This is a genomic window from Ruegeria sp. CDSA241 (genome assembly GCF_059611265.1).
Map to the genome: position 1 here is coordinate 112372 of NZ_JBXWPF010000010.1, position 55193 is coordinate 167564.

The 55193-nt window shown below is 56.3% G+C and carries 62 protein-coding genes (1 of these 62 running past the window's edge); 39 read left to right on the forward strand and 23 right to left on the reverse strand.

Features of this window, described 5'->3' with window-relative positions; translation table 11 throughout:
* Together serS and AC2FJV_RS11140 are read right to left on the reverse strand one after the other, a co-directional pair.
* Positions 1-870: the 5' portion of a serine--tRNA ligase gene (gene serS / locus AC2FJV_RS11135; RefSeq protein WP_496713743.1), read on the reverse strand. Its footprint begins 423 nt before the window's first position; the window shows 870 of its 1293 coding nt (coding positions 1-870); its start codon is at positions 868-870; its stop codon lies beyond the left edge, outside the window.
* Between the two features lie 72 nt (positions 871-942).
* Complete coding sequence (locus AC2FJV_RS11140; RefSeq protein WP_496713745.1) at positions 943-2601, reverse strand: mechanosensitive ion channel family protein; 1659 nt, start codon at positions 2599-2601, stop codon at positions 943-945.
* A gap of 226 nt (positions 2602-2827) precedes the next feature.
* On the opposite strand from AC2FJV_RS11140, the gene yajC reads away from it, so the two are divergent.
* The 11 genes from yajC to AC2FJV_RS11195 all read left to right on the forward strand — a co-directional run bounded on the left by yajC (position 2828) and on the right by AC2FJV_RS11195 (position 10460).
* The gene (gene yajC, locus AC2FJV_RS11145; RefSeq protein ID WP_142633080.1) at positions 2828-3115 is read left to right on the forward strand and encodes a preprotein translocase subunit YajC; all 288 of its coding nucleotides are present in this window, start codon (positions 2828-2830) and stop codon (positions 3113-3115) included.
* Positions 3116-3148: 33 nt separating this feature from the next.
* Positions 3149-4810, forward strand: a complete 1662-nt coding sequence (secD, locus tag AC2FJV_RS11150; protein WP_282027340.1) for a protein translocase subunit SecD — start codon at positions 3149-3151, stop codon at positions 4808-4810.
* A gap of 1 nt (position 4811) precedes the next feature.
* Positions 4812-5786: a protein translocase subunit SecF gene (gene secF / locus AC2FJV_RS11155; protein ID WP_142633084.1), complete on the forward strand. Its 975-nt coding sequence runs from the start codon at positions 4812-4814 to the stop codon at positions 5784-5786.
* Positions 5779-6525, forward strand: coding sequence for a TSUP family transporter (locus AC2FJV_RS11160; protein WP_496713747.1), 747 nt, complete (start codon positions 5779-5781; stop codon positions 6523-6525). The genes secF and AC2FJV_RS11160 overlap by 8 nt, the downstream gene beginning before the upstream one ends.
* 9 nt (positions 6526-6534) lie before the next feature.
* Positions 6535-6888 (forward strand): Mth938-like domain-containing protein, encoded by a 354-nt coding sequence (locus tag AC2FJV_RS11165; protein ID WP_496713749.1) that lies wholly within the window; start codon positions 6535-6537, stop codon positions 6886-6888.
* A gap of 113 nt (positions 6889-7001) precedes the next feature.
* Complete coding sequence (gene ccmA / locus AC2FJV_RS11170; RefSeq protein ID WP_142633088.1) at positions 7002-7616, forward strand: heme ABC exporter ATP-binding protein CcmA; 615 nt, start codon at positions 7002-7004, stop codon at positions 7614-7616.
* Positions 7613-8269: a heme exporter protein CcmB gene (gene ccmB, locus AC2FJV_RS11175; RefSeq protein ID WP_282021834.1), complete on the forward strand. Its 657-nt coding sequence runs from the start codon at positions 7613-7615 to the stop codon at positions 8267-8269. Before ccmA ends, ccmB begins: the two co-directional genes overlap by 4 nt.
* A 61-nt stretch (positions 8270-8330) precedes the next feature.
* On the forward strand, positions 8331-9104 hold the full coding sequence (locus AC2FJV_RS11180) for a heme ABC transporter permease (protein ID WP_142633092.1): 774 nt from the start codon (positions 8331-8333) through the stop codon (positions 9102-9104).
* Positions 9101-9259, forward strand: coding sequence for a heme exporter protein CcmD (ccmD, locus tag AC2FJV_RS11185; protein ID WP_281971899.1), 159 nt, complete (start codon positions 9101-9103; stop codon positions 9257-9259). Before AC2FJV_RS11180 ends, ccmD begins: the two co-directional genes overlap by 4 nt.
* A complete protein-coding gene (locus tag AC2FJV_RS11190; RefSeq protein ID WP_496688484.1) occupies positions 9252-9791 on the forward strand; it encodes a DsbE family thiol:disulfide interchange protein in 540 nt (179 codons plus the stop codon). The genes ccmD and AC2FJV_RS11190 overlap by 8 nt, the downstream gene beginning before the upstream one ends.
* 15 nt (positions 9792-9806) lie before the next feature.
* Positions 9807-10460 (forward strand): hypothetical protein, encoded by a 654-nt coding sequence (locus AC2FJV_RS11195; RefSeq protein WP_496688482.1) that lies wholly within the window; start codon positions 9807-9809, stop codon positions 10458-10460.
* A 172-nt stretch (positions 10461-10632) separates the two neighbouring features.
* Here the strand turns inward: AC2FJV_RS11195 and acnA are convergent, their stop codons facing one another.
* Positions 10633-13323, reverse strand: a complete 2691-nt coding sequence (gene acnA / locus AC2FJV_RS11200; protein WP_496713751.1) for an aconitate hydratase AcnA — start codon at positions 13321-13323, stop codon at positions 10633-10635.
* 227 nt (positions 13324-13550) lie between these two features.
* Here acnA and AC2FJV_RS11205 point away from each other — a divergent pair, with 227 nt between their 5' ends.
* Positions 13551-14252, forward strand: coding sequence for a DUF1223 domain-containing protein (locus AC2FJV_RS11205; RefSeq protein WP_281994442.1), 702 nt, complete (start codon positions 13551-13553; stop codon positions 14250-14252).
* Here the strand turns inward: AC2FJV_RS11205 and AC2FJV_RS11210 are convergent, their stop codons facing one another.
* The 4 genes from AC2FJV_RS11210 to purB form a co-directional block, all read right to left on the reverse strand.
* Positions 14253-15176, reverse strand: coding sequence for a lysophospholipid acyltransferase family protein (locus tag AC2FJV_RS11210; RefSeq protein ID WP_142633100.1), 924 nt, complete (start codon positions 15174-15176; stop codon positions 14253-14255).
* 106 nt (positions 15177-15282) lie between these two features.
* The gene (locus AC2FJV_RS11215; protein WP_281994443.1) at positions 15283-16374 is read right to left on the reverse strand and encodes a flagellar motor switch protein FliG; all 1092 of its coding nucleotides are present in this window, start codon (positions 16372-16374) and stop codon (positions 15283-15285) included.
* A gap of 69 nt (positions 16375-16443) precedes the next feature.
* Entirely contained in the window at positions 16444-16989 is a 546-nt protein-coding gene (locus AC2FJV_RS11220; protein ID WP_496713753.1) for a tetratricopeptide repeat protein, read from the reverse strand.
* Between the two features lie 182 nt (positions 16990-17171).
* A complete protein-coding gene (purB, locus tag AC2FJV_RS11225; protein ID WP_496693385.1) occupies positions 17172-18476 on the reverse strand; it encodes an adenylosuccinate lyase in 1305 nt (434 codons plus the stop codon).
* An 89-nt stretch (positions 18477-18565) separates the two neighbouring features.
* On the opposite strand from purB, the gene AC2FJV_RS11230 reads away from it, so the two are divergent.
* The 5 genes from AC2FJV_RS11230 (at position 18566) to AC2FJV_RS11250 (ending at position 21023) form a co-directional block, all read left to right on the forward strand.
* On the forward strand, positions 18566-18898 hold the full coding sequence (locus AC2FJV_RS11230; RefSeq protein WP_496713755.1) for a hypothetical protein: 333 nt from the start codon (positions 18566-18568) through the stop codon (positions 18896-18898).
* The gene (locus AC2FJV_RS11235) at positions 18895-19317 is read left to right on the forward strand and encodes a DUF6314 family protein (RefSeq protein WP_496713757.1); all 423 of its coding nucleotides are present in this window, start codon (positions 18895-18897) and stop codon (positions 19315-19317) included. Before AC2FJV_RS11230 ends, AC2FJV_RS11235 begins: the two co-directional genes overlap by 4 nt.
* Before the next feature lie 75 nt (positions 19318-19392).
* On the forward strand, positions 19393-19980 hold the full coding sequence (locus AC2FJV_RS11240) for a biotin transporter BioY (protein ID WP_142633110.1): 588 nt from the start codon (positions 19393-19395) through the stop codon (positions 19978-19980).
* A gap of 136 nt (positions 19981-20116) precedes the next feature.
* On the forward strand, positions 20117-20674 hold the full coding sequence (locus tag AC2FJV_RS11245) for a hypothetical protein (protein ID WP_496713759.1): 558 nt from the start codon (positions 20117-20119) through the stop codon (positions 20672-20674).
* A 10-nt stretch (positions 20675-20684) separates the two neighbouring features.
* The gene (locus AC2FJV_RS11250; protein ID WP_271947672.1) at positions 20685-21023 is read left to right on the forward strand and encodes a hypothetical protein; all 339 of its coding nucleotides are present in this window, start codon (positions 20685-20687) and stop codon (positions 21021-21023) included.
* Positions 21024-21029: 6 nt separating this feature from the next.
* Here the strand turns inward: AC2FJV_RS11250 and AC2FJV_RS11255 are convergent, their stop codons facing one another.
* Entirely contained in the window at positions 21030-22244 is a 1215-nt protein-coding gene (locus AC2FJV_RS11255) for a bifunctional alpha/beta hydrolase/OsmC family protein (protein ID WP_142633114.1), read from the reverse strand.
* Positions 22245-22476: 232 nt separating this feature from the next.
* Between AC2FJV_RS11255 and AC2FJV_RS11260 the strand changes: the two genes are divergently transcribed.
* On the forward strand, positions 22477-22659 hold the full coding sequence (locus AC2FJV_RS11260; protein WP_271947667.1) for a hypothetical protein: 183 nt from the start codon (positions 22477-22479) through the stop codon (positions 22657-22659).
* 4 nt (positions 22660-22663) lie between these two features.
* Here AC2FJV_RS11260 and dddP read toward each other — a convergent pair whose 3' ends face one another.
* Entirely contained in the window at positions 22664-24007 is a 1344-nt protein-coding gene (gene dddP / locus AC2FJV_RS11265) for a dimethylsulfonioproprionate lyase DddP (RefSeq protein ID WP_496713761.1), read from the reverse strand.
* A gap of 122 nt (positions 24008-24129) precedes the next feature.
* Here dddP and AC2FJV_RS11270 point away from each other — a divergent pair, with 122 nt between their 5' ends.
* Positions 24130-24873 carry a heme-dependent oxidative N-demethylase family protein gene (locus AC2FJV_RS11270; protein WP_496693392.1) on the forward strand — a complete coding sequence of 248 codons (744 nt, stop codon included), beginning with the start codon at positions 24130-24132 and terminating at the stop codon, positions 24871-24873.
* 37 nt (positions 24874-24910) lie between these two features.
* On the opposite strand, the gene AC2FJV_RS11275 is transcribed toward AC2FJV_RS11270, so the two are convergent.
* The 5 genes from AC2FJV_RS11275 to AC2FJV_RS11295 form a co-directional block, all read right to left on the reverse strand.
* On the reverse strand, positions 24911-25825 hold the full coding sequence (locus AC2FJV_RS11275) for a hypothetical protein (RefSeq protein WP_281994450.1): 915 nt from the start codon (positions 25823-25825) through the stop codon (positions 24911-24913).
* Positions 25826-26022: 197 nt separating this feature from the next.
* Positions 26023-26811, reverse strand: a complete 789-nt coding sequence (locus AC2FJV_RS11280; protein ID WP_281994451.1) for a lytic murein transglycosylase — start codon at positions 26809-26811, stop codon at positions 26023-26025.
* 65 nt (positions 26812-26876) lie between these two features.
* Positions 26877-27521, reverse strand: coding sequence for an MSMEG_1061 family FMN-dependent PPOX-type flavoprotein (locus tag AC2FJV_RS11285; protein WP_281994452.1), 645 nt, complete (start codon positions 27519-27521; stop codon positions 26877-26879).
* Between the two features lie 105 nt (positions 27522-27626).
* Positions 27627-29033, reverse strand: a complete 1407-nt coding sequence (gene glnA, locus AC2FJV_RS11290) for a type I glutamate--ammonia ligase (RefSeq protein WP_142633127.1) — start codon at positions 29031-29033, stop codon at positions 27627-27629.
* Positions 29034-29068: 35 nt separating this feature from the next.
* The gene (locus AC2FJV_RS11295) at positions 29069-29407 is read right to left on the reverse strand and encodes a P-II family nitrogen regulator (protein WP_142633129.1); all 339 of its coding nucleotides are present in this window, start codon (positions 29405-29407) and stop codon (positions 29069-29071) included.
* 169 nt (positions 29408-29576) lie between these two features.
* Here AC2FJV_RS11295 and AC2FJV_RS11300 point away from each other — a divergent pair, with 169 nt between their 5' ends.
* The 3 genes from AC2FJV_RS11300 to tig all read left to right on the forward strand — a co-directional run bounded on the left by AC2FJV_RS11300 (position 29577) and on the right by tig (position 34194).
* On the forward strand, positions 29577-31283 hold the full coding sequence (locus tag AC2FJV_RS11300) for an NAD(P)H-hydrate dehydratase (RefSeq protein ID WP_496688451.1): 1707 nt from the start codon (positions 29577-29579) through the stop codon (positions 31281-31283).
* 271 nt (positions 31284-31554) lie between these two features.
* On the forward strand, positions 31555-32679 hold the full coding sequence (locus AC2FJV_RS11305) for a porin (RefSeq protein WP_246097124.1): 1125 nt from the start codon (positions 31555-31557) through the stop codon (positions 32677-32679).
* A 183-nt stretch (positions 32680-32862) separates the two neighbouring features.
* Positions 32863-34194 carry a trigger factor gene (tig, locus tag AC2FJV_RS11310; RefSeq protein WP_496713771.1) on the forward strand — a complete coding sequence of 444 codons (1332 nt, stop codon included), beginning with the start codon at positions 32863-32865 and terminating at the stop codon, positions 34192-34194.
* 97 nt (positions 34195-34291) lie between these two features.
* On the opposite strand, the gene AC2FJV_RS11315 is transcribed toward tig, so the two are convergent.
* From AC2FJV_RS11315 to rpsF, 6 genes are all read right to left on the reverse strand, one after another.
* On the reverse strand, positions 34292-35149 hold the full coding sequence (locus AC2FJV_RS11315) for an acyl-homoserine-lactone synthase (RefSeq protein ID WP_142633135.1): 858 nt from the start codon (positions 35147-35149) through the stop codon (positions 34292-34294).
* A 96-nt stretch (positions 35150-35245) separates the two neighbouring features.
* Positions 35246-35947: a helix-turn-helix transcriptional regulator gene (locus tag AC2FJV_RS11320; RefSeq protein ID WP_185956601.1), complete on the reverse strand. Its 702-nt coding sequence runs from the start codon at positions 35945-35947 to the stop codon at positions 35246-35248.
* A 191-nt stretch (positions 35948-36138) separates the two neighbouring features.
* A complete protein-coding gene (locus AC2FJV_RS11325) occupies positions 36139-36615 on the reverse strand; it encodes a transglycosylase SLT domain-containing protein (RefSeq protein WP_281994455.1) in 477 nt (158 codons plus the stop codon).
* Between the two features lie 153 nt (positions 36616-36768).
* Positions 36769-37389 (reverse strand): 50S ribosomal protein L9, encoded by a 621-nt coding sequence (rplI, locus tag AC2FJV_RS11330; protein ID WP_496713763.1) that lies wholly within the window; start codon positions 37387-37389, stop codon positions 36769-36771.
* Between the two features lie 12 nt (positions 37390-37401).
* Entirely contained in the window at positions 37402-37629 is a 228-nt protein-coding gene (gene rpsR, locus AC2FJV_RS11335) for a 30S ribosomal protein S18 (RefSeq protein WP_005608650.1), read from the reverse strand.
* A 28-nt stretch (positions 37630-37657) separates the two neighbouring features.
* Positions 37658-38011, reverse strand: a complete 354-nt coding sequence (gene rpsF / locus AC2FJV_RS11340) for a 30S ribosomal protein S6 (protein WP_142633142.1) — start codon at positions 38009-38011, stop codon at positions 37658-37660.
* A gap of 285 nt (positions 38012-38296) precedes the next feature.
* On the opposite strand from rpsF, the gene AC2FJV_RS11345 reads away from it, so the two are divergent.
* Entirely contained in the window at positions 38297-38815 is a 519-nt protein-coding gene (locus AC2FJV_RS11345) for a hypothetical protein (RefSeq protein WP_142633144.1), read from the forward strand.
* Between the two features lie 126 nt (positions 38816-38941).
* On the forward strand, positions 38942-39514 hold the full coding sequence (locus tag AC2FJV_RS11350; protein WP_271947636.1) for a YceI family protein: 573 nt from the start codon (positions 38942-38944) through the stop codon (positions 39512-39514).
* Between the two features lie 58 nt (positions 39515-39572).
* On the opposite strand, the gene AC2FJV_RS11355 is transcribed toward AC2FJV_RS11350, so the two are convergent.
* Positions 39573-40799, reverse strand: a complete 1227-nt coding sequence (locus tag AC2FJV_RS11355; RefSeq protein WP_496693394.1) for a cytochrome b/b6 domain-containing protein — start codon at positions 40797-40799, stop codon at positions 39573-39575.
* Between the two features lie 171 nt (positions 40800-40970).
* Between AC2FJV_RS11355 and fabD the strand changes: the two genes are divergently transcribed.
* The 7 genes from fabD to mltG all read left to right on the forward strand — a co-directional run bounded on the left by fabD (position 40971) and on the right by mltG (position 47290).
* Positions 40971-41909, forward strand: coding sequence for an ACP S-malonyltransferase (gene fabD / locus AC2FJV_RS11360; RefSeq protein ID WP_271947631.1), 939 nt, complete (start codon positions 40971-40973; stop codon positions 41907-41909).
* Positions 41910-41936: 27 nt separating this feature from the next.
* Positions 41937-42674, forward strand: coding sequence for a 3-oxoacyl-[acyl-carrier-protein] reductase (gene fabG / locus AC2FJV_RS11365; protein ID WP_142633152.1), 738 nt, complete (start codon positions 41937-41939; stop codon positions 42672-42674).
* Positions 42675-42883: 209 nt separating this feature from the next.
* The gene (locus AC2FJV_RS11370) at positions 42884-43117 is read left to right on the forward strand and encodes an acyl carrier protein (RefSeq protein WP_005982462.1); all 234 of its coding nucleotides are present in this window, start codon (positions 42884-42886) and stop codon (positions 43115-43117) included.
* Positions 43118-43294: 177 nt separating this feature from the next.
* Positions 43295-43795: a GNAT family N-acetyltransferase gene (locus AC2FJV_RS11375; protein ID WP_342781993.1), complete on the forward strand. Its 501-nt coding sequence runs from the start codon at positions 43295-43297 to the stop codon at positions 43793-43795.
* A gap of 120 nt (positions 43796-43915) precedes the next feature.
* Complete coding sequence (locus AC2FJV_RS11380; protein WP_271947626.1) at positions 43916-44659, forward strand: 1-(5-phosphoribosyl)-5-[(5-phosphoribosylamino)methylideneamino]imidazole-4-carboxamide isomerase; 744 nt, start codon at positions 43916-43918, stop codon at positions 44657-44659.
* 204 nt (positions 44660-44863) lie between these two features.
* Positions 44864-46129, forward strand: coding sequence for a beta-ketoacyl-ACP synthase II (gene fabF / locus AC2FJV_RS11385; RefSeq protein ID WP_281994457.1), 1266 nt, complete (start codon positions 44864-44866; stop codon positions 46127-46129).
* Positions 46130-47290, forward strand: a complete 1161-nt coding sequence (gene mltG / locus AC2FJV_RS11390) for an endolytic transglycosylase MltG (protein WP_496713765.1) — start codon at positions 46130-46132, stop codon at positions 47288-47290.
* A 33-nt stretch (positions 47291-47323) separates the two neighbouring features.
* Here the strand turns inward: mltG and AC2FJV_RS11395 are convergent, their stop codons facing one another.
* Positions 47324-48586 (reverse strand): DEAD/DEAH box helicase, encoded by a 1263-nt coding sequence (locus AC2FJV_RS11395; protein WP_142633162.1) that lies wholly within the window; start codon positions 48584-48586, stop codon positions 47324-47326.
* Positions 48587-48903: 317 nt separating this feature from the next.
* Entirely contained in the window at positions 48904-49440 is a 537-nt protein-coding gene (locus AC2FJV_RS11400; RefSeq protein WP_142633164.1) for a winged helix-turn-helix transcriptional regulator, read from the reverse strand.
* Positions 49441-49480: 40 nt separating this feature from the next.
* Here AC2FJV_RS11400 and AC2FJV_RS11405 point away from each other — a divergent pair, with 40 nt between their 5' ends.
* The 8 genes from AC2FJV_RS11405 to AC2FJV_RS11440 form a co-directional block, all read left to right on the forward strand.
* Entirely contained in the window at positions 49481-49858 is a 378-nt protein-coding gene (locus AC2FJV_RS11405; protein ID WP_271947618.1) for a VOC family protein, read from the forward strand.
* A 206-nt stretch (positions 49859-50064) separates the two neighbouring features.
* Entirely contained in the window at positions 50065-50409 is a 345-nt protein-coding gene (locus AC2FJV_RS11410) for a hypothetical protein (RefSeq protein WP_281994458.1), read from the forward strand.
* The gene (locus AC2FJV_RS11415; protein ID WP_496693395.1) at positions 50318-51688 is read left to right on the forward strand and encodes a DNA-packaging protein; all 1371 of its coding nucleotides are present in this window, start codon (positions 50318-50320) and stop codon (positions 51686-51688) included. The genes AC2FJV_RS11410 and AC2FJV_RS11415 overlap by 92 nt, the downstream gene beginning before the upstream one ends.
* A gap of 119 nt (positions 51689-51807) precedes the next feature.
* Positions 51808-52620, forward strand: a complete 813-nt coding sequence (locus tag AC2FJV_RS11420) for a class I SAM-dependent methyltransferase (RefSeq protein WP_496688433.1) — start codon at positions 51808-51810, stop codon at positions 52618-52620.
* 167 nt (positions 52621-52787) lie between these two features.
* Entirely contained in the window at positions 52788-53951 is a 1164-nt protein-coding gene (locus tag AC2FJV_RS11425) for a phage portal protein (protein ID WP_496713766.1), read from the forward strand.
* Positions 53944-54162: a GTA head formation protein, RCAP_rcc01685 family gene (locus AC2FJV_RS11430; protein ID WP_142633175.1), complete on the forward strand. Its 219-nt coding sequence runs from the start codon at positions 53944-53946 to the stop codon at positions 54160-54162. Before AC2FJV_RS11425 ends, AC2FJV_RS11430 begins: the two co-directional genes overlap by 8 nt.
* A 14-nt stretch (positions 54163-54176) precedes the next feature.
* A complete protein-coding gene (locus tag AC2FJV_RS11435) occupies positions 54177-54734 on the forward strand; it encodes an HK97 family phage prohead protease (RefSeq protein ID WP_496713767.1) in 558 nt (185 codons plus the stop codon).
* Positions 54735-54769: 35 nt separating this feature from the next.
* Positions 54770-55193 (forward strand): phage major capsid protein (locus tag AC2FJV_RS11440; RefSeq protein ID WP_496713768.1); only part of this gene is annotated, 424 nt, incomplete at its 3' end.

A 55193-nucleotide genomic window follows, 5' to 3' on the forward strand; every position in this document is an offset into this window, starting at 1 on the left:
GGTGATTGAGACCATCTCGACCTTTTCGAACTGGTGCTGGCGCAGCATCCCACGGGTGTCTCTGCCAGCGCTGCCAGCCTCGGACCGGAAGCACAGGGAATGCGCGGTATAGCGGCGAGGCAAATAGCTTTCTTCGATCAGCGTTTCATTGACGATATTGGTCAGCGACACTTCTGAGGTTGGGATCAGCCACCAGCCTTCACGGGTCTGATAGCTGTCCTCGCCAAACTTCGGCAGTTGCCCGGTGCCCTGCATCATTTCGGACAGAACCAGAACCGGGCCGTTGACCTCGGTTAGTTCGTTTTCGTTGATATGTGTGTCCAGCATGAACTGCGCCAATGCGCGGTGAATGCGGGCTACGCCACCGGACAGCAGCACAAAACGCGAGCCGGACAGTTTCGCGGCGGTCTCAAAATCCATACCGGTCTGGACGGCTTCGATCTCAAAATGCTCTTTGGGCGCAAAATCCAGTGTGGGCGGAGTGCCCCAGCGGATGACTTCGACATTGTCGTTTTCATCCACGCCTTCGGGCACATCTTCGGCGGGCAGGTTGGCGATGCGGATCAGTTGATCGGTCAGAAGGGCGTCCAGATCCTTGGCCTCGGTCTGCATCTGGGCGATCTCGGCCTTTTTCTCGGCGACCAGCGCGCGCAGGCGCTCGAACTCGACCTCATCGCCACGACCCTTGGCCGCACCAACCTCTTTGGACGCCTTGTTTTGCTCCGCCTGAGCGGTTTCTGCGGCCAATATCTTGGCGCGGCGGCTTTCGTCCAGGCGCAACAGGTCCGACGACACCGGCGCGTCCCCACGGCGCGCAAGGGCGGCGTCGAAGGCGGCTGGGTTTTCGCGTATGGCGCGGATGTCGTGCATGGTTCAGGTCCTTAAATGCGTGAATCACTGCAGCCGCTTATGCACCATCTGAAAGGCGGGGTGTAGCACCGGTTACGACTTATCCGTATCGTCGTGTGTTTCATGCGCCAAATGGCCATCCCAGTCTTCGAGCGGAATTTTTGGTTTTGGCGGATCGGCCATGTAAGACGGCGTCATGATCTGCACATTGTTTTCATTGAACACGGCCACGATGTTGCGATGCAGGTCCGAGCGGATCTTGGGAATGATACTGCCACGGGTCGAATACCCATTGATCTGGTAGTTGATCGCGTAGTCTGCCAGCGCGGTCCACAACACAAACGGCTCGGGTTTGGCCTTGATGCCCTTGGTGCGATTGGCCGCTTCGATCAGCATGGCCTCGACTTTTTCGGATGGTTCCTCATACCCGATTCCCACGGTCGTATGCAGCAACAGCCCGCTGCCGTCGGTTCTTTTTGAGAAATTCACCACGTCCGAGTTCATCAACTGGGCATTTGGAATAGAGATCAACTCGTTCTTGATGGATTTGAGATGCGTCTCCATCAGCTTGATCTGAACCACGTCGCCGATGTGATCCCCGATCTGAATGCGATCCCCGATCGAGGTTGACCGGCGATAGATCACGAACAGACCGGCCAGCATGTTGGACACAACCGAGTTTGCGCCCAGCGACAGCATGGCACCCACCAGAAGGGTCAGACCTTGAAACGCGGCCGAGTCCGACCCCGGAATGTAGGGCACTGCAAACACCAGAGCGATCAGGATAACAACCACGCGGGCGATATTGAACGTTGGGTTCACCCAGTGCTTTTCGAAATCGCCAAGGTCAAAAGTTCCGGCCTCAACCGCGTCAAAGAACACACGCATACCCTTGATAATATACATTGTAACCCATGTGATCAGGCCCAGCATGATCAGGTTCGGGAAATAGCCGATGATTCCCTTAAAGATCAGAAGAACGGGTTCTGTCAGATAGGTTAGCAGCAGTTGCGCGAAATATCGGGTTTCAGCAAAGGAAAGTAGGACAAAGGACAGGTAGTAGTAAAAGCCCAGAAAGAAGATGATCAGCAGTATGAAGTTCAGGCCGTAACGGACCAGTGCCGCAATCGCTTCGGCCTGTACGCTTTTGGCTGTAGCGGTCTCAACATCTTTCAGGTGGAGCTTAACAAACTTCAAGGTCCGCCGTCGGATACTGCGATGCAGCCACAAGATAACCACGACGAACACAACGAAACCAAGGGTCCAGCCCGCCGCTTCTATGGCGCCGGATACGCGGGCCTGATCGGTTCGGTTGGCTCGGTAGGCGATGATCGCCTCTTCGATGGCCTGGCCATGCAAATAGCTGAGAACATCCAGCTTTATTTGATCCAGCGCGGCGTCAGCCTCTGTGACGATGGTGACCTGTACGCCGTCGGCCCGAATGCTGGTCCCCAGCTCTGTGTCTTCAAAAGTAATCGAGACCTCTGTGCTTGTTGAGGCTTCGGCAACTTCGACGATGACCTCCTGCACCCGCTCGACACGTTCCGACGCCGGTAGCGCGCTGGACCCACGCAAGAAAAACAGCATCTCACCGTCGACAATAACCGGTGCTTTGAAGGTCTCGGACTGTTCATCATCCTCGCGGATGTCTTCCACGATATCCTGAGCTGATGCCGCGATTGGCAGGGCCAGTAGCAAGGTCGTCACGATCAGCCGGACAAACATGCCAAAGGATTGAATAAAATGCGTCATCGGACCTCCCTCATTACAACTATATCCGAGCGGGAGCATCTTCATAGAGGGTAACTGACCCGGCGCCCTTAATCCTTGGAAATGCAGAAAGACCGGCAAAGTTATCCATGTTTTTTAAAGAATAAATTCCAAGCGCCTCCTGTCCTTGCAAACAGGCATTTCAAAGAATAGGTTCTCGCCAAATTTGCGGAGCATTTTCGCAGTACCAAACCAAAAGGAATATCCCATGGAAGGTGGCGCAATCGCCCAGTTTCTCCCGCTGATCCTGATTTTTGCGATCATGTATTTCCTGCTGATCCGTCCACAGCAGAAGAAAATGAAGGAACATCAAGCCATGGTCGAGGCCGTGCGCCGGGGCGATCAGGTCGTTACCCAGGGTGGGCTGATTGGTAAAGTGGCCAAGGTCAAAGAAGGCGACAACGAGATCGAAGTCGAAATCGCCGAGGGAGTCAAAGTCCGCGTGGTTAAATCGACCATTTCGCAGGTTCTGAACAAGACTGAGCCGGCGAAGTAACTTCGCGATACAATCCCTTGAAAAGGCAGGGTAATGCTGCAAATTGATACCTGGAAGCGGGTTCTGATCTGGCTGGTCTGCGTGACTGGCTTGCTGATGGCCCTGCCGAATGCGTTTTATACGCGCGTTGAACAATCCAATGACGCCAAGGCGGCGATCGAGCTTGGCGTTGACACCCCCGAAATGCAGGCCGAGGCGGCGCAATGGCCGAACTGGCTGCCGTCGTCGCTGGTCAATCTAGGGCTGGATCTGCGTGGAGGCGCGCATCTTTTGGCCGAAGTTCGGGTGGGTGACGTCTACGAATCCCGCATGGATGCGATGTGGCCGGAAATCCGGGATGCGCTGCGGGATGAACGTGCCACTGTGGGCACCATCCGTCGCCAGGAAGCGGCGCCTGATGAGATTCGCCTTCGCATCAGTCAGCCCGAGGGCATGTCCCGCGCGCTGGAGGTTGTCCGCGGTCTGGCCCGTCAGGTGCAGACCCTCAGCGGTGTAGGGGCCACGGATATCGAGGCCCGCGCCGAAGGTGATACGATCATTGTACAACTTTCTGAGGCCGAGAAGCTGGCCTCAGACGACCGCACCGTGCGTCAATCGCTGGAAATCATTCGCCGCCGGATTGACGAGGTGGGCACCCGCGAGCCGACCATCCAAAGGCAAGGCACCGACCGTATTCTGATCCAGGTGCCAGGTATCGGCAGCGCAGGAGAGTTGAAAGAGATCATCGGCACGACCGCGCAACTGACCTTTAACCCCGTCGTTGGGCGCGGAACCGACCCCGATGCGATAGCGGGCGTTGGCGAAGAGGTGGTGCCGTCGATTGACGAAAATGGCGTCTATTACACGTTGGATGCCGCGCCGGTTGTAACGGGCGAGGAACTGGTCGATGCGCAGCCCGCGTTTGACCAGAATGGCCGCCCGGCGGTGAGTTTCCGCTTTAACACCTCTGGCGCGCGTAAATTTGGTGATTACACGCTGGAAAACATCGGGGCACCCTTCGCCATCGTTCTGGATGACGAAGTGATCTCAGCCCCGGTGATCCAAAGTCATATCCCCGGCGGGTCTGGTATCATCACCGGTAATTTCACCGTCGAGGAAAGTACAAATCTGGCTGTCCTGTTGCGCGCAGGGGCACTGCCCGCCGGGCTGGAGTTTCTGGAAGAAAGAACCATCGGCCCCGAGCTGGGCCAGGACAGTATCGACGCGGGTAAGGTGGCTACCATCGTGGCCTTTGTCGCGGTGCTGACATTCATGGCGCTCAGCTATGGCCTGTTTGGTTTCTTCGCCAATATTGCGCTGATCATCAACGTTGGCCTGTTGTTTGGTCTGCTTTCCCTGATTGGGGCGACGTTGACCCTGCCTGGGATCGCGGGGATCGTTCTGACGGTAGGTATGGCGGTGGATGCCAACGTACTGATCTTCGAGCGTATCCGAGAGGAACTGAAATCTGCCAAAGGTCCTGCCCGCGCGATTGAGCTGGGTTATGAAAAAGCGCTGTCGGCCATTCTGGACGCCAACGTGACCACCTTCATTACCGCTGTAATCCTGTTTGCCATGGGCAGCGGGCCAGTGCGCGGGTTCGCAATCACTTTGGGTCTGGGTATTCTGACCTCGGTCTTCACCGCGATCTTCGTGACGCGCCTGATGATCGTGATTTGGTTCGAACGCCGCCGTCCGAAAACGATCGAGGTTTGACATGAGACTGAAACTCGTACCCCAGAATACCTCGTTCGATTTCTTCAGTCGCTGGAAGATCTGGCTGGGTATCTCGGCCTTGATGATGATTGTCGCGTTTACGTCATTCATGCTGCAGGGCCTGAATTTCGGCATTGATTTCCGTGGAGGGACCACCATTCGGACCCAAAGCGCGCAGGAAATCGATGTCGGCACATATCGTGACGCTATTGCGCCGCTTGGACTTGGCGACGTGACGATCACCGAGATTTTCGATCCGAGCTTCGGGCCAGATCAACATGTCGCGATGATCCGCATTCAGGCGCAGGATGATGCTGAGGCTGTCAATGCGGCCACGATTGAACAAATTGGCGAAGCTCTTGCCGCAGCGGACCCCGGGTTGAAACTGCCCTTCGAAAGCGTCGAATCTGTAGGACCCAAAGTCTCGGGAGAGCTTATCCAGACCGCCGTAATCGCGGTGGTGCTCGCCATTGGGGCGGTGCTTGTCTACATCTGGCTGCGGTTTGAATGGCAGTTTGCGCTGGGGGCTGTCGCTGCGCTGGTGCATGACGTCATCCTGACTATCGGCATCTTTTCCGAACTGCAGATCCGCTTTGATCTGGCGATCATCGCTGCGCTGCTGACCATCGTGGGCTATTCGTTGAATGATACGGTGGTCGTGTTCGACCGGGTGCGCGAGAACTTGCGGAAATACAAGAAAAAGGACCTAAAGGAGGTTCTGAACATTTCGATCAACGAAACGCTCAGCCGGACAGTCATGACCTCTGTCACCACCTTGCTGGCGTTGATTTCGCTCTATGTTCTGGGCGGGGATGTGATCCGCGGGTTTGTCTTTGCTATGATTTGGGGTGTGATCGTAGGTACCTATTCGTCCGTCTTTGTGGCCTCAACCATCCTGTTGTGGCTGGGCGTCAAGCGCGACTGGTCCAAGCCATCAAACACTTCTGGCAACCAGTTTGCCAACATCGATGCCTGAGTATTTTGGCCAGTCCCCCACAGGGCTGGCCATCATAGTTTTTGCTGCCTTTCTTGGCGGTGTAGTGCGCGGCTTTTCCGGATTTGGGACCGCCCTGATATTCCTGCCAATCGCAACCCCATTCCTTGATCCTTTCAAGGCGCTGACCTGCCTGACAATCATGGATATACTGGGCCCGCTGCCCAACCTTCGCCGGGCCTGGCGAGAGGTCGACAGGGGTGATCTGGTCCGTCTGGTGGGAGGGTGCGCACTCGCTCTGCCATTGGGGCTGTGGTTGCTGACCACGGTCGATCCACATGTATTTCGCTATACCGTTAGCCTGTTGGCGTTTCTTATGCTGGCTATTCTAGTGTTCGGTCTGCGCTATCACGGTCATGTCAGTCGCAAAATGGTTTTGGGAATAGGAAGCGCTGGTGGGTTTTTGGGCGGTGTCGCGGGCCTGCCCGGACCGGCCGTTATCTTGTTCTATATGTCTCGACCTCTTCCCGTGGCCGTGATCCGTGCGACGATCCTGTTATACCTGTTCGCCTTTGATTTTCTGCTTCTGGGGTACCTGACTGGCATGGACCGTATCACGCTGCCTGCTGTGATATTGGGTCTGGCTCTGGCGGTCCCCAATCTGGCTGGTAATTGGCTGGGTGGTTGGATGTTCCGGCCCGAGCGGGAAAAGCTTTATCGTGCCGCTGCGTATCTGGCGATAGCGCTTGCAGCCTTGTCGGGCCTACCGCTTTGGGGCTAGATGCCTCCTATGCGTATGAATGAAATCTCTTATGACAATGCGGCCCCTGTTGACGGATATGGTCCTGGGTTTTTCCGCATCGGTGGTCAGGTCTATGACGGGTCGGTGCTGACCGGCCCTGCAGGATCAGCGAAATGGGGCGGGTACGACGACAGGGATGGTCTGTTGAAATTGGCGGGTCAGGTCGATGTGCTGTTTATTGGAACCGGCGCTGAGCTGGCCCATATTCCTTCTGATCTGCGCGCCGCCTTGGAAGATTCGGGGATCGGGGTTGAGATCATGAACTCTCCGTCCGCGTGCCGCACATACAATATCCTGTTATCCGAAGGGCGCCGTATTGCGCTGGCGCTGCTACCGATCTGATAGGATTCTTTTCCTCTGTCCTTGCGCTTAGATGCCACCCAAATACGTTGCTGTCGGTATGCTGCGGCAAATCCCGCCTTTTGCCTCTGACGGCAATAGGATAAGCGGGATTCATGACATTGACCGTGACCGACCTGTCGATCGCCCGAGGGGGCGTTCCTGTGCTGGAAAATCTCAGCTTTTCGCTGGAGCCCGGAAAGGCGCTTATCCTACGCGGGCCGAACGGGATCGGTAAAACAACGCTGCTGCGAACGCTGGCAGGCCTGCAGCCTCCGCTTGAGGGGCAGATCGACGGGGCTGAGGACCGGATCGCCTATGCCTCACATTCCGACGGACTCAAGCCGACTCTGACCGTGGTGGAAAACCTGTCGTTCTGGGCGCAGGTCTTCGGCAGTCACAGCATTCAACCGGCCTTGGACGCGTTTGCTTTGACTGAGCTGTCGGATCGCCATGCCGGCAATCTGTCGGCAGGCCAGAAACGTCGATTGGGGTTGGCGCGGATGTTGGTCACCGAACGACCCATCTGGATGTTGGATGAGCCCACTGTGTCGCTGGATAAGAATGCAGTGCAGATGTTTGCAGACGCGGTGCGCGCGCATCTGGGGCAGGGCGGGTCTGCCTTGATTGCCACCCATATCGACCTTGGTCTGGACGGAGAGGTCCTGGATGTGGGGCCCTACAAGGCTAAACCGAAACCTGTCGATGATCTCGACGGAGGTTTCCTGTGATCGCCCTGCTTTTACGTGATTTGAAACTGGCCTTCCGTGCGGGCGGAGGGTTTGGCCTTGGCCTGGCGTTTTTTCTTATCGTCACCGTGCTGGTGCCTTTTTCAGTTGGCCCGCAATCCGCGTTGTTGTCCACGATTGCACCTGGCGTGCTATGGCTGGGGGCACTTTTGGCCTGCCTTCTGTCACTTGACCGGCTGCTTGCGCTGGATTGGGAGGACGGCTCGCTCGACCTATTGGCGACGGCGCCCCTGCCGTTAGAAGCGGTCGTAACGATCAAGTCTTTGGCGCATTGGCTGACTACGGGCTTGCCACTGGTTCTGGCCGCGCCCTTCCTGGGCGTTCTGCTTAATTTGCCTTTGCCCGGCTTTTTCTGGCTTGTCGTCTCACTTTTGATTGGCACGCCCGCGATGAGCGTCATCGGAACCTTTGGTGCCGCTCTTACGGTCGGCTTGAAACGCGGCGGATTGCTGCTGTCGCTTCTTGTGCTGCCTCTTTATGTACCGACATTGATCTTCGGGGCCGAGGTCGCGCGCCGCGGCGCAACCGGAATGGAAACGCAGACACCCTTGTTGATGCTGGCTGGGATCACTGCGGCGACGATTGCCCTGTTACCTTTTGCCAGCGCCGCCGTGTTGCGCATTAACCTACGGTGACACAGTGTAACTTTGACGGATGTCAATTGAGAATGAACCCGACTCGGACTAGATAAGGCCCATGTCTATCGCAGCCAAAGCCAATACCCTCTGGGAATATGCCAATCCGCGCAAGTTTCTTGCCACCAGTGAACGGGTGATGCCGTTCTTCTGGGGCGCGGCTTTGGTTTGCATCGTCATTGGTCTGGTGTGGGGATTTTTCTTCACACCCGATGATTACAAGCAGGGATCGACCGTCAAGATCATTTACCTGCATGTGCCCGCCGCACTGATGGCGATTAACTGCTGGCTTATGATGCTGGCGACCTCTCTGGTTTGGCTGGTTCGCCGTCATCATGTCAGTGCGCTGGCTGCGCGCGCGGCCGCACCTGTGGGCATCGTGATGACATTGATTGCGTTGGCAACCGGGGCGATTTGGGGGCAGCCTATGTGGGGCACCTGGTGGGCCTGGGATCCACGTCTGACCTCATTCCTGATCCTGTTCCTCTTCTATTTGGGCTATGTCGCCTTGTGGGAGGCGATCGAAGACCCTGATACGGCTGCCGATCTGACCTCGATCCTGTGTCTGGTGGGGTCGGTCTTTGCTATCCTCAGCCGTTATGCGGTGAATTTCTGGAATCAGGGGCTGCATCAGGGCGCTTCTGTCCTGCGGGCTGGTGCCGTGACTGGAGCGGATACCGAAGAGAAGGTCAGCAATATCTATTTCTATCCTCTGCTGCTCTGCATTGTCGGGTTCGTGTTGTTGTTCATCGCCTTGGTACTTTACCGCACGGGTACTGAAATTCGCACGCGTCGGACCAAGACTCTGCTGGCGCGGGAAAGGGCAAACGGATGATCCCTGATCTTGGAAAATATGCCGATACGGTGCTCTGGTCCTATGTGGTTTCCATCGGGCTTTTGCTGGCGCTGGTTCTGGTCAGCGTGATGAGGGGCCGCAGGGCGCAGGCTGAGCTGGAAAAAGTTGAACAAAGGATAAAGCGCAATGGCTAAGATCTCGCCCCTGATGATTGCGCCCCCGCTGATCTTTGGCGCCTTTGCGGTCCTTGCCGGTATTGGCATGTTCCGCGATGACCCAAACGCTTTGCCCTCGGCGCGTGAGGGTCAAACCGCGCCGCCGGTTGTGTTGACTGAGTTTGCAGGCAAACCGCAGTTCGACGATGCAACGCTGCGCGACGGAGAGGTCAAGCTGGTGAATTACTGGGCCAGCTGGTGCGCGCCCTGCCGGGTAGAGCACCCGAACCTGCAAGCCCTGTCGGATGAAGGCATCCCTGTCTATGGCATCAACTACAAGGACAAGCTGGAAAATGCCGAGGCTTTCCTGAATGAACTCGGCGATCCCTATTCGGCCATCGGACGGGATGAACAGGGGCGCATGGCGCTGGACTGGGGTGTTTACGGCGTGCCGGAAACCTATGTGGTCGATGGCGACGGAACCATTATCCTGCGTTTTGCCGGGCCGATTACCCAGCGCGTCATCGAAAAAACCATCAGGCCCGCTCTGGAAAAGGCTGCGGCCGATTAACGCTGGTAAGGATTGATGGATAATACCGGACTTCTGAACGATCTTGTCACAATCACCCGCCTTGGTGCTGTTACCGTAGTTCTATGGTTCGGCACCCGCATGTGGGAGGTCTGGCAAAAAACAAAACAACGTCGTGAAGATCGGGATGCTTTGTTGCGGGCGCTTTTCGCCGAGGTGGATTTCAACACAAGCGATCTGACGCGGTTTCTGGAAAACGCGCCGCCTCTGACGCAATTCGAATCCCTGTTTCAAAAGAAGGGGTACATCCCGCATGTCACCGACGCCCGGCATACCGATGTCTATAGATCAGGCATCAAAGATCTGCATTTTCTGGAAGACGGGCTGATCTCGGAATTCGTGAAATTCTATGGCGGTCTTGAAAAGATCCGAACACAGATCGAAGGGCTGCATAACGCAAGTTTTCTTAAGATATCGGTGCCGGGCAAAGTGGGCACGATCCGCGGCCTGTATAATACGAGTGAGGCTTGCGAAATGGCCGGTCACAGCATTCTGACGCAGATGGAACGCAACTATACCGATCTCAAATTAAAAAGGCGCCCTGAACATCTGTCCGGGCACCTGAGCGGTGATGAGAGTGAATTATCAGCCAGATTAACGGCTTTGACGTCAAACCTGGATCGGATCAGGGCCAAAAAGCATGATTCATAGTCTCCTCTGTGTGACCAATATATAGGCGCGTCACGTCTTACTTTCAAGTGAATGATGCGGGTGCGGCCTGCCTGTAAGGGCAACGGTATTCGCTTAAATCGCTCTTGTCATCAGGGTTCTGAAACTAAAAAGGGCGCCCGGTTGGACGCCCCTTTTTATTCGTTGAAAGGTCTTAGTCCGCTTTGGCCAGGTTCCGCAGCACGTAATGCAGCACACCACCGTTTTCGATATATTCGATCTCGGGCGCGGTATCGATGCGGCACTTGAGGGTGATGGTCTTTTCCGAACTGTCACCGAAAGTGATGGTGCAGGGCACCTCTTGCAGCGGCTGGATCGTATCCAGACCGTGGATCGAGACGGTTTCATCACCCTTCAAGCCCAGCGTCTTGCGCGAGTCGCCACCGGTGAATTCGAACGGTACAACGCCCATGCCAACCAGGTTCGAGCGGTGGATACGCTCAAAGCTTTCGGCGATCACCGCTTTGACACCCAGCAGAGCCGTGCCTTTGGCCGCCCAGTCGCGCGACGATCCGGCGCCGTATTGCTCGCCACCGAATACAACCAGCGGCGTGCCCTGTTCCTGATAGGCCATCGACGCGTCATAGATTGAAGTCTGCTCGCCATCGGGGCCTTTGGTGTAACCACCTTCGACGCTGTCCAGCATCTCGTTCTTGATGCGGATATTGGCAAAGGTGCCGCGCATCATGACCTCGTGGTTGCCACGGCGCGACCCGTAAGAGTTGAACTCGCGCGGTTGCACCTGACGGTCAGTCAGATACTTGCCAGCCGGTGTTGTCGTGGCAAACGAGCCTGCAGGCGAGATGTGGTCAGTGGTGACCATATCGCCCAGAATGGCCAGAACCTTGGCGTCTTCGATGTTCGAAATTGTGCCCGGCTCGGTCCCCATGCCCTGGAAGTAGGGCGGGTTCTGGATATAGGTCGAGGTCGGTGGCCAGTCATAGGTTTCGGCATCGGTGGTATCGACCGCTTGCCATTTCTCGTCGCCTTTGAAGACGTCTGCATATTTCGACAGGAACGCCTCACGGGTGACCGTCTGTTCGACCAATTCCGCCACTTCTTGCTGGGTTGGCCAGATGTCTTTCATGAAGACATCATTGCCGTCCTTGTCCTGACCGATCGGTTCTGAGGTCAGGTCGATATCCATCGTACCGGCCAGCGCATAGACCACGACCAGCGGCGGTGAGGCCAGATAGTTGGCGCGGACGTCCGGACTGATACGGCCTTCGAAGTTGCGGTTCCCCGACAAGACCGACGTGGCTACCAAATCGCCCTCGGCAATCGCCTCAGAGAGCTCTTTCTGGATTGGACCCGAGTTGCCGATACAGGTGGTGCAGCCGTAGCCGACAAGGTTGAAGCCGATCTTGTCCAGATCTTCCTGCAGGCCAGCGGCCTCAAGATAAGCAGAAACAACCTGCGATCCCGGTGCGAGCGAAGTTTTGACCCAAGGCTGACGGTTCAGACCCAAGGCTGCGGCCTTGCGGGCCACAAGACCAGCGCCGATCATGACATACGGGTTCGAGGTGTTGGTGCAGGAGGTGATCGAGGCGATCACAACCTTGCCCGATTCCAGGGTATAGTCTTCGCCTTTGACGGCGACTTCCTTACCCATGGGTCGCTTGAACGTCTCGGCCATTTCCCTGGTGAACGCCGCCTTGGCACCGGTCAGAGCAACATAATCCTGGGGGCGCTTCGGGCCCGAGATCGCGGGAACGATGGTGCGCATGTCCAGCGACAGGGTGTCGGTGTAGATCGGCGCGTAATCTGCGTCGCGCCAGAAGCCGTTTTCCTTGGCATAGGCTTCGACCAGCGCAATGCGATCTTCGTCACGGCCGGTGTTACGCAGATAGCGCAGCGTTTCACCGTCAATCGGGAAGAAACCACATGTCGCGCCGTATTCCGGGGCCATGTTGGCGATGGTTGCCCGGTCGGCCAGCGGCAGACGGTCCAGACCTTCGCCGAAGAATTCGACGAATTTGCCCACAACACCCTTTGCGCGCAGCATTTCGACGACCTTCAGAACCAGATCGGTTCCGGTGGTGCCTTCGACCAGATCACCGGTCAGCTCAAAGCCCACGACTTCGGGGATCAGCATCGAGATCGGCTGACCCAGCATAGCGGCTTCGGCCTCGATCCCGCCGACGCCCCAGCCCAGAACGGCCATGCCGTTGACCATGGTGGTGTGGCTGTCGGTGCCGACCAGCGTGTCGGGATAGGCAACCTCGTTGCCATCCTGATCCGTGTCGGTCCAGACTGTCTGCGCCAGATATTCCAGGTTTACCTGGTGACAGATCCCGGTTCCGGGGGGCACAACGCGGAAGTTGTTGAAGGCACCCTGACCCCATTTCAGGAACTGATACCGCTCCATGTTGCGTTCGTATTCGCGGTCAACATTCATCTGGAACGCGCGCGGGTTGCCGAATTCGTCAATCATGACCGAGTGGTCGATGACCAGATCAACGGGGTTCAACGGGTTGATCTTCTGCGCGTCACCGCCCAGAGCCTTGATACCATCGCGCATGGCGGCCAGATCGACCACCGCCGGAACGCCGGTGAAATCCTGCATCAACACGCGGGCAGGGCGATAGGCGATCTCGCGGGGGTTCTTGCCACCTTTGGCGCCCCATTCGGCAAACGCCTTGATGTCGTCGACCGAGACGGAAAATCCGTCATCTTCGAACCGCAACATGTTTTCCAACACCACCTTCAGGGCGGCGGGCAGTTTCGAGAAATCACCCAGGCCGGCCTCTTGCGCGGCGGGGATCGAGTAATACGAGATGGACTTGCCATTCACGCTCAGGCTGCGGCGTGTCTTGGCGGTATCCTGTCCGACTTTGATGGGCATCTGTGGCCTCCCTCTCAAATGACGTGGAATATGGGATTCGCTGAGGGCTATCTGCATCACCCAAGCGCGCGGTTCAAGGTCCAACAGACCAGGTGCGGCAATTTTTGTATACCATTGCACACATTTTTGCGAAAACCTTGTGTCACCGGTCTCAAGAAACCTTGATTGGTGCTTGATCAGCGTTCCGTCTAAACCAGTAATGCACCCCATGAAACCCGAGAGCAAACATGTTCAAATCTGCAACCGCAACCGCGTTGGCGTCCCTATTCCTGGCTACTTCGGCCATTGCAGAAAGCGGACCCGTAGTGGTGGAGCTGTTCACCTCGCAGGGATGTTCGTCCTGCCCCCCGGCTGACCGGATCATGCACGATCTGGCCAATCGGGATGACGTCATCGGGTTGGCGCTGCATGTGGATTATTGGGACTATATCGGATGGGAGGATGAATATGCCGACCCCACCCATACTGAGCGTCAGCGCAGCTATGCCGGAAATTCCGGACGTACGGTGATCTATACGCCTCAGATGGTAGTGAATGGTCAGCAGGATATTGTAGGGGCAGATACGGCAAAGCTGGATTACCTGATCGGCGACCATTCCAAGGCCGCTCCGCAGGCGTCGGTTTCGGCCTCGCGTACAGGAGATAACGTAACTGTCGGCGTTTCCTCGATCAGTTTGCCACCGGATCAGGTCTATGACATCCGGGTGGTGCAATACACGCCAATGCGCCATGCTTCGATCCGGCGCGGAGAGTTGGCCGGACAAGAACTGGATTATGCCAATGTGGTCGAGGCCTGGACAGTAGCCGGGCAATGGGACGGGACAGCGCCTAAGACCTATAAGGTATCTTTGACGTCAGGTTTACCGGCCGTTGTGTTGGTGCAAGGGGTTGGCCATGGGCCGATTATTGCGGCAGCACGCGTTCGCTGATCAGGGCATGTCTTTGGCTTGGACGCCTAGCCCGTTCCAGGTTTTCCAGCGACGATGAATCCAGAACCACTGACCCATATGCTGTCGGACAACCGCCTCGAGGTCATCATTGGTGAACTGGGTCATCGTCTTTGGATCCGTATGTGGGACCGGTTCGTGCAGGATGATTTCGAAATCAACCCCATTGGGCTGACGCACCGCATAGCACGGAATCAGGACGGCTTTGTATTTCATTGCCAGTTCAGCATTCAAAACCGACGTCACGGCCGGTTTGCCGAAAAAAGTCAGTTCTTCCCCGCCATGTGCGTGCAGGTCTGACACAATAGCGATGATCCCGCCTTTTTTGAGTGTCCGCACCATTTCGACCATCCCGCGACGGCCTTGTTCGAACATCGGGGCGCCGGTTTTGTAGAACGCATCGACATACATGTCGTTGAAGTAGGGGTTCGCCATTCGACGGTAGAGGCAGCCAATAGGCTGACCGCTGCGTTCTTGAAGGGCGATACGCGCGGCCAGGTAATGGCCGAAATGCGCAGTGATCATCATCACAGGTCGCCCCTCTGCCAAGGCGGAATCAAAGGCAGCAAGGCCCGTACCCGTGACTTTGGCAAAGCGTTGGCGTTCTGTGAAATCCTCGGGCGAGAAGTGCTCCATGATCGCGCGTCCGGCGTTGTCAGGAACGGCCTTGCAGATGCGTTTCACTTCGGATTCAGTCAGGTCCGGGCAGGTGAGTTTCAGATTGCTGCGTACTCTTTTCGAGAACCCGACCAACGGTGCAAGGTTTCTCGCTATGGCGCCCATTGTGGCAATGCGTGTCTCATAGGGCAGCAACCGTAACGCTTTGATAACGCCTTTCAGGAACATGCCGGATACATAGTATTTGCCAAGCTCGGACCTGCTTAGTTCAGACTTTTCAACGGGCATCAGAAGGTCTCGGCGTCTGTTGTGAATTGCCGGGTCAGACATACAAGCCGATCGCGGTAACCACAAGCTTTCTGCTCGGCCAGAAATTTTGGCGCGCTTTCTCTCTTTATTCGTCGCCGTCATCATCCCGGAGCGTGATGGTTCCCTCATCGACAAGTGTCCGGATGGCGCCAATGATCTGGGTCATCGCCTCCTCTGCATCGGGTTGTTTGATTTTTCCGACCTCATCCATTTCTTCGCGCAGGTTTTCGGCCATACGCGACGACATGTTGGACAACAGGTAGTCAACCGATGCCCTGTCTCCTTCCGTTTCTGCACCGGCGAGCGCTGTAACCAGGACGGGTTGTTCCACACCGCGTAGAATGGCCGGTACATCACGGGGCAGAATGCGGGACGGGATATGGGCGAAGGTGAAAATGGATTGGCGAACTATGGTGGCAAAATCGGCGTCCTCTTCTTCTAATGCGCTCAGCAGGCCGTCCCGGGTCGAAGCAGCGGACTGATTCAGTATCGCGCCAACGCGGGCACCCGGTCCGTCGGCAAACGCTGTGGCAGGGCGCTGATCCATCTGAGCCGCCAGCGACCATCCGATCCGCTCGACGGCCTCTGGGCTGACATTTGCTGTTTTCGAAACCGCATAGGTAATACGCCGAGCAACTGGGCCGGGAAGGTGCCCTAGCAGTTGCGCAGCTTTGGCGGTTTCAAGTTTCGATAGCATCACGGCCGCAATCTCAGTGCTTTCGGCCTGCGCCATTTCGGCCAGATCTTCTGTAGGGATCTCTCGCAATCGCTGCCAAGGATCGCCGATCTGGCGTATGCCGGCCACTTTACGCAAACGCGCCGCAGTTGCCGGGGCGATTTTGCCGTTCACCACATCCAAAGCGCCCGCCAGACCATGTGGAAAGGACAGGCCAACACTGTCCAGCGCATCTGCAAATTCACCGGCAACAGCGTCCAAGGTAACCCGGTCGACAAGGCCCATTTTGCCCAGTTGGTGGGTTAGCTTTTCCTGTAAATCGTCGGGGAGCTCTTCCAGCGGAATGTCCGCCCCATCATTCAGCAAGAGACGCACAACCACCGCCGCCTTTTGTCGGCTGCTGAGGCTGCGGGCCACCAAGCGAAGGTCGTCATCGTTTTCTTTGGCCAGCTGGGCAGAAGCCCCCGGGGCCACCTGTACCAATGTGTTTGTGTTCTGCATCTGCCTGCGGTGCCAAAGTTCCTGTTCCACAGGCAGATTACAGAGAGTCGGGTAAAGAAAGGCTGAAGCTTAGTAGTTGTAGGTCAGTCCGGTGCGGATCGCCTCGCGCAGGGAAACCTCTGCCCAGGTTCCTTCGCCGCCACGTGCTTTGATTTCAAGCCACTGCGCAATCGCCAGATCAGTTTTGCCCTCGGCGACAAAGCCTTGCGCCATATAGGAACGTGCCAGGATATTGTCGGGATTTGCGTTAATTGCACCTTCATAGAACAGGTTGGCCAGTTCCAGCTTGCCCATCTTCCGATAGGTAAATCCCCAATAGGTCAAGACGCGATCGTCATTCTGGTCCATCACGCGCAGCACGCCTTGGGCGTTTTTGAACTGCCCGTCATAGGCCAGTTCACGCACGGCGTGGTACAGCTGATCCTGAGTGAAATTGGTGTTGCTGGGCTTTACGCATTTGCCCGCGGCCTCATCATAGACCCGTCCGAACAGACATTTCTTGGTGGTGTTTGTTGTTTTTGGCGGCGTCGATCCCCCGCCGCCACCTGCGGCATGAACCATGGGGGCAAATGTAAGGGCCTGAATTGCAATAACCGAAGCTAGGATGAGGCGCATAATTGGTCTCCGTTCGTAGGGCTGCTCAGAATAAGCATAGCGCGTTCTATACAAAAGCTAACAACTGATCGCGCGAATTTATTCACAAGTTAGAAAGCGGGAATGATCCTGCCGTGATCAAGCAAAGAAAAACCCGCACAAAAATTTTGTGCGGGTCAGTATTGCAGAGTCTTTACGAAATTTTACTCGCCAAACACCCGGGCAAAGATCGTATCGACATGTTTGGTGTGATAGCCGAGATCGAATTTCTCTTCGATCTCCTCCTTGCTCAAGGCGGCGGTCACGTCAGTATCCGCCAGAAGTTCTTCTTTGAAGTCTGTGCGGTGTTCCCAGACCTTCAACGCGTTGCGTTGAACCATAGCATAAGCCTCTTCCCGGCTGACCCCTGCCTGCGTCAGCGCCAGCAGAACCCGCTGGCTCATCACTAGACCGGGGAACTTGTTCATGTTCTCCATCATGTTCTCGGGGAAGATCAGCATTTTGTCGATCACGCCCGTCAGTCGAGCCAGAGCAAAATCCAGTGTGATCGTGGCGTCCGGCCCAATCATGCGCTCCACCGAGGAGTGCGAGATGTCACGTTCGTGCCAGAGCGCCACATTCTCCATCGCCGGGATCACCGCCGCGCGCACCATGCGCGCCAGCCCGGTCAGGTTCTCGGTCAGTACAGGGTTCTTCTTGTGCGGCATCGCCGAAGACCCTTTCTGCCCCATCGAGAAGAACTCGGCCCCCTCAAGAACCTCGGTCCGCTGCATGTGACGGATTTCAATGGCAACGTTTTCGATGCTGCTGGCGATCACGCCCAACGTGGCAAAGAACGCGGCATGGCGATCGCGGGGGATGACCTGCGTGCTGATCGGTTCGGGCACCAGTCCCAGCTTGTCGCAGACATGCTCTTCGACCTGAGGGTCGATATTGGCAAAGGTGCCGACCGCGCCGCTGATCGCACCTGTTGCAATCTCGGCCCGTGCGTCGCGCATGCGGGACAGGTTGCGATCCATCTCGGCATAGAAGCGCGCGAATGTCAGGCCCATTGTGGTGGGCTCGGCGTGGATGCCGTGGCTGCGGCCGATGCGGACAGTGTCCTTATGTTCGATCGCGCGGCGTTTCAGAGCGGCCAGCAAACCTTCGAGGTCGGCGATCAGGATGTCGGCAGCGCGGGTCAGCTGAACGTTGAAACAGGTATCCAGCACGTCCGAGCTGGTCATGCCCTGATGCACGAAACGCGCCTCATCGCTGCCGACATGCTCGGCCAAGTGGGTCAGAAAAGCGATGACATCGTGTTTGGTGACAGCCTCAATCTCATCAATGCGGGCCACATCGAATTCCACATTCTTGGCCTTCCACACGGCCTCGGCGTTTTCACGCGGGATCACGCCCAGATCGGCCATGGCGTCACAGGCATGGGCCTCGATCTCGTACCAGATGCGGAACTTCGTCTCAGGCGACCAGATGGCGACCATGTCGGGGCGGGAATAACGTGGAATCATTGGCAGCGGCACCTTTTTATGATTTGGCAGAGGTCGTTGCGGCGCGGTTTAAACCCAGCCGCCCTACGGAACAAGGCGCGAGTGCGGTGATGAGACGGTTTGCCCTGATTTTATCCCTTTGGCCTGGTGTTGCGGCAGCGACAGAGTTCTGGCCGCTGACGGGTGATGAAATTGCCGAAGCCTTGTCGGGCAAAAAACTAACTTATGGCGACGGCATCTGGCAAACATTCGACCAAAGCGGGGTGACCCATTATTTTTCGGGTCGTCCCAGCACCGGAAAGTGGGCCGTGCAGGGCGATCAGTATTGCTCGGTTTGGCCGCCTTCGGATATCTGGGCGTGTTATGATGTTCTGCAAAGCGGTGTCATCATTCGATTTATTGACGGCACAGGCGAGATCACAGACGGGTATTATCCCGAATGACCTTTCCAAACGAACTGACCGACTTCGAAGGAGGCTGGAGCCTGTCACGCACCATTCGGGATGCGCGGGCCGGGCAGGTGGTTTTGGCCGATGGCTCTGCGCGATTCACCAGGTCCAAAGACGGTCTGATCTATGACGAGACGGTAACTCTGCGCATTCCGGGCCAGCCCGAGATGATGGGAACGCGCCGATACCTGTGGCAAGACAAGGGCGAAAGCGTTGCGGTGCATTTTGATGACGGGCGTTATTTCCACGCTCTCAAGCTGGGCCAGGCGCAGGCTGCGGATCACCATAATTGCCCGCCGGACAGCTATGACGCAGTCTATGATTTCTCGGGCTGGCCCTGTTGGAGGGTCCGTTGGACCGTGTCCGGCCCCCGGAAATCATACGAAATGAATACGGAATACATGCTGCGGTAGCGTAATCATCTTGCAGATGCGGCGCTGACAGGGCATTCCTGTTGCAGAATCTCGGTCCGTTTAGGGAGAAACAACATGAATGCGAACGTATTGGCCAATGCATTTGGCCCACGTGAAGGGACGGCGCTGCGCGTCAAACAGGTGGTTTTGGTTGCTTTGGGCATCGTTGCCTTGGCCGTCGCCGCCAAGATCAAAGTGCCGATGTGGCCGGTTCCAATCACCATGGGTACATTTGCGGTTCTGACCATCGGCACCGCCTATGGCGCACGGCTGGGTCTGGTAACCATGATGGGCTATCTGCTGATCGGCGCGCTGGGCTTTGACGTGTTCGCGGGCTCTTCGGCTGAAAAATTCGGCCTTACTTACATGATGGGTGGCACAGGCGGCTACCTAGTCGGATATGTGCTGGCAACCCTGATGCTGGGTACGCTGGCCGCGCGCGGCTGGGACCGTTCGGTCGTGAAAATGGCGCTGGCGCTGGTACTGGCCAACGTTCTGATCTATGTCCCCGGCCTGCTGTGGCTGGGCCAGCTCTATGGCTGGGACCAGCCGATCCTGGCATGGGGCCTGACACCATTCCTGGTGGGTGATGCGATCAAGCTCGCGCTGGCTGCGCTGCTGATCCCCGGCCTGTGGAAGCTGGTGGGCGACGCCCGCACCTAAACCACAGTCAACCTAGTTGACATGAACCGCGCCCGGAGCGATCCCGGCGCGGTTTTTTGTTGCGCCAACAAGAGGCTGGACAAAACCGGTCGGCACAGTTCAAGCTGTAGCAATAGAAACAACAGGTTATTCAGATATGCCTAATCTATTGAGGGCTGTAACCCTTTCCTGCGCGGTTGTTTGCGCCGGGGCAGGGAGTGCAAAAGCCGAAACACCGATCACCTATACTGATGAAGGGCGCGCCTTGTTCAGCTTTGCGGTACCAGATTTTTGGTCGGTTCGTACTGGCGGCCCGCGTGAGGTCGATGACACCGAGCTGAACGATCCCCGCGCGGTTGCCCGAGTCATGGGGATCAAACCGGTAACGGATGACGACGTATGGATTGGATTTGTCTCGCCATCTGGTGTGTCATCCATCGACGGTGGCCTGCGATACCTTCAGGATATCGACAAGTTTCTGGTCAAAGATCCGATCGTTTCGGAAACAGTCGCAACCCGGATCGGAGGTCTGCCAGCGCGGGTTATCCGCGGTACCGGCACCCGTGATCGGCGGGGGATAAATTTCACGGCCACAGTGATTGACTTGCCGCGTGATCGCGTGGCTGTAGCAGTGGCCGTATTAAGAGACGGCGCCGACCCTGGCTATGTGGACGACCTGAATGCCGTATTCGCGTCATTCCGGTCGCTTCAGTGAGGAGGTTTGGATGACTCGTAAGCTGATGAAACGGTCGATCGCCGCGCTGGTATTCGGTTTGACCAGTATCACCTTGTCTGCCTGCGACGGCGTGACGGTTGGTGTGGGATATGGATATGATCCGTTCTATGACTCGATGCTTTGGAACGACTACTATCACGACGTTGATGTGGACATTGATGTAAATCGTCCACCGCAGGGTAAGCCTCCGGTCAAACCCAAACCTCCGGTCACCAAGCCCCCGGCGCGCCCACGCCCCCCTGTCGCCAAGCCCCCGGCACGTCCACCGGTTGCCCGGCCACCAGTTGCCCGGCCGCCTATTCACCGCCCGTCACCGCGGCGGCGCTGATGCGGATCACGACAGCAATTCCGTCGTGATTTTCGCTGTTCCTTCAAGTGTCCTGTGAACAGGGCACTTGTCGGCGATTTCAAGCAGACGTGCGCGCTGATCCTGATCCAAGGGGCCCTCGAGCCGGATTTTGCGGCGGAACAGATCGACCTTGTTGTCAGTGATCAGACCCGCATCCTGTGCGTGGACCTTGTTATGGCAAACATCGACAGTGATGCCTGTTAGTGGCCAGCCCTTGCGCCGCGCATACATCCGGATTGTCATCGAAGTACAGGCTCCCAGACCCGATGACACAAAGCCATAGGGCGACATACCGCGGTCGGTGCCTCCATATGAGGCCGGTTCGTCCGCAACAGCATGATGCTTGGGGCCGGACTGAATGTCTTGCTGGAATCCGTTGGGATCGGCCTCAGTCACCCGCACTACGCCTTCGGGCGCACCCGGTGGTGGGGCAGGCGGGCGCAGCACCACATAGCGCGTAACCCAAGCCGCTATTACATCTGCAGCATATTCCGCATCCGCCGCGCGCGTAATCAGGTGATCAGCGTCGTCCAGCGTCACGAAGCTTTTGGGATGTTTGGCTGCCAGAAAGATCGCGCTTGCATTGTCGATACTAACCGTTTCGTCGCGTGGCGCATGAAGTATCAGCAGCGCGGCCTTCAGATCCGCAATCGCAGGGGTTAGCGCGGATTGGGCGATATCTTCGACGAACGCTTTGCCAATACGGAACGGGCGACCACCCAAAGTGACCTCGGCCGATCCCTCTTGTTGGATTTCCGACAGTGCGGCGTCGAAATGGTGCGAGACATGCCCTGGATCGGCAGGCGCGCCCAGCGTAACAACGGCCTTAACACTCGAAATACCAGCTCGGGCGCGCAGAACCGCTGCCCCTCCGAGAGAATGCCCGATCAGCAGAGACGGGGACATGTTCCGTCCAGCCAGATACCGTGAGGCGGCGATCAGATCCTCAACATTCGAGGTGAAAGTGGTGTTTGCAAATTCGCCGTCTGAATGACCCAAGCCTGTGAAATCAAACCGCAATACCGCGATACCCATCGCTGCCAGACGGGCTGCGATCCTGCGCGCGGCCGGGATATCTTTTGAACAGGTAAAGCAATGGGCAAACAATGCCGTAGCAAGGACAGGCCCGTCCGGCAGGTCGAGGCGTGCAGCCAGTTGGTGGCCGTCGTGACCGGCAAAGGTGATGCGTTCGGTGGGCATGGCAGTTCCTTACGTCATGAGGTGCCTCAATATTGTGGCCGCCAGCGAGGGGTCTCAACCCCTATGTAAGAAGCGTCACGGGAAGGTGAGACTGGGTCAGGGGCCGGCGGAGTTCTGGTGCGATAGATTGCATCAACTTTTGTGATGCATTGCCAATCAAACATTCACTTTAATAAAGCGAATGCCACCCTCATCTTGAGCCTGTCGAACACAACCAGCCACGGAGGCAACAATGGTACATCTCACTTCTCAGCCACATGGCACAAATCTTCGAGTAGATTTACTGATCGCTATCGCCGTAACTGCGGTCGTCAGTTTTGCCGCGGGTCAGAACTGGACACAGCCGACATCTTTTGCCAGCGCGGAAATCGAGGACTGGCATGGGAACGTCAAACGGTCAAACTGGCCGAACTGAGGGGTCAGGCCAGCCCCATAAGCTGTGGGTCAAAGGGATAGGTGGACAGGTTTTCATACCCATCCTCAGTGATCAGAACCTGATCTTCGAGTTTGATTGAGAAATCTGCACCTATCTCGCCAACCGCGGCTTCGACGCACAGAACCATGCCCGGTTCCAGTTGGTAATCGTAGGCACCTGCAACGGCCTTGTCCGGATAGGCGACCAGAGGCCACTCGTCACACAGACCAACGCCGTGCATCAGGCAACCGTATTTCTGATCCTGAAACTTGTCATCCAGCCTGTGACTGTTGGCGGTCAGTTCAGGGATCGTAACACCGGGTCTCAGCATCTTCATATTGGTCATGATATGCTCATGCGCGTGCTGCATGGCATAGACCATATCCGGGCGGGGTTTTTCGTCCCCGATCCACCAGGTGCGCGAGATATCGATGCAGATGCCGTAAGACCCGATCAGATCGGTATCGAAGGCGATGATTTCATTCTTTTGCGTGATCCGGGGACCACATTCCTGAAACCACGGGTTGGTGCGTTGGCCTGAGGCCAGCAGGCGGGTTTCGATCCATTCCCCGCCGCGCCGGATGTTTTCGGCATGCAGAATGGCCCAGATGTCGTCTTCCGAGGTTCTTCCGTCTCCGACATTAGCGCGGGCAAATGCCTCCATCTCGGCCACCGCGGTCTCGCAGGCGTGGTTGGCACATCGCATCGCCAGAATTTCGTCCGGGCCTTTCACGGCGCGGGACTTTTCAGTGACTTCCTCGCCTTCCATGATCTCGAACCCCTGGGCCTCAAGGGCGCGCAAACCGTGCAGCATGATCTTGTCCACAGCCAGCCGCTTGTTACCGCCGCCATGCGCATCAATCAGCGCCCGCACTTCGTTCGAGAGTACATCCGCGGCAACATCGACCTTGTCGCCGCGATCGAAATAGAACAGGTCGGCGCCCGAACGTTGTTCCTTCACTAATGGGTTGAATTTGCTTAGAAAAGGTGAGTTTTTATAATCCCAGATCACCATATACCCGTCGGCACATAACAGCACCGCGCGGAAGGGGTTATGCGTGTTCCAGAGCTGCATGTTGGTGCTGTCTGTGGCGTATCGAATGTTCAGAGGATCAAACATCAACAAGCCACCATAGCCACGATCAACGATGGTCTTGGTCAGACGTTTCCACCTAAACTCACGCATCCTCTCAAGGTTCGGCAAGGACAGCCCGGCGGCTTCCCATTCGGCGAAGGCCAGCTGTGTGGGGCCGATCTCGATCCGGTCCAAATCATTGGGCGTGCCGTCCCCAAGCGCTGTGCCTTTGGTGGGGTCGATCTTGCGGATATCTCTATGGTGACGGTTCATAGTAGCCCTCCCTGCCTGTCTATCGAGCGTGAAGAAGCATTCTTTCAGCGTCTTGATAATTTGCGACCGCCATCCGTCGCTTTTTGACCGACAAGTCGAAGTGCCGATGTTAGGTCGGGTTCATGACGACCATTTTGCAGACCTCTACTCCCTATGATCCTTTGAAACCCCGCCCGCTGCCGGGTATTCAGCCCGCCAGTATGGAAACTTGGTTGCATCAGGACGAAGCGTTCGCGGCCCAGATGGAATATCGGGAAGCGTTGCTGAAAGAGCGTCACGCTGATGTTCTTGCGCTGGCGCTCGAAGCCGAACCAGCCGCACAAGAAGTCTTGGACCTGGTGTTGCAATATGCGTACCCCGGATGCTCAGACCTCGTCACGAGAGCCGATGGGCAGAAGGTCCAGATTGATCGGCAGGCCCCAATGGAAACCCTTTGCAGACTGGTGCAGGAGGATATCTGTATCTTGCAAAAGCAAGGGGACGAACATGTTTTGACTGGCGCGGTTTTGTGTTTTCCAGCCAGTTGGCGACTGTCAGAAAAATTCATGCGTCCCCTGATCGACATCCATGTACCGGTCAACAGCTACGACGAAAGCATCGCGCGCCGTGTCCAGCGGTTGTTTGATGGAATTCAGCCCGATAAGCCGCTCTGGCGGTTTAATGCGCTGTGGTATGAGGATGCCGATCTGCATCAGCCTCGAAGCGCTACAGAACCGCGCGAGGTCAGTTCACCCGGAGCCGCGTGCTATTTGCGCAGCGAGAGGCAAACATTGTTGCGGCTGCCGAAAACGCGGGCTGTGGTTTTTTCGATCCACACCTATGTTCTTGAGGCTGGAAGCCTTCGCCAAAAAGAAAACCCCACCTGACGGCGGGGCTTCTTAGGAGGGTCTTATTGGAATTAGCCTACATGCCTAAAGCAGTTGCCACACCGGCAAAGGCACCGCTGGTGCTGAGCGCTGATATTGCAACCGAATAGGCAAGTACCTGAGTATTCAGGCGGAAATCTTCACCTCGGATCAGGTTGACGGCAGCCATCGAGGCCGCGATCGGGACCGACACGCTGGCCACGGCACCCGTAAGTCCCCAACTGGTAAGTCGCAGGATATCATTGGGTTTCTCGTGGTCGAGGGGGGGAGTGTCGGTCCGATCATCCGGTTTCTGCTCGATCGGTTCTGTCCGAAAAGCAATGCTAAGCAACTGCTCGTCTGACAGCTGGATTGGCCGCGCATGTGAGGTCTGCGTTTTGTTTCTTGGCTCATCCAGATCTTCTGTCTCCGTTAATTCAAGACCTGCAAACGGCCCGGAAACGGATTCGAAAATTTGTTTTCTGTCCCGCTGTTTAACGGGCGCCAGAGTGTCAAAAGCACTCATGAATTGTTCCATGGTCAGGACTGTATTCGGAGACAGCCATTCCACGCGCTGAGTCGCACAGATATCAACCATGCGATACAGGATCACAACAAGCATAAGCTCCGAGATCTCGCTGTCGTCCAGCAAGGCGGATACAGGGGTAATTGTGACCGTCAACCGGTTTTCGGGCAGGGTCACCCGGGGTTTCGAGACGGTTCTCAGACCGGCCGCACGGTCCCGCCGTTCAAACCGGTCTTCTGTTTCAGCCAGTTGGGTATCCAGCGTAAGGCGCACGAGGTACTGACTTGAGACGATGCTCGCCTCGGTCGTGTTCAAGATCGTTTTGCGCTCAATAAGATGGCCGTAATCTTCCAGGGTCGCCGCCACGATGGCACCAAACCGCTCGATCGCGCCATTGGTCTTGCCTGTGAACTGCAGGCCGCCGTGATAGCTGTGCTTCGGAGTCACTGCGCATTCCTTTGTGCATTCCGTCAGATGACTCAAATTATCAACAGATAAGGGAAAGAATTGGGCGGAAATGGAAAAAAATGAGAAATCGGCAAGATTGATTACGCATTGGAAACCTAGGCATTTTAAGGGCTATTTAGCGTCTGTGGCGACAATGTGTCTGAATTGCGGTCGCCCTACATGACAGACCGACACAATCATCCGTCGATTCGAGCAGCCATGATTGCGATGGATTCTTGGTACACCGTCGCGGCATTCCACTGTTGAATGACCGCAAAATTCGGTTGGCCCGGTTGATATCCGCGTCCGGGCTTCCAGCCCTTTTTACGCAGGAAATTAGCGGTCGAGGCCAGCGCATCGGTCATGTTGTAGAAATCGACCTGACCGTCACCGGTGGCATCAACACCGTATTCCAAGGCATTGCCCGGCAGAAACTGTGTATGTCCCAGTTCACCGTGTTTGGCACCAACGGTGTTGGTCGTAATGCTGCCTTGATCAACCAGCTTCAGTGCTCCGATAGCGTGGGGGATGAAGAACTCGGATCGGCGACAATCATAGGCCAAAGTGGTTATTGCTGACACAACCTGACTGTCACCCATGAAATTCCCAAATCCTGTTTCCATTCCGTGGATAGCGATCAGGATGCCTGCTGGTACCCCATACTGACGCTCAAGCGTCGCATAGAACTGAGGGTTCCTTGCTTTGCGCTTGCGGCCTTGTGCAACGATAGTATCCGCGCCGCGTATCTGCATGAATTTGTCCAGCGAGTATTTAAAACTCTTTTGGTTTCTGTCCGCAGCAATGGTTCGGGTGGCATATTGGCTTTGGCTCAGCGCCTGCAATCCCTTCTTTTTTACTCCCGCGCGCTGGGCCTGCTTCGCGAAATCCCGCTTCCAGGTCTCAAATCCATTTCCGGTGTTGCCACAGGGGGCCGCTGCCGCAAAGCCAGGTAGAGAAATTGCCAAAATAAGAGCAAGCCGAAGCATCTTGTAATCCGATCCAATGAAATGACAGGGGCAGCCTAGGCAGGGAAGCCGCACACGAAAAGGGGTTAATAAAGGTCGAGTTCCCCGGTGCCCTTCAGGCTATCAAACCATTCATCCGGCGTTTTGTCGATTTTGGCGTGCTTGACCATCATGGCGTTCATATTGGGAAGCCCTGATGAATCTGGCCAGTTTTCAGGTTGCCACAGATCCGACCGGATGACGCATTTAGGGCAATGTGCAAAAGCGGTCTCGATATGAATCATAAGGGCTAGCTTAGGCGCGCGATTATTCACTGCCATACTGTTCAGCAAGTCCGGGTCAATACATATGCGCGCGGTTCCTCGGATGCGCAAAGTCTCCAACTTGCCAGGCACTAGGAAGATCACACTAACACGCGGGTCCTGTATTATATTGTGAAACGTGTCAGTCCGCTTGTTGCCTGGGCGGTCGGGAATGGCGATCAGAGTGTCTGAGATCACCCGAACAAACCCTTCGGGATCCCCACGAGGAGAGATATCCAGATAACCACCCGGATTGGCCGAAGCGATCAGGCAGAAGGTCGACTTGGCAATAAAGTCGCGGCACATGCCGTCCAGCGCGGCTTGTTCCTTGGCGATGATCTGGGGAAGGGGCGCGCCGGTGATGCGTTCCAGTTCCTCTTTCGAAGTGACGAAATCCGAGAACGGGGCGAATGCGGTTTCGGCTGACATGCGATCTCTCCTAACCGGGGTAATGGCAAGTGTGAAAGATCGGGCCAAACGAAACAAGGGGCGCCCGATGGACGCCCCTTTAGAATTTTCGACGAAAATTCTGGATCAGCAGCTGTAATACATGCCGTACTCAACCGGGTGCGGCGTGTGTTCGTAGGTTTCGACTTCGTCCATCTTCAGCGCGATGTAGCCGTCGATCTGGTCTTTGGTGAACACGTCGCCCTGCAGCAGGAAGTCGTGATCCGATGCCAGAGCTTCCAGAGCCTCACGCAGCGAGCCGCAAACGGTCGGGATGTCGGCCAGTTCTTCGGCAGGCAGATCGTAGAGGTTCTTGTCCATGGCTTCGCCCGGATCGATCTTGTTCTTGATGCCGTCCAGACCGGCCATCAGCAGAGCGGCAAACGCCAGATAGGGGTTCGCTGCCGGATCGGGGAAGCGGGCCTCGACGCGCTTGGCTTTCGGGCTTTCAGTCCACGGAATACGGACACAACCCGAACGGTTACGAGCCGAGTAAGCACGCAGGACGGGGGCTTCAAATCCGGGGATCAGTCGCTTGTAGCTGTTGGTCGCCGGGTTGGTGAAGGCATTCAATGTCTTGGCGTGCTTCAGGATACCACCGATGAAGAACAGTGCCTCGTCCGACAGATCAGCATACTTGTCGCCAGCAAACAGAGGCTTGCCGTCCTTCCAGATCGACATGTTCACATGCATGCCGGTACCGTTGTCGCCTGCGATTGGCTTCGGCATGAAGGTCGCCGATTTGCCGTATGCATGCGCCACGTTGTGGATGATGTATTTGAACTTCTGCAGCTCATCTGCCTGTTTGGTCAGGCTGTCAAAGATCAGGCCAAGCTCGTGCTGGCACGACGCAACCTCGTGGTGATGCTTGTCGACCTTCATGCCCAGACGCTTCATGGTCGACAGCATTTCCGAACGCAGATCCTGGGCTTCGTCGATCGGGTTGACCGGGAAGTAACCGCCCTTAACGCCCGGGCGGTGGCCCATGTTGCCCATCTCGTATTCGGTGTCGGTGTTCCAGGACGCATCAGTTGCATCAACTTCGTAAGATACTTTGTTGATGCTGTTGGAAAAACGAACGTCGTCGAACAGGAAGAACTCGGCTTCAGGACCCATATAGGCCACGTCGCCGATACCGGTTGCTTTCAAGTAGGCTTCGGCTTTCTGGGCGGTGCCGCGCGGGTCACGCTCATAAGCTTCGCCGGTGTCGGGCTCGACAACTGAGCAATGCACGCAGATGGTTTTCTCTGCGTAGAACGGATCGACATAGGCGCTGTTGGTATCGACCATCAGTTTCATGTCCGAGGCTTCGATGGACTTCCAGCCAGCGATGGAAGAGCCATCGAACATGAAGCCTTCTTCAAGGAAGTCTTCATCTACCTGATCGGCTACCAGGGTGACGTGCTGCAGTTTGCCGCGCGGGTCAGTGAAGCGGACGTCGACATATTCGGCGCCTTCGTCCTTGATTAGCTGAAGAACTGCGTCCTTGCTCATTCTCTTGATTCCTCTGAATTGAAGATTTGGTCTTGTTACAGTGCGTCCGAACCGGTTTCGCCGGTACGGATGCGAATTGCTTGTTCGACGGGTGAGACAAAGATCTTGCCGTCGCCGATCTTGTCGGTTTTGGCGGCGGAAACGATGGCTTCGATGGCGGCATCGACCAGATCGTCGTCCAGCACAACCTCGACCTTCACCTTGGGCAGAAAGTCGACCACATATTCCGCGCCGCGGTAAAGTTCAGTGTGACCTTTCTGACGGCCAAACCCCTTGACCTCGATCACGCTGAGGCCCTGGACTCCGACGTCCTGCAGCGCCTCTTTCACTTCGTCCAGTTTGAACGGCTTGATGATCGCTTCGATCTTCTTCATACCGGGCTCCCTTTAACTCTTGTCAGGATGGCACTGACCACGTCTAAGATCGGGCGGCAATGTGAATGAGAAAATGGCGATGCCGGGTTGCATGGAAATTGGGTGGCCGGTGAAATTTTGAACAGTTTGCACAAAAAATAGTCAAAATTGAATCGCACGAGGGTTCAGCATGACAGATTTACTGACTGCAGCACAGATGCGGGCGATCGAACAAGCGGCCATTGAGTCCGGTGAGGTGACCGGTCTTGAGCTGATGGAACGGGCTGGGCAGGGTGTTGTCGAGGCGATTTTCGAGGAGTGGCCAGAGTTGGACAGGCGAGGGGCCAGCCCCTCGCGTTCCCTGACGTATCCGCGGCCAGATGAAGAGGATCCGTTGCGGGCAGTTGTCTTGTGTGGGCCAGGAAACAACGGTGGGGACGGGTTCGTCGTGGCCAGGCTTTTGCGGGAGCAAGGGTGGGAGGTCGCGGTGTTTCTGTATGGCGACCTAGAGAAGCTGCCGCCGGATGCGCGGGTGAATTATGAGCGGTGGCTGGAGCTGGGTGAAGTTTCTAAGCTTACCCTGCCGACACCGACCAAACGTGAAGTTTCCAAGTTGGAGAAACACGCAGCCCGACCGTCAAGTTCGCAAGGCCCTGATTTGATATTGGATGCTTTGTTTGGAACAGGGCTAATACGTCAGATTGGTGGATTGAAACCTGCTCTTTCCAAGCTTCAGATAGGTTCAGAGGCGGATGCCGATCCGTGGTGGCCGCGCGTCGTTTCGGTCGACATTCCGTCTGGTCTTTGCGCTGATAGCGGTAGGATTCTGGGGGACGAAGGTGTAATTGTTGGCGCCCACCTAACAGTGACGTTTCATAGCAAAAAGCGTGGACATCTTCTGGACGTAGGGGCCCAGTTCTGTGGAAAGACCGTCATAGTTGACATTGGGCTGTCTTCACCAAGCGATCTCGGTTCGATCTCGCGCATGTCTTTGGCTGATCTGCATAGCGAGCGACGTTTGGGGAGAGTGCTGTCTCGATTGGTAGATGAAAGTGGATTGCCACAGAGTCTCAGCAAGGCTTCGTTTGAGCACAAATACTCGCACGGCCACGCCTTGATCATGACCGGAGGCCCCGGCAAAACCGGTGCTGCGCGGCTGGCAGCGCGGGGGGCGCTGCGGATTGGGGCGGGGCTGGTGACTCTGGGCGTGCCTCCTGCGGCTCAGATGGAGGTTTCGGTGCAAGTGACGGCGGTCATGTTGCAGCGGGTCGAGAGCGCGGATGGTCTCTCGAAAATCCTAGAGGATGAGCGGCTGAACGCTCTGTGTCTCGGCCCCGGATTGGGGCTGGACCGTGCGCGCGATCTGGTGCCGGTTGCGTTGGCTGCGGAGCGGGCGACGGTTCTGGATGCTGACGCACTGACGGCTTTTGCGGATGATCCTGCAGCCCTGTTCGAGATGCTGCATGAAAACTGTGTTCTCACTCCGCATGGCGGCGAGTTTGCACGGTTGTTCCCGGACATTGCGGAAAAACTGAAAGCGGTTCCCATCAAGGGTCCGGCCTATTCCAAAGTGGACGCCACCCGAGAGGCTGCCGGGCGGGCAGGGTGCGTGGTTTTGTTCAAGGGACCCGATACCGTGATTGCGGATCCGAACGGGCAATGCTCAGTGAATTCGGCCGTTTATGAACGTGCGGCGCCCTGGTTGGCGACAGCCGGGGCCGGGGACGTGTTGGCGGGGTTTATCACCGGGTTGCTGGCGCGGCGGTTCTCGCCCTTGCAGGCCGCGGAAACTGCGGCATGGCTGCATGTGGAATGTGCGCGATCTTTCGGGCCGGGGTTGATCGCTGAAGATTTGCCCGAACAGTTGCCACGGGTTTTGCGGGAAGTGGGTTCTTAATCGTCTCGGCGAAAATCCGCCGCTGCAGTATTCGATGTCCCAAAATGAGCGTATGATGAAATTCAGGTCAGGCGTCAGTATTGCGGCAAGCGGTCTGGGTGACTTGGATGACATATATTCTATCGTTTTGAAGTAGATCAAATTAACACCCTTCAGCTGCGGTTATATTCGCACAAGATGCGCGAGCTGAATGGGCCCGAGACAGGGGATCATAGAGAAATCGCGCACAAGCGAGCAGTGCCCGTAAATGGATCCATTATGGTGAATGACTATGACCCAGAAAGTATCAATAAGCACGATTGCGACCTGCCTGACCGCTGCATCGGCCATCCCAGCAGCGGCAGAGCTTAGATATAACAATAACAGCGGCGGTTATGTTGAGCTATATGGCCAGTTTAACCCCGTCATTGTCTCGGTTGACGACGGCGATGAAACGGAAACCCGTTTGCTGGACAATGATCTGTCAAACAGCCGGGTCGGGCTGTTCTTGATGCAACCCTATGGCAGCAATGAGTTTACCTTCCGGTTCGAATCCGGTCTGGGCCTGCCCAGCACGGGGAGCGCCAATCAGGATGGGACAAACACCGATGGCTGGAACCGCGAAGATATTCGGCATGTCGATTTTGCGCTGAAGGGGGGCTTTGGTAAGTTCTCTGCCGGGCAGGGCAGCATGGCCTCGGACGGGGCGGCAGAATCCGATCTGTCCTATGTTGGTACCGCGCTCTATTCCTTTACCAACGATGAGAACGGTGCATTTTTCTACCGTGAGGCTGATGGTATGCTCAGCGGCATTACCGTTGGTGACACCTCTGATAACTTCGATGGATCACGGCGCGGGCGCATTCGCTATGACACGCCGGATTTCAATGGGTTTTCAGCAGCCATAGCCTATGGTCAAAACATCCTGTCCAGCAGCGATGACGATGATTACTACGATGTGTCGGTGTCCTATGGAAATACCTTATCCAACGGGGTGGAGATTGCTGCATCCCTCGCCTACGCCGTGCGCGATTACGATAGCAGATCCGGGGAGAGAAAAGACACAATCGGGTCCGCCTCGGTTCTGCTGCCCAGTGGTTTCAGCGTAACCGCAGCTTTGGGTACAAGAGATGACACTTCCAGCGGTGCCAGTGACCCGAATTATTGGTATGCGAAGCTTGCGTATGAAGACGATTGGGTGTCATGGGGTAAGACTGGTATCGGCATCGACTATTTCGACGGATCTGATTTCTCGATCGACGGCTCGAGTACTAAGGCCTGGGGTATCGCTGTGGTACAGCGCATCGACAGTATTAATACCGATGCCTACTTGAAATACCGTAACCATGATTTTGATGACACCACGAGTTTCGATGACAACGAGGCTTGGGTGCTGGGTGCGCGCTGGAAGTTCTGATCCCGCGAACAATTCCTCAAGAACGCTCCGGCCAGGTCCGGGGCGTTTTTTTGGTCAAATCGGCGGCAAAACAAGGCTGATCCGGGCTTTGCCCCTTGCACGCGGGCGGCTGGGCAAATAGAAGGCCTCAAATTTGCCCGGCGCGCCGTTTTGCGCGCCCCGAATCCTATGGGGACTACCATAATGCAGGTTACCGAGACGCTGAACGAAGGTCTGAAACGCGGCTATAACATTGTCGTATCCGCAGCTGAGCTGGACGACAAAGTTAACGAGAAACTGGTCGAAGCACAGCCTGAAGTCGAGATGAAGGGCTTCCGCAAAGGCAAGGTACCGATGGCACTGTTGAAAAAGCAGTTCGGTCAGCGTCTGCTTGGCGAGGCGATGCAAGAAAGCATCGACGGTGCAATGAACCAGCATTTCGAAGACAGCGGTGAGCGTCCGGCACTTCAGCCTCAGGTGAAGATGACCAATGAGGATTGGAAAGAAGGCGACGACGTACATGTCGAGATGTCTTATGAGGCCCTGCCTGCCATCCCTGAGGTCGACCTGAAATCGGTTGAATTGGAAAAGCTGGTTGTCAAAGCCGATGACGCGGCCGTTGAAGAAGCGCTGGGCAACCTGGCCGAAACCGCGCAGGATTTCAAATCCCGCCGCAAAGGCTCGAAAGCCAAGGACGGCGACCAGATTGTGTTCGATTTTGTCGGCAAGGTTGATGGCGAAGAGTTCGAGGGCGGATCCGCTGAAGACTATCCGCTGGTTCTGGGTTCCAATAGCTTCATCCCCGGTTTCGAAGAGCAGCTGGTTGGCGTAAAGGCCGAGGAAGAAAAAGACGTAAACGTCACCTTCCCCGAAGAGTACGGTGCCGAGCATCTGGCCGGCAAAGACGCTGTGTTTACCTGCACCGTCAAGGATGTGAAAGAACCCGTCGCCGCCGAGATCAACGATGAGCTGGCCACCAAATTTGGTGCAGAAGACTTGGAAGCGCTGAAACGCCAGATTTCAGAACGCCTGGAAGCGGAATATAGCGGTGCTTCGCGGGCGGTGATGAAGCGTGCTCTGCTGGACGCATTGGACGTGAAGGTTTCGTTTGATCTGCCACCGTCGCTGGTAGATGCCGAGGCCAAGCAGATCGCACACCAGCTGTGGCACGAAGAAAACCCGGAAGTGGAAGGCCACGACCACGATGAGATCGAGCCGACTGACGAGCACAACAAGCTGGCCGAACGCCGCGTGCGTCTTGGCCTGTTGCTGGCCGAGCTGGGCCAGAAGGCCGAAGTTGAAGTCACCGATGCCGAGATGACCCAAGCGATCATGAACCAGGCGCGCCAATACCCTGGTCAGGAACGCCAGTTCTTTGAGTTCGTGCAGCAGAACGCTCAGATGCAGCAGCAACTGCGCGCGCCGATCTTCGAAGACAAAGTCATCGACTATATCGTCGAGCTGGCCCAGGTTGCGGATAAAGAAGTCAGCAAAGACGACCTGCAGAAAGCCGTAGAGGCATTGGAAGAGGAGTAATCCTCTTCTGCCCATAGAATTCTTATGGGCACAAAAAACGGAGCCGTCTGAAAAAGACGGCTCCGTGTGGGTGGCTTTATGCTATGAGGTGAGGGGGTCAGGCCTCATGAGCAAAAGCACGGGGGGTCCTTAGCAGAGCAGTTTTCTGCTCTGGGGTGAACCGATCCGAAACTGCTTCGATCAGGTTCAATACAGCTTCGGCTTCGGCTTTTGTGGTTGCCGAATTCATCTGTTCGACAAAGTATTTTTCCATCTGGCTTAGTGGCTGGTGGTCGTAATTCGCCACACCTGTATCTGCCGGTGTTTTGTTTCTGGCATACAGATCTATTGCCTGCTCGTCCGTCAGGAATACATCGTGAGCGATGTTCGCATATTCCCGAATTCCGGAAATTCTCTCATCTGAGCAGTCCATCAAAGCGGCCATGGCTACGACTTTACCCATGGGCTTAGCACTGCCGAGGTAGTCATAAGGCGCGTTACCGGACCTTTGCAGAACGCGGTTCATAACTGGATCAATCACCGCGATCGAGTCAAGAACGCCAGCCGCTTTGGCATATTCGAAAGAGCCAATCATAACTTCGCTGGTCACATAGGATACAGAATTTTCACCGCGCCCTCGGCCCAGTTTTTTAGTATCGACACAGAACCGGGTGGCTTCCCAGACTTGCGCGCTCCGAATTGGAGGTTCTCCATCCAGGATCGAATGGAAAACATCGGACAGCATATGCGGTCCTTTGGTTTGCAGTAGTCTCATGCACCCGACAACGTCCCCCTCGTCGTCGATGCTGACTACATGTGCTGGATGCAGATCATCGAAGTGGTCGCGCTCGCGCCCATCCTCAATATTGACCTCCCAACCAAGGCGATCGCCGAAAACACGAGCGCGCAGTTTGAACATGTCATCCAAGACATCTTTGAACTTATGTTGATTAATACCATCAATAACGATGATCATTTCCATCCCCCTACAGTCTGGTTACCGTAGGGATTAGGTTAACCAAGAAATAAGCGCAGACTATTAGGGATTTCCCGTAGAAGTGCTTTTTTTTGATTAACCAGGGGCAATTAGACCCAGGCCGATCGCACGACCAATAGCCTGTGAGGTGGTCAGTGCGCCCAACTTTTCACGCCCGGACCGCATATGAACTTCGACGGTACGGTGTGAAATAGACAAAATATCACCGATATCTTGTTGCGACTTTCCGTCAGCTACCCATTGGAGGATTTCCTGTTCGCGTGTGGACAGCGTGGGCAGGTAAAGAGCTTTGGCCAGCAAGCCGGATTGCATAACAGTATCGTGGGCTTGAACGGCAGCAAGTTGCAGATCACCCATGACATGTTTCTTTAGCTTATCCCATTCGGAATCCGAACAGTCCCGGGTAACGTTTAACAGTCCGCATTCACCATAAGGTCCACGAACAGGAACTGTTAAACCCCTGGAACTAATGCCAAAATCATGGGCGTCACGGAACACCGCGTTGAACTTCTCGTCCTGATCAAAGCGTCCCCAATCAACGGGTGCAATGCTTAGGACAGATTGATAAAGCGTCGGATCGAAGTGATGAAAGCCCTGGCTGCCATAGTGGATTTTCCACTCATCAGGATAGTTTGCATAGCCCTGCACATCACCTTTCACAGGGTTAAAGGTGGCATAAGACGCATAGTCGAAGCCAAGCTCTTCGCAGACGGCGTTTATAACGTCAGCGGCCGACTTCTCTGTGTGGTCGACCGCGGCCAAATCTATAAGTTTCACCTGTCCAACCCTTGTGGCGGCATATCTCTCCCCCTAGACATGCCAGACTTGTCCTTAGGGGAATACGTTGCGTCAACCACAGGGCATTGTGCAAGCAAATTGTTCGCCTTGTGTAGTCATATTGCGATGTAATGGCAACAGAATGGTCCGAAACAGCATGTCTCAGATGATTCGTTTCGGGGTAAATCCGGTTATTCCGGACGTAGCCCTGTTTCGACCAGCATCCCACGTGCCTTTGCTTCGGGATAGAACCCTTTTGCGTAAAGGAATATGGCGCGTTGCTGATCGCCGTCGGACAATAGCCAAGCGCCCCGCAGATATTTCCCGGCAAATTCGAGATTTGTGTCTGCATCCAAAAGGCCTTTGGCGTTTCCAGTATATCCCATTGAACGAGCTGTGGCCGGCAGGATTTGCAGCAAGCCATAATAGGGCCGATTCACAGCCCAAGGTCGGTGGGTGCTTTCGCGAATTGCTAGCTTGTGCACCAGTTCGCGCGGCACTTCGTAGTGGTCGGCCCATTTGTTTATGGAGGCCCGCAGTTCCGGTGTTTCGTTGGGATAGAGCGGAGGATCAAACGTGTTCTGGGTTGGGGTATCGGGCCCTCCGCACGCCGCAAAGGGTGCAATTATCAATAATGCCAATACACTGCGGCGCAGAAGAAATGTCATTGATCGTCTCCGAATAGTTATTATGCGATGATAGGAAACCTATTGATGACCGCAAGCAAAGGCCGGGGCCCAAGCTGGATTTCGCCGGGCGGAGGCATAAAAAAGGCCGCACAGTTCGTGCGGCCTTTTTTTGTTCAATTTGAAACCCGAGGATCAGGCTTTGGCTTCGTCTTCTTCGGCCGAAGCGTCCTGAGCAACCAGATTGTCGTCGTCGGAAGCGGCGGAACCGATATCGTCGAACAGCTCGGCGATTTCGAATTCTGCGGCGGCTTCTTCTTCGGCGGCCAGTTCCTGAATCGATTTGCCAGATGCCTGTAGTTCGGCTTCTTCTTGCGAACGAGCAACGTTCATTTCGATTTTCACTTCAACCTCGGGGTGCAGTTTAACTGCGACTGTGTGCAGACCCAGGTCCTTGATCGGTGCAATCAAGGCAATCTGCTTCTTGTCGACAGTGAAACCTGCTTCGGTAGCGGCGTCTGCGGCGTCACGCGGGGTGACCGATCCGTACAGAGCGCCGGCATCCGAGGCCGAGCGAATCACGATGAATTGCTGTCCGTCCAGCTTTTCAGCCAGCGCTTCAGATTCTTTCTTGGATTCCAGGTTGCGGGCTTCAAGCTGCGCTTTCTGGGCTTCGAACGACGCGATGTTGGCGTCCGATGCGCTCAGCGCTTTGCCCTGAGGCAACAGGAAGTTGCGGGCATAACCGGACTTGACGTCAACGACGTCGCCCATCTGACCCAGTTTCGCAACGCGTTCCAGCAGGATAACTTGCATGTCAGTATCTCCTTACTTAACGGCGTAGGGCAGCAGGGCGAGGAAGCGGGCGCGCTTGATAGCACGGGCCAGTTCACGCTGCTTTTTCGCCGAAACGGCGGTGATGCGCGAAGGTACAATCTTGCCACGCTCAGAGATGTAACGCTGCAGCAGACGAGTGTCTTTATAGTCGATCTTCGGCGCGTTCTCACCCGAGAACGGGCAGACCTTGCGGCGGCGGAAAAATGGTTTTGCGGCCATGGTTTAGTGTCCTTTCTTCAGGCGTTAATCAACGGCGCTCGCGGCGGCCTTCGCGCTCGTCGCGCTTCTGCATCTGGACCGAAGGGCCCTCGTTGTGCTCGTCGACCTTGATGGTCAGAACGCGCATAACGTCGTCATGCAGGCGCATCAGGCGTTCCATTTCCTGAACGGCGCCAGCGGGAGCGTCGGTCTTGAGGAAGGAATAGTGACCCTTGCGGTTCTTGTTGATCTTGTAGGCCATCGTCTTGACGCCCCAGTACTCGCTGTCGATGACGTTGCCGCCATTGTCAGCCAGAACGGTGCCGAAATGTTCGACGAGGCTTTCTGCCTGCGCGTTGGACAAATCCTGACGCGCGATCATTACATGCTCATATAGTGGCATGTGCACTCCTGTTTCTATCAAGGCGCATTTCATAGGCGGGGCCGTTTCGTCCTTCGCGACCCTGCCACGAGAGGCTGCGCGATTCATGTCGTTTGCGAAGGATGGCCCGATATACACGTTTGTACGCTGGGGGCAAGGCCTGCCACAGATGCCTTTGTGAAGTCGCGCTATTTCCTCTGCGCTGCCCAATTCCTGACGCTTTTCGGCTCAAAGTTGTTTTGTATACCGGAAATTAACCGGACTGACAAAAGTTGGAACGGCAACCTGAGAAACAGGGTACTGAAAATGACCGCGATTAACACAAATACCTTCGAGAAATCCGCCACAGGCGTAAGTTTTGAAAAGTCAGTGCCGGTGCTCATTAGCTTTGCACCAAATTGGAAAGCTCGGATGGTTCTGGCCCGTGTGGCTGGTGCGCTACTGATAGTTTCTGCCTTTTCCATGTGGTTGATGCCCAGCACGGCAATGGCCGCTGAAGTCTGGCCGATCAAATTGGCGGCTTCTCTGATGTTCCTTCTGGTAGGTGTCAGCCTTCTGACCATCGAAGTTCTGGACGCGCGTCCTGATGCGTATTTTGACCCGATCCGCCGCGAGGTCCGGGTATTGCAAAAGAATGAAAATGGCCGCCCGCAGACAGTTTTGCGCCGGAGCTATGACAGCCTGGGTGGTGCCCGTTTCATTGAAGACCAGATCGAGTTGTTCGATGTGGACGGCAGCTTGTTGATGAAATTGCCGCTTGAATCGGCGGATGTCAGCCGAGCGCTCAAAGGTCAACTTAGCGGAAGTGTAACAATTTTCGCCTGAGTTTTATTCTGTTCAATTAAGAACAGATATTGTGAAATAATATTACTTGTGTGCTGCCCTAGGGCAGCACATTTTCGTTGTCGAGCAACCCAAGAGGTTTGCATCTACAAAATTGCGGAGATTATCATGAAATCCACCCTTCTTGCAGCAGCGCTCGCGGTTTCGGCCACAACGGCATTTGCCGGCGCCGAAAAATACGTTCTGGACTCAAGCCACAGCCAGGTTCTTTTCAGCTATAACCACCTTGGCTTCTCGACCACCCATGGCATGTTCTCGGGGTTTGAAGGCGAGATCATGTTCGATCAGGAAAACCCGGCTGCATCCAGTGTTACAGTATCCATGCCAGTGGTTGAGATGATTACCGGTTGGAAGCCACGTGAAGACCACTTTATGTCCGAGGATTTCTTTGGTGTGACCGAAGGAGAAATGGTGACCTTTACCTCTACTAGTATCGAAGTCACGGGCGAAAACACTGCCAACATCACTGGCGATCTGACTATGAACGGCGTGACCAAATCGGTTGTTCTGGATGCCAAGCTGAACCAAGTGGGTGAACATCCTATGGCAGGAAAGCCCTGGGCCGGTTTCGACGCCACCACCACCTTGGTGCGTAGTGAGTTCGACCTTGGTCAGTTCGCGCCATTCGTAAGTGACGAAGTCGAACTTCAGATTTCAGTCGAAGCCCAGAAGGCCGACTAATACCATTGCAACGAGTTGAAACGAGGCCGCCGGAGTAACCCTTCGGCGGCCCATTTTTTTAGTTGCCACGTTTTGCTGTAAGATCAACTGATACTGTAACAGCAAAACCCAGCGAATCCTCGGTCGACTGCGAAGTGCCGATGTCGAAATCCAGCCGGTTCAGATCAAGCTGTCCTGAAATAGCTGCGCTGTCATCCTGAAGGTCGAGAGTAAATGGCAACACTACGTCCACACTCTTGTCGCGAATGGTCAACGCGCCGCGCGCTTCGTACCCGTCCTCAGTTTTGAAGAGATCAGCTTTGAATTGAGCGGTTGGAAATTGCGCACTGTCGAAGAAATCAGCACCCATTGCCTGATCTGTGACTGTCCCGAGCTTGAGCGACGTTATCGCGATTGTGACATCTGCTGATCCGGCTAAGCCCGGCGTGGGCGGATCTTCGAAAGCGATTGCAGCGGTCCAATCGGAAAAGCTGCCGGTTACCGGGCTGCCCAGCTGGGTGATGGTAATGCTTAGATTGCCTTCCTGGACGTTCCAGTCGGACTGTACCTGGGTCAGTTCTGCGACCTCTGTGCTAGCTGTAGATTGGTGGTCAAACGCGCCGATTGACCATCCTCCGACCAGAACGGCACCCCAAATGGCCAAAGAGGCCAAAGCGGGCGTCATTGAATGGCTTTGCTTTGGCGGTTCCGGTGCATCCGAGGCGCCCGGCATCATTCGGCGCAGCGTGCTGTCTTTATCGATAATGTGGTGTTTTAGCGCCCCGGCGACGTGCAGCGCGACTGACCCGGCCAGTGTCCAGACGAACAGCCAATGTAGGCTTCCGGTCAGCTCTGCCAGATACTCGGATTTTGGTACAAGGGGTAGGCCCTGTCCGAAGGGCCACAAAATCGGAGCGAAACCTTCGGCGGCAGCGTGATGAGTCCACCCAGTCAATGGGGCCAGAACCAAAGATGCGTAAAGCAGCCAATGCACGGTTTCAGCTGCAAAGGCCTCGGGCTTGTTCTCTGCGTTCAATAGGCCGGGTTTGGTCTGCGTTATCGCCCACAAGATACGCGCGAGCGCGACGAAGAAAACAGTGACCCCGACGGTTTTATGGAGAGAAAAAAGGCTGGCGGCGCGTGCAATGTCATCTTCGGTTGTGGCTATTGCAGGATCGTAAATCGCATGGGCCAATCCGTTGGCGACCCACCCCAGAGGGAATGCGGTGAAGATAAGTAACGCGGTCAGCCAGTGAAAAGTCTTGGTTACGCTTCCATAGCTTGAGAAGGTGTTTGACGAAGGCATCTGAGGCTCCGGAAGGTGGATCGTATGCAACAACCTACCGCTACAAGCCTAGGACACAATAGCAAGGGATGCACAGAGCCGGTGCCAAAGTGCAGAGATCAGGCAAAGCTTGTGCCGCGCGGTCTGTCGGTTTACACCCCGCGGCAACCTAACGTCATCCAAGAGGTTGCAATGACACGCGCATTTGTTTTCCCGGGGCAAGGTGCCCAGACTATCGGTATGGGTAAGGCTCTGGCCGAGGCCTATCCGGCTGCACAGGCTGTATTCGACGAGGTGGACGAGGCGCTCGGGGAAAAGCTGAGCGATCTGATCTGGGAAGGTGATATTGCGGACCTGACCCTAACCCAGAACGCGCAGCCAGCGCTAATGGCGACCTCGATGGCTGCGATGCGAGCCCTGGAGGCCAATGGGATTTCGATTGCAGATGCTGGTTTTGTCGCTGGGCATTCGCTGGGGGAATACTCCGCGCTCGCTGCGGCAGGGGCATTGTCGGTCGCTGATACGGCGCGCCTTTTGCGCACCCGCGGGCAAGCGATGCAGAGTGCGGTTCCCGTTGGAGAGGGCGCAATGGCCGCTATTCTTGGATTGGATCTTGATGCTGTGCGCGCTGTTGCAGACCAAGCTGCCCAGGGTCAAGTTTGTCAGGCTGCCAATGACAATGATCCCACACAAGTCGTGGTATCAGGCGCAAAGGCTGCTGTGGAACGCGCCGCCGAAATCGCCAAAGAAAAAGGCGCCAAGCGCGCGGTCATGTTGCCCGTCAGCGCACCTTTCCACTGTGCATTGATGCAACCTGCAGCTGATGTCATGGCCGAAGCCCTGGCAAATGTCGAAATCAAAGCTCCTGCCGTGCCATTGGTTGCCAATGTGCGGGCCGAGGCTGTCACAGATCCCGATCTGATCCGTGGGTTGCTGATCGAGCAGGTCACAGGTTCGGTTCGCTGGCGCGAAAGCGTACTGTACATGGTTGCGCAAGGCGTGAGTGAAACTTGGGAAATCGGGGCGGGCAAAGCTCTGTCCGGTATGATTCGCAAAATTGACCGTGCGATCGTTGGTAAAGCTGTCGGTACGCCTGATGACGTGCAGAATGTGACTCAGGCCGAATCGTAAGACACCGAGCATCAAGAGGAAGACCGAATGTTTGATTTGACAGGTAAGAATGCACTGATCACCGGTGCATCGGGCGGGATCGGTGGCGAAATTGCGCGAAGTTTGCATGCGGCCGGTGCAACTGTGGCTTTGTCTGGAACGCGAGTTGAGCCGCTACAGGCTCTGGCCGACGAATTGGGTGAACGCGCCCATGTTCTGCCCTGCAACCTGAGTGATGCCGAGGCGGTGACAGCCCTTCCGAAGCAGGCTGCTGAGGCAATGGGATCGGTTGATATCCTGGTGAATAATGCCGGGATCACGCGAGACAATCTGTTCATGCGCATGTCCGATGAGGAGTGGCAGAGCGTGATCGACGTCAACCTGACATCTACTGCCCGGCTGTGCAAAGGCGTTTTGAGGGGCATGATGAAAGCGCGCTGGGGCCGGATCATTAATATCTCATCGGTGGTGGGTGCGACAGGGAACCCGGGACAGGCCAACTATGCTGCATCCAAAGCAGGCATGGTGGGCATGACCAAATCGTTGGCCTATGAGGTTGCCAGCCGTGGAATCACCGCCAATGCGGTGGCACCCGGTTTCATTACGACTGCAATGACCGACAAACTGACCGAGGATCAGAAATCTGGGATTTTGACGCAGGTTCCTGCCGGTCGTATGGGTGACCCCTCGGAAATTGCTGCGGCTGTGCTGTATCTTGCAAGTGCCGAAGCCGGATATGTTACCGGAACCACCTTGCATGTGAACGGCGGTATGGCCATGTTGTGAGCGCGGATCGAGGTGGGCGCGAAAGCGTTTGCCTCGGGCGTTGTCTGTGTTATAGGCGGCGCACATATGCAGGGGCTGGCCGGATGGTCAACCTTCTACTTACCCGGTAATCGGGGACCTAAACCGCCCAGAACGGGCACATCAAGGCCAGCCTGAGCGGGCAAGGGCAGAACCGGGCACTATGCCCTGAAATGAAATGAGGAATAGACATGAGCGACGTCGCAGATCGCGTTAAAAAGATCGTTGTTGAGCACTTGGGTGTTGAAGAAGATAAAGTGACCGAAAACGCGTCCTTCATCGACGATCTGGGTGCAGACAGCCTGGACACTGTTGAACTGGTTATGGCCTTCGAAGAAGAGTTCGGCATCGAGATTCCTGATGACGCAGCCGAAACCATCCAAACTTTTGGCGACGCCGTCAAATTCATCTCTGAAGCGTCTTAAGACCTTCTTTATCCGCTAAAACGGCGCTTCCGGGCAACGGAGGCGCCGTTTTTTTTGCCCAGCCGGAATTCGCGCTTGCCAGATAGCTATTGACCCGCAACCATTTACGCGAGGCAGGAAATTCTGAGCGGGCAGGGCATGCTACGATCCACCCCGATGATAAATACGGCACGTCTGATGCTTTGCGCTATGCGTCCCGACGACTTTAGTCGTTACGCTGAGATTTGGCGGAACCCTTGTGTTGTGCGCCATCTTGGCCGGGAACCGTTATCGCGGGGCGAAGCGTGGGAATCCTTTCTGAGGAATGCCGGCCACTGGCAGATGGCCGGTTTTGGCCAATGGGCCGTCTTTCGACAGTCGAATCGTCAGATGATAGGTCAAGCTGGCTTTTTCTATCGTAACCGAGGGTTAGGCGACGACTTCGACAGCTTTCCCGAGGCCGGATGGCTATTGGCACCAGAAGCCCAGGGGCAGGGATTTGGTCTTGAAGCGGCTCAGGCCGCACATGACTGGTTTGACAGAATAATGCCTGGACCACTGGTTTCCCTGATTGATGCTGAAAACCACGCGTCGCAGAATCTGGCGGCAAAGCTTGGTTATGAGCTCATGGCCGAGCGCGACTATATGGGAAGTCAGGTGAACCTGCTGAAAAGAAACGGGCCGCCCAAACTGGCTTAACCTTTCTCTTTGATCGTGCCGCAAATTGCCTTTGGTTTGCCGAAACTGGAAATTCTCGCCGATAGGGTTGAGGGTATGGTATCCTTTATTGACGTTGCGATTGAGCGGAGGAGCAAGCTCATGAGGATTTACCCTACGATGGAACTGCAGAACGGCCGCTGTGTCACACTGGACAAGGGTCGTCTGGATGAGGCCATGATTTGGCACGTGAATCCCGCAGAAACGGCGCGCAGTTGGGCCGATGCTGGAGCCGAGTGGATGCACTTGACCGATTTTGACGCGATTGAAGGGCGCGATACCAATTCGGAGTTGGTTGAAGAGATCATCCGTTCTGCCGAAATCCCTGTGCAGTTGGCAGGTGGTATGAGATCGCGCGAGCAAGTCGAGCATTGGATCGACAAGGGCGCAGGCCGGATTGTTATCGGCACTATGGCTGCGTGGGATCCAAATCTGGTGAAAGAACTGGCCAAACTCTACCCGGACCAAATCGTTCTGGCCGTGGACGTATGGCAAGGCTCAGTGATGACCGACGGTTGGCGTAGTCAAAGTGCGTTTACACCAGAGGCCTTTATCGAAGCGTTTTCAGAAACGCCGTTTGCGGCAATTCTGGTCACTGATATCGATAGCGACATGGAAGACGTTGAGGCACAGCTGGGCCTGATCTCGGGGCTGGCAGAGACATCTCGCACACCGATCATCGCAAGCGGTGTGGTCCGCACGACAGATGATATCTCGCGGTTGGCTTATATCCCGAATATTTCGGGCGCCTTGGTTGGCCGCGCGCTGTTCAGAAAGACGCTCGAGCTTTCAGATGCGCTGAATGTTGCCAGCACCGCGCACGAACCGGTTGCGGCGTTTCAGTAAGATTTCTTCCAAAACAACAGGTTCCGCCCTTTCATGTCCAGTGAAAGGGCGGGCTTTCATCTGGCCAGGAGCCGCATTGCAAGAGTGTATACTGTAGATGTTCCGCTCAATCTGCTTGTGTGATGATTGCGCCTTGCTCTTGCCCCCGCACCCCGGCCCGGGGTATGAGCGTTTCTCAAATAGGAAGCAGGCAAGAGGCATTTTATGCGCAGAGTCGTTGTAACCGGTCTTGGGTTGGTCACTCCATTGGCCAGCGGGGTCGAGGAAACATGGTCGCGGTTGCTGGATGGGGAATCCGGTGCAGGCCCGATCACGCAATTTGATGCTGAGGCAAGTGGGGTCACCACAACGTATGCCTGCGAAGTTCCGCGAGGCGACGGCACCGTCGGGACATTCAATCCTGACGACTGGATGCCGCCAAAAGAGCAGCGCAAGATCGAAGACTTCATTCTGTACTCGATTGCAGCTGCTGAAATGGCCTGCAAGGATTCCGACTGGCTGCCCGAGGATGAAGAGGCGCGCTTGCGCACTGGCGTTCTTATCGGTTCAGGTATCGGTGGGCTGGGCTCCATTGCAGCAACGGCTAACCTGATCCGCGACAAGGGCCCTCGACGGGTGTCGCCTTTCTTTATTCCAGGCGCGCTGATTAACCTGGCCTCGGGTCAGGTGTCGATCCGCCATGGATTCAAAGGCCCGAACCATTCGGTTGTGACTGCATGTTCGACCGGTGCTCACGCTATTGGTGACGCAAGTCGCATTATCCGTGCCGGTGACGCTGACGTAATGGTTGCCGGTGGTGGCGAAGGGTGCATTTGCGAAATCGGTATCGCTGGATTCAACGCTTGCAAGGCGCTGTCGACCAAATACGCGGATAACCCCAAAGCAGCCAGCCGCCCCTATGACGTCGACCGAGACGGTTTTGTCATGGGTGAAGGTTCGGGCATCGTTGTTCTGGAAGAGTACGAACACGCAAAAGCGCGTGGCGCGAAAATCTATGCCGAAGTTCTGGGCTATGGCATGTCCGGTGATGCCTATCATATCACCGCACCCAGTGAGGACGGCGATGGCGCAGAGCGTTCTATGAACGCAGCGCTACGCAGCGCGGGGCTGGAGCCGAAGGACCTAGACTATATTAACGCGCATGGCACATCGACCATGGCCGATACCATTGAATTGGGTGCGGTCGAGCGTCTCCTGGGCGAGCATTCGGCGAATGTAACCATGAGTTCGACCAAATCGGCCACGGGCCATCTGTTGGGCGCTGCAGGCGCGATCGAAGCCATTTTCTCGATCCTCGCAATCCGCGATCAGGTTGCGCCACCGACGATCAATTTGGACAACCCAGCGGTCGAGACACCGATTGATCTGGCTCCGAATGCCAAGCGTGAGCGCAAGATTGATGTGGCGTTGTCAAACTCGTTTGGATTTGGCGGCACCAATGCAAGTGTGATCTTCGGAAAGGTCAGCTAAATGTGGCGCGCGATGGCCTCCAACATGCTGACCATCCTGGTGGTCGGCCTGTTTCTTGCCGGTGGACTGATTTTATGGGGGCAGGCGCGATACAAGAATGCGGGCCCTCTGGAAACTGCGATGTGTTTGCAGGTCGAACGTGGGTCGAACATGACGCAGGTCAGCCGACAGCTGGAGGATCAGGGCGCGATCAGCAGCGCTACGATATTCCGTATGGCGGCGGATTATACCGACAAGGCACCTCAGCTGAAGGCAGGCAGCTTTCTGGTCCGCGAGGGTGCTTCGATGGAGCAGATCATTGATGAGATTACGCGGAGCGGGGCCAGTACCTGCGGATCCGAGATTGAGTACCGGATCGGTGTAACCCGCATACAAACCCGTGTACGCGAATTGAACCCCGCAACATTGGACTTCGATGAAATCGCATCGTTCGATGTAGCGGAAGAAGAAATACCCGCGGCTTATACCCAAAAGCGCGAAGACTCAGACACACGGTACCGGGTCTCGATTGCTGAAGGTGTTACAACCTGGCAAGTGGTCGAGGGTCTTAAGCAGATCGACGCGTTGACGGGGGAAATCCCTGAAATACCGGCCGAAGGGGCGCTGGCACCGGACAGCTATGACATTGTGCGAGGTGCCGATCGGGCGGCAATCCTGCAGTCGATGCAGGATAAGCAGCAACTGCGCATTAACGCCGCCTGGGAAGGGCGGCAGGATGATTTGCCAATCAATACCCCCGAAGAGATGCTGATTTTGGCGTCAATCATCGAAAAGGAAACTGGTGTTCCGCATGAGCGTGGACAGGTCGCTAGCGTATTTGTAAACCGGCTTGAGCGAGGCATGAAGCTGCAGACGGACCCGACTGTAATCTATGGTGTCACCAAGGGGCAGGGCACGTTGGGCCGAGGCCTGCGCCGCAGCGAACTGCGCCGTGCAACGCCTTGGAACACTTATGTGATTGATGGGCTCCCGCCAACACCTATCGCAAATCCTGGTCTTGCAAGTCTTGAAGCCGCAGTTTCGCCCGAAGCGACTGATTTTGTTTTCTTTGTTGCAGATGGCACCGGCGGACATGCTTTTGCCGAGACACTGGATGAGCATAATCGAAACGTCGCCAAATGGCGTGAGATTGAGGCCGAGCGCCAAAGCACCGGAAATTAAAAAAGGCGCCGCTAATAGCGGCGCCTTTTAGATTTAGGCGGCGGAGGATCGACGCGGTCGCCGACGTTTTGGGCCTCCGGGATTGCCCGACTTGTTAGCTGCTTGCGGTTTTGGACCACGGCGACGGAACCCTCCGCCTTTCCGCGATTTTGCGGGTTCGGCGAACTCGGGCATTGTGCCGCTGGCGACCGGAACCTCAATTTTCATCAGTTTCTGAATCTGCTTCAGTTGATCCAGTTCATCCGGTGCACAGAAAGCGATCGCCTCGCCTTCGCGACCGGCACGGGCGGTTCGGCCAATGCGGTGGACGTAGTTATCCGGCACTTCGGGTAGGTCGTAGTTGATGACATAGGCAACGCCCGGGATGTCGATGCCGCGAGCGGCCACGTCTGTTGCCACCAAGACATTTATTTCGCCTGCGCGGAAAGCTTTGATCGCCCGGTCACGCTGTCCCTGACTTTTGTTGCCATGGATCGAGGCGGCGTTGAAGCCGTCGGCCACGAGACCCTTCATCAGCTTCTCGGCGCCATGTTTTGTACGCGAAAACACCAGCGTCAGAGCTTCTTTGTCCGCAGATAAAATCTCCCGCAGTTTGCTCGGTTTTTCCGCGCGGCTCAGGAAATGAACCGATTGGGTGATCTTGTCGGCGGCTTTACCCGGAGGGGACACTTGAATGCGTTGCGGGTTTGTCAGGTAGGCCTGGCTGAGTTCTTCCATCTGCTTGGGCATAGTGGCAGAGAACAGCATCGTTTGGCGGGGCGTGCCCAACTGCGGTGCAATCCGGCGCAGAGCATGAATAAAGCCCATGTCCAGCATCTGATCGGCTTCGTCTAGTACCAGATGACGTACCGAGCCGAGGTCGACTGCTCTGCGTTCCATCAGGTCGATCAAACGACCAGGGGTGGCAACCAGAATGTCTGTGCCGCGTGCCAGAAACGAAATCTGCCTACTGATGGACTGACCGCCAACAACTGTCGCCACACGCAGCTTCGTATTCGTGGTCAAATTGCGCAGGCTATCTGCGATTTGGTTGACCAGTTCACGGGTCGGGGCAAGGATCAGAGCCTTGGCGGTTTTCGGCGCAGGCTTGCCGGTCTGAGCCAGCAGATGGTCGATCAGAGGTAGGCCAAAAGCCAGCGTCTTGCCGGTGCCGGTCTGGGCAAGGCCCAGAATATCGTGCCCCTGCAATGCCATGGGGATTGCCTGGTTCTGAATCGGAGTGGGTTGTGAAAAATTGGCGCGTTTCAATGCGTCATTCAGGGCCGGGGCAAGACCCAGCATATCAAAGTCGAACAAATATCATTCCTTTTTTGCCCCTGGCGACTGGATCACCACGGGCGACATAAATCAGCAGCGCAATATGCGATGCCAACAGGGTTACGCTAAGACTCTGGATGCACAGGCGTTTCCTGCGGCATCCGGCCGTCGCATTCAGAACCCTGCGTGAAGGGGAACTATGGGGTGAATCGAGCGCTGTGGAGCAGGTCGGACCTGCCAATGCTCACGCGTCAGCGCTTTGTTAAGGCGCTCATGCAGGTTGCGGGGCGGAATGTCAAGCTGTGCGTTATAGATCACATCCGGCGAAAAGGATCGTTGTGGGCTGTCTGCAACCTTTAAGCAGTGAGATTGACCGCTTGGTTGATCGCAAAACCTGTTCTTACAGCTCGATATGTAGGGAAGGGCATCCGCGCGGCAGTTTCAATGTCCCGTCGGATCCAGTCGAGCGCCTCTAGCTGTTGAAGGGACGACGACAGCGCCCGATCCGTGATCGATACCAAATCCGATTTGATGGCGGAAAAGCGGTGCGGAGTGCCGGTGAGTGCCAGGATCGGGACGGTCCAGGATTTACGGACGAGCTTGAACTTGGTGTCATCCGGAACGGCGTTTACGATTGCGCTGGCCATACTGGCGGCTTCGATCCCCGGCAGGGTTAATCGGAATTCAGGGCGCAATGGGTGCCCGTGGCCCGGATTCCTTTCGATCAGGTCAAGGCGTATGAGATGGTCCAGACTTGCCGCGAAGGCAGTTCTTCCTGCGCTGGTGGCAGCAAGCAGAGCGGCCTGCCTGCCAGGAGTGCCGGAATGCATGAGTGCCAGAATATTCAGCGACCAAGCTCGGGAGGTCAGCTTGACAAGCAAATTAATGTCCATAAAGTATAGTTAATATAATTTAGCTCAAAAGGAAAGATTGATGCCCCTTGTTTCTTTGAAAAACACGATCACCCTTGCGATTTCGGTTCGGGACCGCCATGCAAGCGCCGAATGGTTCAGCGACAAATTGGGGTTTGAACTTTCCCATCACATAGACGAGGCGGGTTGGAGTGAGATGCGCACCAATGTGGATGGCGTCACATTGGGTTTAGGAGAGCAGGCCGAGCCCTCACCGGGAAATTGTGTTCCAGTGTTTGAGGTCGCCGATATCTCCACCGCGCGCAGTGCGTTAGAGGATGCAGGGGTGGCATTCGACGGTGCGACGGAAACGATCGAAGGAATGGTCAGCACGGCCACGTTTTATGATCCGGATATGAATGCGCTGATGCTGGCACAGGATTTGACTGGCAGCAGCTAAAGACGCGCGCGGGGAAGAAATTGTTAACCTGCACCGAACGTTCCCTGTTGCGTGGGTGTTGCGCAATTCATTGACTTTTCGAACTTAATTTGGTACGAACTGTGTCATGCTAGAAGAAGTGAGCAACGGCCTCGGGGTAACATCCGGCGGCCGTTTTTCGTTTCTCTCGTGCGGAGAAAACTCACGCATGAGGTCAATACGCAAACATGACATTGATTACCCCGGAAGAGCGGATTTCCCAAACGGCTGACTTGTTGCAGTCACTTGAGACATCCATTCGCGGTCTGCGCAAAGCAGCGGAAGAACTGCGCAGGCAGATCAGTGCCGGGGAGGATGCAGATATTGCTGGTGCAGGTAAGCAACTGGGACAGCTTGAGGGGCTGATCCGAAGTTGCCAAAAAGTGGAGACAAGCTTTGTCGAACAACATCACAGACAAGCCGGAGTTGCTCAAGGGGGCTATGCGCTCGACCTTGATCGGGCACGATCTGAGATCGGGTGCAGGCTGGCTCGCCTCCGCGCCTGTTGCGGTGCAGGACAGATTTCTGAGTGAGATCGGGGAGGGGGGGCTGTGCGCCCTCCCTTTCCTGTTTGAGTTCTGGGCGCTGCCGCATCAATTGCCGCCAGAAGGTGACTGGCGGTCCTGGGTGATCATGGGCGGGCGCGGAGCCGGTAAGACCCGGGCCGGGGCTGAATGGGTGCGGTCTATGGTCGAGGGGTCTTTGCCGTTGGACACGGGTAAGGCGCGCCGGGTGGCTCTGCTTGGCGAGACGTTTGATCAGGTGCGCGACGTGATGATCTTTGGCGATAGTGGGATATTGCAATGCTCACCACCGGATCGTCGACCTATTTGGAAGGCGTCAGAGCGAAAACTAGTCTGGCCAAATGGGGCCGAGGCGCAGGCGTTCTCGGCCCATGATCCTGAGGGGTTGCGCGGGCCACAATTCGATGCGGCCTGGGTTGACGAGCTGGCCAAGTGGAAAAAGGCTGGGGAGACATGGGATATGCTGCAGTTTGCTTTGCGGTTGGGGGATCAGCCCCGGGTCTGTGTGACAACTACGCCGCGCAATGTGAAGGTTTTGAAGGACTTGCTGGCGTCTCCGTCCACGGTGCAGACCCATGCGCCGACCGAGGCGAACCGGGCCAATCTGGCGGAGTCGTTTTTGGACGAAGTGCGCGCGCGGTATACGGGGACGCGGCTGGGGCGGCAGGAGTTGGACGGGGTGTTGCTGTCGGATGCGGAAGGCGCGCTGTGGACCGGTTCGATGCTGGAGGCGGCGCGATGCGCACAGGTTCCTGCGTTGGATCGCATCGTCGTGGCGCTGGACCCGGCGGTGACGTCCGGTTCTGGCGCGGATGCCTGCGGGATCGTGGTTGTTGGCGCGCAGGTGCAGGGGCCGCCCGAGGAGTGGCGCGCTTACGTGCTGGCCGACCGCACAGTGCAAGGCGCGGGTCCGGCTGGCTGGGCGCAGGCGGCGATTGACGCGATGGATGAGTTCGGGGCCGAGCGGCTGGTGGCCGAGGTCAATCAGGGCGGGCAACTAGTCGAGGAGGTGGTGCGGCAGGTGGACCCTCTGGTCCCTTATCGCGCGGTGCGGGCGTCTCGCGGCAAGGTCGCGCGGGCCGAACCTGTAGCGGCTTTGTACGAACAGGGGCGGGTGGCGCATATGGCGGGGCTGGACGCGTTGGAGGAGCAGATGTTCCAGATGACCGCGCGCGGGTTCGAAGGGCAGGGCTCGCCCGACCGGGTCGACGCTCTGGTCTGGGCGTTACATGAGTTGGTTGTGGGGCGTGCGGGGGCGTATCGGCGGCCTAGGGTGCGGAGTTTGTGAGGATAAAAACAGGCGGAGAGTGGCGGTTGAAGAACTGATCGCGGTCCGAAGTGACGTGGCCAGCGATTTATGCTATGAATACACCCTTTGCGACCACGGGGTCGGGGAGGGATTTCGTAGTGTCTACAAGTGACAAAAACTTCACCGGCTCAATTCCAGACATTTATGATGAATTTCTGGTTCCATTGATTTTCGAATCTTATGCCGCAGACTTGGCAAAGAGAGTCGCTGATACCAAACCCAAAGCTGTTTTGGAGACCGCCGCAGGTAGCGGAGTAGTAACACGTGCGTTGGCCCCGCTGCTGAGCGACGAAATTCGTTATGTGGTTACTGATTTAAATCAACCGATGTTGGACAGAGCGTCAACGCAGCAACCGAAAGCCAATCGAATAGAATGGAAGCAGGCGGATGCGTTGGCGTTGCCCTTTGAGGCAAATACATTTGACGTTGTCTGTTGCCAGTTTGGGGTGATGTTTTTTCCTGACAAAGTAGCTGGTTACAAAGAAGCCCTTCGTGTTTTGAAGGATGGCGGGTGTTTTATCTTCAATGTTTGGGACAGTATCGAAGAGAATGAGTTTGCGCATAGCGTGACGAAGACGGCATCTCGGTTTTTCCCGGAAGATCCCCCAGTGTTTTTAGCAAGAACGCCCCATGGGCACGGCAATATTGATTCAATTGTCGATGATCTTAAGGAAGCTGGTTTTACGGATATCGAAACACTGACCATTTCCGAGCAAAGCCGAGCGAGCAATCCGCAAGCTCCGGCAGTGGCTTACTGCCAGGGGACACCGCTTAGAAATGAGTTGGAAGAACGTGCTGCGGGCTCATTGACTGAAATTACAGACGCCGCCGCCGCCGACATCGAAAAGCTGTTTGGTAAAGGGCCGGTGTCCGGCAAAATTCAGGGGCATGTTTTTCTTGCGAGACCGTAAACGCCAAATTGATTTTTCTACCCACTCTATTCGCTTCTGCGTTGTGAATTAGTAAGAATTCCAACCCGTTGCCCTACCCCCGTACGTTCTATTCCCGAGGCATAAACTTCTCTGCGTCATAACTCCTTTCAACAAGCCGGGCAGAGCGGCGGCAGAAAGGAGCACAGATGGTATTCGATTTCTTGCGTCGTGGATCGGCTGAGGCAGCACCTGAAGCGAAGGCGAGCGCGGCTGGGCCTGTGGTGGCGTGGCAGACGGGTGGACGCGTGGCGTGGAGCCCTCGGGATGCGGTGACGCTGACGCGGACGGGGTTTTCGGGGAACCCGGTGGGGTTTCGCTCGGTCAAGCTGATTGCCGAGGCGGCGGCGGCTTTGCCTCTGGTGCTGCAGGATCAGGCGCAGCGGTTCGATGTGCATCCGATCCTGTCGCTGATGCGCCGTCCGAATGCGGCACAGGGGCGGGCGGAGTTGATGGAGGCCCTGTTCGGGCAGTTGCTGCTGTCGGGGAATGCTTATGTTGAGGCTGTGCAGGCTGATGAGGGCCTGCCGGTTGAGCTGCATGTGTTGCGATCCGACCGAATGAGCGTGGTGCCGGGGGCGGATGGGTGGCCCAAGGCGTATGATTACGCGGTGGGCGGTAAAAAGCACCGGTTTGCGGCGGAGAACATCTGTCATATCAAGTCGTTCCACCCGCAAGATGATCATTACGGGTTCTCGCCGATGCAGGCGGCGGCGATGGCGATTGATGTGCATAACAGCGCGTCGCGTTGGTCAAAATCGCTGCTGGACAATGCGGCGCGGCCTTCGGGGGCGCTGGTCTGGAAGGGCGGTGATGGCCATGGAGTTATGGCCGAGGACCAGTTCCGGCGTCTGTCCGATGAGATTGAGCAGAACTATCGCGGGGCGCGGAATGCTGGTCGTCCGATGGTTCTGGAAGGGGGGTTGGATTGGAAGCCGATGGGCTTTTCGCCCTTGGACATGGAGTTTCAGAAGACCAAGGAAGCCGCCGCCCGCGAGATCGCGCTGGCCTTTGGGGTCCCGCCGATGCTGCTGGGGATACAAGGCGACGCGACCTATTCGAACTATCAGGAGGCCAACCGGGCGTTCTATCGCCTGACAGTGCTGCCTCTGGTGACGCGGGTGGCGGCGGCGGTGTCGGAGTGGCTGGCGGGTTTTTCCGGTGAGGAATTGGTGCTGAAGCCCGATCTGGATCAGGTGCCTGCGCTGTCGGCGGAACGGGACGCGCAATGGGCGCGGGTCAATGGGGCCGAATTCCTGAGCGATGCCGAAAAGCGCGCCTTGCTGGGGCTGCCGGAGCGTGCGGATGGCTGAAGGATATCCGCCATTCGATTGCGCGCCAGGCTTGCGGCTGGCCGCGCATGAGCGGGTGGCCGAGATCCAGCATGAACATCTGTGCAGGCGGCTGGATCAGATCGAAGAGATGATGGAGCGGCTGGAGAGGCGATTGTGGCTGACGGTGTATGGCGTGGCAGCGGTGATCCTGGCGCAGGCGTTTCAGTCATTCCTTTCAGTAACACCATGAATTCAGCAGGTTACATGGAGAAGAATATGGATTTGGAGCATAAGTTCGCACGGTTCGGAGAGGGCCTTTCGGTGACCGAGGACGCGGTGATCGAAGGTTATGCCAGCCTGTTTGGACAGGTGGATCAGGGCAGTGACGTGGTGCAGAAAGGTGCGTATCGCGGTTCCCTTGAGGGGCTGGCTACAGCGGGCCAAAGGGTCAAGATGCTGTGGCAGCACGATCCGGCGCAACCCATCGGGGTTTGGGACGAGGTGCGCGAGGACGACCGGGGCCTGTGGGTCAAGGGCCGTCTGCTGAAAAGCACGCAAAAGGGCCGCGAGGCGGCCGAGTTGATCCGGGCGGGCGCAATGGATGGCCTGTCGATTGGCTTTCGTACCAAGCGCGCCGTGAAGAATGACAAGGGCCAGCGGGTCCTGACCGAACTGGAGCTGTGGGAGGTGTCGCTGGTGACGTTCCCGATGCTGCCCAGTGCGCGGGTGGCGGCAAAGGGGGTGGACCCCGAGGCCGAGAACACCTGGCGCAGTATTGCCGAGGTGTTTGATCACGCCCGGCAGGAGCTGGCGCGAACCTAGCGCGCCGAAACCTCACCCCCAAAAAGGAAGTGCTGATGAGCAAGACCGAAACCCCGGCCTTGACCGGAGAGGGTGTGCCCCTGGTTCAGGAGGTGAAGCAGGCGATGACTGGCTTCGTGAACGAATTCAAGGGCCTCAAGGCTGAAGTTAAGACAAAATTGCAACAGACAGAAGAGCGACTGACCATGCTGGATCGTAAATCAACCATCGCGGCACGCCCGCATCTTGCGGCCTCAATCGAGGACGGCGCACCGCATCAGAAGGCCTTTGATGCCTATGTGCGTTCGGGTGAGGATGACGGCCTGCGTGGTCTTGAGATGGAGGTGAAATCCCTCTCGAGCGCTGTGAACAGTGACGGTGGGTACCTGATTGACCCGCAAACCGCCGAGATCATCAAATCGGTGCTGAAATCTACGGCCTCTATCCGCTCGATTGCTTCGATCGTAAATGTCGAGGCGA

Excerpts from the sequence above, each read along its gene's own strand:
- AC2FJV_RS11140 (WP_496713745.1), bottom strand. The coding sequence starts at position 2,601 with ATGACGCATTTTATTCAATCCTTTGGCATGTTTGTCCGGCTGATCGTG.
- yajC (WP_142633080.1), top strand. The coding sequence starts at position 2,828 with ATGGAAGGTGGCGCAATCGCCCAGTTTCTCCCGCTGATCCTGATTTTT.
- secD (WP_282027340.1), top strand. The coding sequence starts at position 3,149 with ATGCTGCAAATTGATACCTGGAAGCGGGTTCTGATCTGGCTGGTCTGC.
- secF (WP_142633084.1), top strand. The coding sequence starts at position 4,812 with ATGAGACTGAAACTCGTACCCCAGAATACCTCGTTCGATTTCTTCAGT.
- AC2FJV_RS11160 (WP_496713747.1), top strand. The coding sequence starts at position 5,779 with ATGCCTGAGTATTTTGGCCAGTCCCCCACAGGGCTGGCCATCATAGTT.
- AC2FJV_RS11165 (WP_496713749.1), top strand. The coding sequence starts at position 6,535 with ATGCGTATGAATGAAATCTCTTATGACAATGCGGCCCCTGTTGACGGA.
- ccmA (WP_142633088.1), top strand. The coding sequence starts at position 7,002 with ATGACATTGACCGTGACCGACCTGTCGATCGCCCGAGGGGGCGTTCCT.
- AC2FJV_RS11180 (WP_142633092.1), top strand. The coding sequence starts at position 8,331 with ATGTCTATCGCAGCCAAAGCCAATACCCTCTGGGAATATGCCAATCCG.
- ccmD (WP_281971899.1), top strand. The coding sequence starts at position 9,101 with ATGATCCCTGATCTTGGAAAATATGCCGATACGGTGCTCTGGTCCTAT.
- AC2FJV_RS11190 (WP_496688484.1), top strand. The coding sequence starts at position 9,252 with ATGGCTAAGATCTCGCCCCTGATGATTGCGCCCCCGCTGATCTTTGGC.
- AC2FJV_RS11195 (WP_496688482.1), top strand. The coding sequence starts at position 9,807 with ATGGATAATACCGGACTTCTGAACGATCTTGTCACAATCACCCGCCTT.
- acnA (WP_496713751.1), bottom strand. The coding sequence starts at position 13,323 with ATGCCCATCAAAGTCGGACAGGATACCGCCAAGACACGCCGCAGCCTG.
- AC2FJV_RS11205 (WP_281994442.1), top strand. The coding sequence starts at position 13,551 with ATGTTCAAATCTGCAACCGCAACCGCGTTGGCGTCCCTATTCCTGGCT.
- AC2FJV_RS11210 (WP_142633100.1), bottom strand. The coding sequence starts at position 15,176 with ATGCCCGTTGAAAAGTCTGAACTAAGCAGGTCCGAGCTTGGCAAATAC.
- AC2FJV_RS11215 (WP_281994443.1), bottom strand. The coding sequence starts at position 16,374 with ATGCAGAACACAAACACATTGGTACAGGTGGCCCCGGGGGCTTCTGCC.
- AC2FJV_RS11220 (WP_496713753.1), bottom strand. The coding sequence starts at position 16,989 with ATGCGCCTCATCCTAGCTTCGGTTATTGCAATTCAGGCCCTTACATTT.
- purB (WP_496693385.1), bottom strand. The coding sequence starts at position 18,476 with ATGATTCCACGTTATTCCCGCCCCGACATGGTCGCCATCTGGTCGCCT.
- AC2FJV_RS11230 (WP_496713755.1), top strand. The coding sequence starts at position 18,566 with ATGAGACGGTTTGCCCTGATTTTATCCCTTTGGCCTGGTGTTGCGGCA.
- AC2FJV_RS11235 (WP_496713757.1), top strand. The coding sequence starts at position 18,895 with ATGACCTTTCCAAACGAACTGACCGACTTCGAAGGAGGCTGGAGCCTG.
- AC2FJV_RS11240 (WP_142633110.1), top strand. The coding sequence starts at position 19,393 with ATGAATGCGAACGTATTGGCCAATGCATTTGGCCCACGTGAAGGGACG.
- AC2FJV_RS11245 (WP_496713759.1), top strand. The coding sequence starts at position 20,117 with ATGCCTAATCTATTGAGGGCTGTAACCCTTTCCTGCGCGGTTGTTTGC.
- AC2FJV_RS11250 (WP_271947672.1), top strand. The coding sequence starts at position 20,685 with ATGACTCGTAAGCTGATGAAACGGTCGATCGCCGCGCTGGTATTCGGT.
- AC2FJV_RS11255 (WP_142633114.1), bottom strand. The coding sequence starts at position 22,244 with ATGCCCACCGAACGCATCACCTTTGCCGGTCACGACGGCCACCAACTG.
- AC2FJV_RS11260 (WP_271947667.1), top strand. The coding sequence starts at position 22,477 with ATGGTACATCTCACTTCTCAGCCACATGGCACAAATCTTCGAGTAGAT.
- dddP (WP_496713761.1), bottom strand. The coding sequence starts at position 24,007 with ATGAACCGTCACCATAGAGATATCCGCAAGATCGACCCCACCAAAGGC.
- AC2FJV_RS11270 (WP_496693392.1), top strand. The coding sequence starts at position 24,130 with ATGACGACCATTTTGCAGACCTCTACTCCCTATGATCCTTTGAAACCC.
- AC2FJV_RS11280 (WP_281994451.1), bottom strand. The coding sequence starts at position 26,811 with ATGCTTCGGCTTGCTCTTATTTTGGCAATTTCTCTACCTGGCTTTGCG.
- AC2FJV_RS11285 (WP_281994452.1), bottom strand. The coding sequence starts at position 27,521 with ATGTCAGCCGAAACCGCATTCGCCCCGTTCTCGGATTTCGTCACTTCG.
- glnA (WP_142633127.1), bottom strand. The coding sequence starts at position 29,033 with ATGAGCAAGGACGCAGTTCTTCAGCTAATCAAGGACGAAGGCGCCGAA.
- AC2FJV_RS11295 (WP_142633129.1), bottom strand. The coding sequence starts at position 29,407 with ATGAAGAAGATCGAAGCGATCATCAAGCCGTTCAAACTGGACGAAGTG.
- AC2FJV_RS11300 (WP_496688451.1), top strand. The coding sequence starts at position 29,577 with ATGACAGATTTACTGACTGCAGCACAGATGCGGGCGATCGAACAAGCG.
- AC2FJV_RS11305 (WP_246097124.1), top strand. The coding sequence starts at position 31,555 with ATGACCCAGAAAGTATCAATAAGCACGATTGCGACCTGCCTGACCGCT.
- tig (WP_496713771.1), top strand. The coding sequence starts at position 32,863 with ATGCAGGTTACCGAGACGCTGAACGAAGGTCTGAAACGCGGCTATAAC.
- AC2FJV_RS11315 (WP_142633135.1), bottom strand. The coding sequence starts at position 35,149 with ATGATCATCGTTATTGATGGTATTAATCAACATAAGTTCAAAGATGTC.
- AC2FJV_RS11325 (WP_281994455.1), bottom strand. The coding sequence starts at position 36,615 with ATGACATTTCTTCTGCGCCGCAGTGTATTGGCATTATTGATAATTGCA.
- rplI (WP_496713763.1), bottom strand. The coding sequence starts at position 37,389 with ATGCAAGTTATCCTGCTGGAACGCGTTGCGAAACTGGGTCAGATGGGC.
- rpsR (WP_005608650.1), bottom strand. The coding sequence starts at position 37,629 with ATGGCCGCAAAACCATTTTTCCGCCGCCGCAAGGTCTGCCCGTTCTCG.
- rpsF (WP_142633142.1), bottom strand. The coding sequence starts at position 38,011 with ATGCCACTATATGAGCATGTAATGATCGCGCGTCAGGATTTGTCCAAC.
- AC2FJV_RS11345 (WP_142633144.1), top strand. The coding sequence starts at position 38,297 with ATGACCGCGATTAACACAAATACCTTCGAGAAATCCGCCACAGGCGTA.
- AC2FJV_RS11350 (WP_271947636.1), top strand. The coding sequence starts at position 38,942 with ATGAAATCCACCCTTCTTGCAGCAGCGCTCGCGGTTTCGGCCACAACG.
- AC2FJV_RS11355 (WP_496693394.1), bottom strand. The coding sequence starts at position 40,799 with ATGCCTTCGTCAAACACCTTCTCAAGCTATGGAAGCGTAACCAAGACT.
- fabD (WP_271947631.1), top strand. The coding sequence starts at position 40,971 with ATGACACGCGCATTTGTTTTCCCGGGGCAAGGTGCCCAGACTATCGGT.
- fabG (WP_142633152.1), top strand. The coding sequence starts at position 41,937 with ATGTTTGATTTGACAGGTAAGAATGCACTGATCACCGGTGCATCGGGC.
- AC2FJV_RS11370 (WP_005982462.1), top strand. The coding sequence starts at position 42,884 with ATGAGCGACGTCGCAGATCGCGTTAAAAAGATCGTTGTTGAGCACTTG.
- AC2FJV_RS11375 (WP_342781993.1), top strand. The coding sequence starts at position 43,295 with ATGCTTTGCGCTATGCGTCCCGACGACTTTAGTCGTTACGCTGAGATT.
- AC2FJV_RS11380 (WP_271947626.1), top strand. The coding sequence starts at position 43,916 with ATGAGGATTTACCCTACGATGGAACTGCAGAACGGCCGCTGTGTCACA.
- fabF (WP_281994457.1), top strand. The coding sequence starts at position 44,864 with ATGCGCAGAGTCGTTGTAACCGGTCTTGGGTTGGTCACTCCATTGGCC.
- mltG (WP_496713765.1), top strand. The coding sequence starts at position 46,130 with ATGTGGCGCGCGATGGCCTCCAACATGCTGACCATCCTGGTGGTCGGC.
- AC2FJV_RS11400 (WP_142633164.1), bottom strand. The coding sequence starts at position 49,440 with ATGGACATTAATTTGCTTGTCAAGCTGACCTCCCGAGCTTGGTCGCTG.
- AC2FJV_RS11405 (WP_271947618.1), top strand. The coding sequence starts at position 49,481 with ATGCCCCTTGTTTCTTTGAAAAACACGATCACCCTTGCGATTTCGGTT.
- AC2FJV_RS11410 (WP_281994458.1), top strand. The coding sequence starts at position 50,065 with ATGACATTGATTACCCCGGAAGAGCGGATTTCCCAAACGGCTGACTTG.
- AC2FJV_RS11415 (WP_496693395.1), top strand. The coding sequence starts at position 50,318 with ATGCGCTCGACCTTGATCGGGCACGATCTGAGATCGGGTGCAGGCTGG.
- AC2FJV_RS11425 (WP_496713766.1), top strand. The coding sequence starts at position 52,788 with ATGGTATTCGATTTCTTGCGTCGTGGATCGGCTGAGGCAGCACCTGAA.
- AC2FJV_RS11430 (WP_142633175.1), top strand. The coding sequence starts at position 53,944 with ATGGCTGAAGGATATCCGCCATTCGATTGCGCGCCAGGCTTGCGGCTG.
- AC2FJV_RS11435 (WP_496713767.1), top strand. The coding sequence starts at position 54,177 with ATGGAGAAGAATATGGATTTGGAGCATAAGTTCGCACGGTTCGGAGAG.